The 57,671-nt window shown below is 36.5% G+C and carries 53 protein-coding genes, 22 tRNA genes, 2 rRNA genes and 2 pseudogenes (1 of these 79 running past the window's edge); 15 read left to right on the top strand and 64 right to left on the bottom strand.

Annotated features, from left to right (window positions below; genetic code table 11):
• The 6 genes from AC1M36_RS03920 to AC1M36_RS03895 all read right to left on the bottom strand — a co-directional run.
• Positions 1–331: the 5' portion of a class D sortase gene (locus tag AC1M36_RS03920; RefSeq protein ID WP_336450570.1), read on the bottom strand. Its footprint begins 290 nt before the window's first position; 331 of the gene's 621 nt are visible here — the first part of the coding sequence; the start codon lies at positions 329–331; its stop codon lies beyond the left edge, outside the window.
• A gap of 168 nt (positions 332–499) precedes the next feature.
• On the bottom strand, positions 500–1,102 hold the full coding sequence (locus AC1M36_RS03915) for a PspC-like choline-binding domain-containing protein (protein ID WP_336450571.1): 603 nt from the start codon (positions 1,100–1,102) through the stop codon (positions 500–502).
• Between the two features lie 435 nt (positions 1,103–1,537).
• Positions 1,538–1,870, bottom strand: a complete 333-nt coding sequence (locus tag AC1M36_RS03910; RefSeq protein ID WP_336450572.1) for a hypothetical protein — start codon at positions 1,868–1,870, stop codon at positions 1,538–1,540.
• Positions 1,871–2,056: 186 nt separating this feature from the next.
• The gene (locus AC1M36_RS03905; RefSeq protein ID WP_241814974.1) at positions 2,057–2,269 is read right to left on the bottom strand and encodes a hypothetical protein; all 213 of its coding nucleotides are present in this window, start codon (positions 2,267–2,269) and stop codon (positions 2,057–2,059) included.
• Positions 2,270–2,512: 243 nt separating this feature from the next.
• Positions 2,513–3,412 (bottom strand): peptide ABC transporter permease, encoded by a 900-nt coding sequence (locus AC1M36_RS03900; protein WP_336450573.1) that lies wholly within the window; start codon positions 3,410–3,412, stop codon positions 2,513–2,515.
• The gene (locus AC1M36_RS03895) at positions 3,405–4,310 is read right to left on the bottom strand and encodes an ABC transporter permease subunit (RefSeq protein ID WP_336450574.1); all 906 of its coding nucleotides are present in this window, start codon (positions 4,308–4,310) and stop codon (positions 3,405–3,407) included. Before AC1M36_RS03895 ends, AC1M36_RS03900 begins: the two co-directional genes overlap by 8 nt.
• 182 nt (positions 4,311–4,492) lie before the next feature.
• Between AC1M36_RS03895 and hpt the strand changes: the two genes are divergently transcribed.
• The 3 genes from hpt to AC1M36_RS03880 all read left to right on the top strand — a co-directional run bounded on the left by hpt (position 4,493) and on the right by AC1M36_RS03880 (position 6,336).
• On the top strand, positions 4,493–5,023 hold the full coding sequence (hpt, locus tag AC1M36_RS03890) for a hypoxanthine phosphoribosyltransferase (protein ID WP_174100052.1): 531 nt from the start codon (positions 4,493–4,495) through the stop codon (positions 5,021–5,023).
• An 80-nt stretch (positions 5,024–5,103) separates the two neighbouring features.
• Positions 5,104–6,006, top strand: a complete 903-nt coding sequence (locus AC1M36_RS03885) for a diacylglycerol/lipid kinase family protein (protein WP_479845610.1) — start codon at positions 5,104–5,106, stop codon at positions 6,004–6,006.
• A gap of 150 nt (positions 6,007–6,156) precedes the next feature.
• The gene (locus AC1M36_RS03880) at positions 6,157–6,336 is read left to right on the top strand and encodes a cold-shock protein (RefSeq protein WP_174100049.1); all 180 of its coding nucleotides are present in this window, start codon (positions 6,157–6,159) and stop codon (positions 6,334–6,336) included.
• Between the two features lie 187 nt (positions 6,337–6,523).
• On the opposite strand, the gene AC1M36_RS03875 is transcribed toward AC1M36_RS03880, so the two are convergent.
• The 5 genes from AC1M36_RS03875 to AC1M36_RS03855 all read right to left on the bottom strand — a co-directional run bounded on the left by AC1M36_RS03875 (position 6,524) and on the right by AC1M36_RS03855 (position 11,395).
• Positions 6,524–7,120 (bottom strand): DedA family protein, encoded by a 597-nt coding sequence (locus tag AC1M36_RS03875; protein WP_336450576.1) that lies wholly within the window; start codon positions 7,118–7,120, stop codon positions 6,524–6,526.
• Positions 7,120–7,686, bottom strand: a complete 567-nt coding sequence (locus tag AC1M36_RS03870) for a class I SAM-dependent methyltransferase (RefSeq protein WP_174100045.1) — start codon at positions 7,684–7,686, stop codon at positions 7,120–7,122. The genes AC1M36_RS03875 and AC1M36_RS03870 overlap by 1 nt, the downstream gene beginning before the upstream one ends.
• A gap of 141 nt (positions 7,687–7,827) precedes the next feature.
• A complete protein-coding gene (locus AC1M36_RS03865) occupies positions 7,828–8,538 on the bottom strand; it encodes a TraX family protein (RefSeq protein ID WP_336450577.1) in 711 nt (236 codons plus the stop codon).
• Positions 8,539–8,688: 150 nt separating this feature from the next.
• Positions 8,689–10,638: an ABC transporter permease gene (locus AC1M36_RS03860; RefSeq protein ID WP_336450578.1), complete on the bottom strand. Its 1,950-nt coding sequence runs from the start codon at positions 10,636–10,638 to the stop codon at positions 8,689–8,691.
• Complete coding sequence (locus tag AC1M36_RS03855; RefSeq protein ID WP_098338527.1) at positions 10,625–11,395, bottom strand: ABC transporter ATP-binding protein; 771 nt, start codon at positions 11,393–11,395, stop codon at positions 10,625–10,627. The genes AC1M36_RS03860 and AC1M36_RS03855 overlap by 14 nt, the downstream gene beginning before the upstream one ends.
• A gap of 305 nt (positions 11,396–11,700) precedes the next feature.
• On the opposite strand from AC1M36_RS03855, the gene AC1M36_RS03850 reads away from it, so the two are divergent.
• Positions 11,701–12,573 carry an AraC family transcriptional regulator gene (locus AC1M36_RS03850; protein ID WP_336450579.1) on the top strand — a complete coding sequence of 291 codons (873 nt, stop codon included), beginning with the start codon at positions 11,701–11,703 and terminating at the stop codon, positions 12,571–12,573.
• Between the two features lie 84 nt (positions 12,574–12,657).
• Here the strand turns inward: AC1M36_RS03850 and AC1M36_RS03845 are convergent, their stop codons facing one another.
• The 4 genes from AC1M36_RS03845 to AC1M36_RS03830 all read right to left on the bottom strand — a co-directional run bounded on the left by AC1M36_RS03845 (position 12,658) and on the right by AC1M36_RS03830 (position 16,044).
• Positions 12,658–14,232, bottom strand: coding sequence for a putative ABC transporter permease subunit (locus tag AC1M36_RS03845; protein ID WP_336450580.1), 1,575 nt, complete (start codon positions 14,230–14,232; stop codon positions 12,658–12,660).
• Positions 14,222–14,938 carry an ABC transporter ATP-binding protein gene (locus AC1M36_RS03840; protein ID WP_336450581.1) on the bottom strand — a complete coding sequence of 239 codons (717 nt, stop codon included), beginning with the start codon at positions 14,936–14,938 and terminating at the stop codon, positions 14,222–14,224. The genes AC1M36_RS03845 and AC1M36_RS03840 overlap by 11 nt, the downstream gene beginning before the upstream one ends.
• Positions 14,939–15,139: 201 nt before the next feature.
• Positions 15,140–15,775: an SdpI family protein gene (locus AC1M36_RS03835; RefSeq protein ID WP_336450582.1), complete on the bottom strand. Its 636-nt coding sequence runs from the start codon at positions 15,773–15,775 to the stop codon at positions 15,140–15,142.
• A complete protein-coding gene (locus AC1M36_RS03830; protein ID WP_018764634.1) occupies positions 15,772–16,044 on the bottom strand; it encodes an autorepressor SdpR family transcription factor in 273 nt (90 codons plus the stop codon). The genes AC1M36_RS03835 and AC1M36_RS03830 overlap by 4 nt, the downstream gene beginning before the upstream one ends.
• 206 nt (positions 16,045–16,250) lie before the next feature.
• On the opposite strand from AC1M36_RS03830, the gene AC1M36_RS03825 reads away from it, so the two are divergent.
• The 5 genes from AC1M36_RS03825 to AC1M36_RS03805 all read left to right on the top strand — a co-directional run bounded on the left by AC1M36_RS03825 (position 16,251) and on the right by AC1M36_RS03805 (position 22,776).
• Positions 16,251–16,946, top strand: a complete 696-nt coding sequence (locus tag AC1M36_RS03825) for a response regulator transcription factor (protein ID WP_336450583.1) — start codon at positions 16,251–16,253, stop codon at positions 16,944–16,946.
• A 2-nt stretch (positions 16,947–16,948) separates the two neighbouring features.
• The gene (locus AC1M36_RS03820; protein WP_336450584.1) at positions 16,949–17,971 is read left to right on the top strand and encodes a sensor histidine kinase; all 1,023 of its coding nucleotides are present in this window, start codon (positions 16,949–16,951) and stop codon (positions 17,969–17,971) included.
• A gap of 94 nt (positions 17,972–18,065) precedes the next feature.
• On the top strand, positions 18,066–20,036 hold the full coding sequence (locus AC1M36_RS03815) for an ABC transporter permease (protein WP_336450585.1): 1,971 nt from the start codon (positions 18,066–18,068) through the stop codon (positions 20,034–20,036).
• A gap of 20 nt (positions 20,037–20,056) precedes the next feature.
• Positions 20,057–20,809, top strand: a complete 753-nt coding sequence (locus AC1M36_RS03810; RefSeq protein WP_336450586.1) for an ABC transporter ATP-binding protein — start codon at positions 20,057–20,059, stop codon at positions 20,807–20,809.
• On the top strand, positions 20,806–22,776 hold the full coding sequence (locus tag AC1M36_RS03805; RefSeq protein WP_336450587.1) for an ABC transporter permease: 1,971 nt from the start codon (positions 20,806–20,808) through the stop codon (positions 22,774–22,776). Before AC1M36_RS03810 ends, AC1M36_RS03805 begins: the two co-directional genes overlap by 4 nt.
• Before the next feature lie 51 nt (positions 22,777–22,827).
• Here the strand turns inward: AC1M36_RS03805 and AC1M36_RS03800 are convergent, their stop codons facing one another.
• The 14 genes and pseudogenes from AC1M36_RS03800 to AC1M36_RS03735 form a co-directional block, all read right to left on the bottom strand.
• On the bottom strand, positions 22,828–23,004 hold the full coding sequence (locus AC1M36_RS03800; protein WP_336450588.1) for a YjcZ family sporulation protein: 177 nt from the start codon (positions 23,002–23,004) through the stop codon (positions 22,828–22,830).
• 209 nt (positions 23,005–23,213) lie between these two features.
• Positions 23,214–23,382: pseudogene (locus AC1M36_RS03795) on the bottom strand (GntT/GntP/DsdX family permease); the annotation flags it as partial.
• Between the two features lie 58 nt (positions 23,383–23,440).
• Positions 23,441–24,427, bottom strand: a complete 987-nt coding sequence (locus AC1M36_RS03790; protein WP_336450589.1) for an inorganic phosphate transporter — start codon at positions 24,425–24,427, stop codon at positions 23,441–23,443.
• Positions 24,428–24,498: 71 nt separating this feature from the next.
• The gene (locus AC1M36_RS03785; protein ID WP_336450590.1) at positions 24,499–25,116 is read right to left on the bottom strand and encodes a DUF47 domain-containing protein; all 618 of its coding nucleotides are present in this window, start codon (positions 25,114–25,116) and stop codon (positions 24,499–24,501) included.
• A 448-nt stretch (positions 25,117–25,564) separates the two neighbouring features.
• Positions 25,565–25,943, bottom strand: a pseudogene (locus AC1M36_RS03780) (enolase C-terminal domain-like protein); the annotation flags it as partial.
• A gap of 40 nt (positions 25,944–25,983) precedes the next feature.
• On the bottom strand, positions 25,984–26,844 hold the full coding sequence (gene vanY, locus AC1M36_RS03775) for a VanY-A/VanY-F/VanY-M family D-Ala-D-Ala carboxypeptidase (protein WP_336450591.1): 861 nt from the start codon (positions 26,842–26,844) through the stop codon (positions 25,984–25,986).
• An 82-nt stretch (positions 26,845–26,926) separates the two neighbouring features.
• Positions 26,927–28,045, bottom strand: a complete 1,119-nt coding sequence (locus AC1M36_RS03770) for a HAMP domain-containing sensor histidine kinase (RefSeq protein ID WP_336450592.1) — start codon at positions 28,043–28,045, stop codon at positions 26,927–26,929.
• The gene (locus tag AC1M36_RS03765) at positions 28,038–28,736 is read right to left on the bottom strand and encodes a response regulator transcription factor (RefSeq protein ID WP_336450593.1); all 699 of its coding nucleotides are present in this window, start codon (positions 28,734–28,736) and stop codon (positions 28,038–28,040) included. The genes AC1M36_RS03770 and AC1M36_RS03765 overlap by 8 nt, the downstream gene beginning before the upstream one ends.
• A 104-nt stretch (positions 28,737–28,840) precedes the next feature.
• Complete coding sequence (gene menC, locus AC1M36_RS03760) at positions 28,841–29,947, bottom strand: o-succinylbenzoate synthase (RefSeq protein WP_336450594.1); 1,107 nt, start codon at positions 29,945–29,947, stop codon at positions 28,841–28,843.
• A complete protein-coding gene (locus AC1M36_RS03755; protein ID WP_336450595.1) occupies positions 29,948–31,393 on the bottom strand; it encodes an o-succinylbenzoate--CoA ligase in 1,446 nt (481 codons plus the stop codon).
• A gap of 241 nt (positions 31,394–31,634) precedes the next feature.
• Positions 31,635–32,453 carry a 1,4-dihydroxy-2-naphthoyl-CoA synthase gene (gene menB, locus AC1M36_RS03750; RefSeq protein ID WP_336450596.1) on the bottom strand — a complete coding sequence of 273 codons (819 nt, stop codon included), beginning with the start codon at positions 32,451–32,453 and terminating at the stop codon, positions 31,635–31,637.
• A gap of 82 nt (positions 32,454–32,535) precedes the next feature.
• Complete coding sequence (gene menH, locus AC1M36_RS03745; protein WP_336450597.1) at positions 32,536–33,348, bottom strand: 2-succinyl-6-hydroxy-2,4-cyclohexadiene-1-carboxylate synthase; 813 nt, start codon at positions 33,346–33,348, stop codon at positions 32,536–32,538.
• The gene (gene menD / locus AC1M36_RS03740) at positions 33,345–35,099 is read right to left on the bottom strand and encodes a 2-succinyl-5-enolpyruvyl-6-hydroxy-3-cyclohexene-1-carboxylic-acid synthase (RefSeq protein WP_336450598.1); all 1,755 of its coding nucleotides are present in this window, start codon (positions 35,097–35,099) and stop codon (positions 33,345–33,347) included. The genes menH and menD overlap by 4 nt, the downstream gene beginning before the upstream one ends.
• Positions 35,096–36,490 carry an isochorismate synthase gene (locus tag AC1M36_RS03735; RefSeq protein WP_336450599.1) on the bottom strand — a complete coding sequence of 465 codons (1,395 nt, stop codon included), beginning with the start codon at positions 36,488–36,490 and terminating at the stop codon, positions 35,096–35,098. Before AC1M36_RS03735 ends, menD begins: the two co-directional genes overlap by 4 nt.
• A gap of 193 nt (positions 36,491–36,683) precedes the next feature.
• Here AC1M36_RS03735 and AC1M36_RS03730 point away from each other — a divergent pair, with 193 nt between their 5' ends.
• Together AC1M36_RS03730 and AC1M36_RS03725 are read left to right on the top strand one after the other, a co-directional pair.
• The gene (locus AC1M36_RS03730; protein ID WP_336450600.1) at positions 36,684–37,637 is read left to right on the top strand and encodes a 1,4-dihydroxy-2-naphthoate polyprenyltransferase; all 954 of its coding nucleotides are present in this window, start codon (positions 36,684–36,686) and stop codon (positions 37,635–37,637) included.
• A 238-nt stretch (positions 37,638–37,875) separates the two neighbouring features.
• Positions 37,876–38,607 (top strand): TraR/DksA C4-type zinc finger protein, encoded by a 732-nt coding sequence (locus AC1M36_RS03725; protein WP_336450601.1) that lies wholly within the window; start codon positions 37,876–37,878, stop codon positions 38,605–38,607.
• 44 nt (positions 38,608–38,651) lie between these two features.
• On the opposite strand, the gene cspD is transcribed toward AC1M36_RS03725, so the two are convergent.
• Positions 38,652–38,852, bottom strand: a complete 201-nt coding sequence (gene cspD, locus AC1M36_RS03720; RefSeq protein ID WP_242144281.1) for a cold-shock protein CspD — start codon at positions 38,850–38,852, stop codon at positions 38,652–38,654.
• Between the two features lie 502 nt (positions 38,853–39,354).
• Between cspD and AC1M36_RS03715 the strand changes: the two genes are divergently transcribed.
• A complete protein-coding gene (locus AC1M36_RS03715; protein ID WP_336450602.1) occupies positions 39,355–40,137 on the top strand; it encodes a TIGR00266 family protein in 783 nt (260 codons plus the stop codon).
• A gap of 38 nt (positions 40,138–40,175) precedes the next feature.
• Here the strand turns inward: AC1M36_RS03715 and AC1M36_RS03710 are convergent, their stop codons facing one another.
• Positions 40,176–40,961: a MerR family transcriptional regulator gene (locus tag AC1M36_RS03710; RefSeq protein WP_336450603.1), complete on the bottom strand. Its 786-nt coding sequence runs from the start codon at positions 40,959–40,961 to the stop codon at positions 40,176–40,178.
• A 195-nt stretch (positions 40,962–41,156) separates the two neighbouring features.
• Between AC1M36_RS03710 and AC1M36_RS03705 the strand changes: the two genes are divergently transcribed.
• Positions 41,157–41,879 carry a lipase family protein gene (locus AC1M36_RS03705; protein ID WP_336450604.1) on the top strand — a complete coding sequence of 241 codons (723 nt, stop codon included), beginning with the start codon at positions 41,157–41,159 and terminating at the stop codon, positions 41,877–41,879.
• Positions 41,880–42,147: 268 nt separating this feature from the next.
• A complete protein-coding gene (locus tag AC1M36_RS03700; protein WP_336450605.1) occupies positions 42,148–42,291 on the top strand; it encodes a hypothetical protein in 144 nt (47 codons plus the stop codon).
• 34 nt (positions 42,292–42,325) lie between these two features.
• On the opposite strand, the gene AC1M36_RS03695 is transcribed toward AC1M36_RS03700, so the two are convergent.
• The 9 genes from AC1M36_RS03695 to AC1M36_RS03655 all read right to left on the bottom strand — a co-directional run bounded on the left by AC1M36_RS03695 (position 42,326) and on the right by AC1M36_RS03655 (position 54,712).
• Entirely contained in the window at positions 42,326–42,880 is a 555-nt protein-coding gene (locus AC1M36_RS03695) for a GNAT family N-acetyltransferase (RefSeq protein WP_336450606.1), read from the bottom strand.
• A gap of 327 nt (positions 42,881–43,207) precedes the next feature.
• Positions 43,208–45,616, bottom strand: coding sequence for a glycogen/starch/alpha-glucan phosphorylase (locus AC1M36_RS03690; protein ID WP_336450607.1), 2,409 nt, complete (start codon positions 45,614–45,616; stop codon positions 43,208–43,210).
• An 11-nt stretch (positions 45,617–45,627) separates the two neighbouring features.
• Positions 45,628–47,064 carry a glycogen synthase GlgA gene (gene glgA / locus AC1M36_RS03685; protein WP_336450608.1) on the bottom strand — a complete coding sequence of 479 codons (1,437 nt, stop codon included), beginning with the start codon at positions 47,062–47,064 and terminating at the stop codon, positions 45,628–45,630.
• A gap of 369 nt (positions 47,065–47,433) precedes the next feature.
• Positions 47,434–48,468 carry a GlgC family sugar phosphate nucleotidyltransferase gene (locus AC1M36_RS03680; protein ID WP_336450609.1) on the bottom strand — a complete coding sequence of 345 codons (1,035 nt, stop codon included), beginning with the start codon at positions 48,466–48,468 and terminating at the stop codon, positions 47,434–47,436.
• A gap of 19 nt (positions 48,469–48,487) precedes the next feature.
• Positions 48,488–49,618 carry a glucose-1-phosphate adenylyltransferase gene (locus AC1M36_RS03675; protein WP_479845609.1) on the bottom strand — a complete coding sequence of 377 codons (1,131 nt, stop codon included), beginning with the start codon at positions 49,616–49,618 and terminating at the stop codon, positions 48,488–48,490.
• Positions 49,566–51,503 (bottom strand): 1,4-alpha-glucan branching protein GlgB, encoded by a 1,938-nt coding sequence (gene glgB, locus AC1M36_RS03670; protein WP_479845608.1) that lies wholly within the window; start codon positions 51,501–51,503, stop codon positions 49,566–49,568. The genes AC1M36_RS03675 and glgB overlap by 53 nt, the downstream gene beginning before the upstream one ends.
• 385 nt (positions 51,504–51,888) lie before the next feature.
• Complete coding sequence (locus tag AC1M36_RS03665; RefSeq protein WP_336450612.1) at positions 51,889–52,833, bottom strand: L-lactate dehydrogenase; 945 nt, start codon at positions 52,831–52,833, stop codon at positions 51,889–51,891.
• Positions 52,834–53,161: 328 nt separating this feature from the next.
• The gene (locus tag AC1M36_RS03660) at positions 53,162–53,599 is read right to left on the bottom strand and encodes a carboxymuconolactone decarboxylase family protein (protein ID WP_336450613.1); all 438 of its coding nucleotides are present in this window, start codon (positions 53,597–53,599) and stop codon (positions 53,162–53,164) included.
• A gap of 240 nt (positions 53,600–53,839) precedes the next feature.
• On the bottom strand, positions 53,840–54,712 hold the full coding sequence (locus tag AC1M36_RS03655; RefSeq protein ID WP_336450614.1) for an RNA polymerase sigma-70 factor: 873 nt from the start codon (positions 54,710–54,712) through the stop codon (positions 53,840–53,842).
• A 121-nt stretch (positions 54,713–54,833) separates the two neighbouring features.
• On the opposite strand from AC1M36_RS03655, the gene AC1M36_RS03650 reads away from it, so the two are divergent.
• Positions 54,834–55,007: a hypothetical protein gene (locus AC1M36_RS03650; protein WP_336450615.1), complete on the top strand. Its 174-nt coding sequence runs from the start codon at positions 54,834–54,836 to the stop codon at positions 55,005–55,007.
• A 244-nt stretch (positions 55,008–55,251) separates the two neighbouring features.
• On the opposite strand, the gene AC1M36_RS03645 is transcribed toward AC1M36_RS03650, so the two are convergent.
• From AC1M36_RS03645 to AC1M36_RS03530, 24 genes are all read right to left on the bottom strand, one after another.
• Positions 55,252–55,323: transfer RNA gene (locus AC1M36_RS03645), tRNA-Glu, on the bottom strand.
• Positions 55,324–55,329: 6 nt separating this feature from the next.
• Positions 55,330–55,420 (bottom strand) — tRNA-Ser (locus tag AC1M36_RS03640).
• An 8-nt stretch (positions 55,421–55,428) separates the two neighbouring features.
• A tRNA-Asn gene (locus tag AC1M36_RS03635) sits at positions 55,429–55,503 on the bottom strand.
• A 4-nt stretch (positions 55,504–55,507) separates the two neighbouring features.
• Positions 55,508–55,584, bottom strand: a tRNA-Ile gene (locus tag AC1M36_RS03630).
• A gap of 10 nt (positions 55,585–55,594) precedes the next feature.
• Positions 55,595–55,665 (bottom strand) — tRNA-Gly (locus AC1M36_RS03625).
• Between the two features lie 18 nt (positions 55,666–55,683).
• Positions 55,684–55,759, bottom strand: a tRNA-Lys gene (locus AC1M36_RS03620).
• A 10-nt stretch (positions 55,760–55,769) separates the two neighbouring features.
• Positions 55,770–55,845: transfer RNA gene (locus AC1M36_RS03615), tRNA-Thr, on the bottom strand.
• A 14-nt stretch (positions 55,846–55,859) separates the two neighbouring features.
• A tRNA-Phe gene (locus tag AC1M36_RS03610) sits at positions 55,860–55,935 on the bottom strand.
• Positions 55,936–55,944: 9 nt separating this feature from the next.
• Positions 55,945–56,020, bottom strand: a tRNA-Asp gene (locus AC1M36_RS03605).
• A 3-nt stretch (positions 56,021–56,023) separates the two neighbouring features.
• Positions 56,024–56,100: transfer RNA gene (locus AC1M36_RS03600), tRNA-Met, on the bottom strand.
• A gap of 25 nt (positions 56,101–56,125) precedes the next feature.
• Positions 56,126–56,218 (bottom strand) — tRNA-Ser (locus tag AC1M36_RS03595).
• A 16-nt stretch (positions 56,219–56,234) separates the two neighbouring features.
• A tRNA-Ile gene (locus AC1M36_RS03590) sits at positions 56,235–56,311 on the bottom strand.
• A 4-nt stretch (positions 56,312–56,315) separates the two neighbouring features.
• Positions 56,316–56,392: transfer RNA gene (locus AC1M36_RS03585), tRNA-Met, on the bottom strand.
• 16 nt (positions 56,393–56,408) lie between these two features.
• Positions 56,409–56,481, bottom strand: a tRNA-Ala gene (locus tag AC1M36_RS03580).
• Positions 56,482–56,497: 16 nt separating this feature from the next.
• Positions 56,498–56,571 (bottom strand) — tRNA-Pro (locus AC1M36_RS03575).
• Positions 56,572–56,581: 10 nt separating this feature from the next.
• Positions 56,582–56,655: transfer RNA gene (locus AC1M36_RS03570), tRNA-Arg, on the bottom strand.
• 3 nt (positions 56,656–56,658) lie between these two features.
• Positions 56,659–56,747, bottom strand: a tRNA-Leu gene (locus AC1M36_RS03565).
• Between the two features lie 16 nt (positions 56,748–56,763).
• Positions 56,764–56,838, bottom strand: a tRNA-Gly gene (locus AC1M36_RS03560).
• 30 nt (positions 56,839–56,868) lie between these two features.
• Positions 56,869–56,949: transfer RNA gene (locus tag AC1M36_RS03555), tRNA-Leu, on the bottom strand.
• Positions 56,950–56,973: 24 nt separating this feature from the next.
• Positions 56,974–57,049: transfer RNA gene (locus tag AC1M36_RS03550), tRNA-His, on the bottom strand.
• A 9-nt stretch (positions 57,050–57,058) separates the two neighbouring features.
• Positions 57,059–57,134: transfer RNA gene (locus AC1M36_RS03545), tRNA-Thr, on the bottom strand.
• A 5-nt stretch (positions 57,135–57,139) separates the two neighbouring features.
• Positions 57,140–57,215, bottom strand: a tRNA-Val gene (locus AC1M36_RS03540).
• A 4-nt stretch (positions 57,216–57,219) separates the two neighbouring features.
• A 5S ribosomal RNA gene (gene rrf / locus AC1M36_RS03535) occupies positions 57,220–57,335 on the bottom strand.
• 102 nt (positions 57,336–57,437) lie between these two features.
• Positions 57,438–57,671, bottom strand: a 23S ribosomal RNA gene (locus AC1M36_RS03530); the annotation flags it as partial.

The following is a 57,671-nucleotide window of genomic DNA, read 5'->3' as shown; positions in this document are numbered from 1 at the left end:
TTGTCATATCACTAACAAACATACCTACACCTTTTTTCAATGTAGTATTATTCGTCCCCCAGTATACCGAAAATTTCTTTTTGATTTTCGGTATACTTAATATAGCTACTTTCTCTCCTTCTTTGTGTTGGATTTGAGAAGAGGGTACTTGAGAATTTGCATTTGTTTCAGTAGCAGTGTCTTTTGATGTTATCCTTTCAAACTGCTTGACCTCTTCTATCGTTAAATCTTGCGCCGAACTTTTTCCTTTGTACCATTCAAAAGAGTAATAAGCACCAACAAGAATACCAATTATCATGAAGGCAACTCCAATACGATTTAGAAATGTCACCTTTAATCCCTCCATTCCTCATTATTATTTCTCTCCTTATATACCCTTTTTAACACCACTTCTCATGTATTTATAAGATATATCCGAGATGCAAAGATAATTTACAAAGCAAAAAAGCTGCCAAAAGTAGCTATTCAACTACTTTCGGCAGCCTCTTATTCAAAATATTTAAAGCATAACGCCATTATCTTTAAATACATACCAAGTACCATTAATCAAGTGTTTGCCTGTTGCCATTGCACCATCAGATTTTAAATAATACCATTTTCCACTCTCTTGTAGCCACCCTGTTTTCATCGTGCCATTCGAATTCATATAATACCAACCTGTATCAGTTCTTACCCATCCAGTTCTCATTAATCCACGATGGATGTAATACCACTTATTTCCTTCTTTTAACCAACCAGTTTTAAATGCTCCATCTTGGTTTGTATATAACCAGCGATCTTCATCCTGTATCCAACCAGTTTGCATAATACCATCTTGACCTAAGTAATAATCTCTTCCATTTACTCTAACATAATCGTTTTGCACCATCATTCCATCTATACAGTAATACCATTTTCCGTTATAACTTAACCAGCCTTCATGAGCTTTTCCATCTTTATCAAAGTAATACCATGCATCTCCAGTTTTTACCCATCCCATTTTTTGTATAGCTTGTTCTTCTTTCGGGATAGCCTGATTCACATTTTCACTTGTTTCTCCATAAGAAACGGCAGGTACTAAAAACATTACAGACATTAAAACTAGCAAAATAATTTTTTTCATTTTTCCCAGTCTCCCAAATAATAATTTATTTTGGTTTCTACCTCTATAACCAAATTATATTACGAATTATAAAAACAAACAACATTTTTGTAATATAAATGTAATAATTTTATCTTTTTTGTTACTTTAGATATTTTATCGTTACTATTTTCCTATTATATTCTTAAAATAATATATATATCCGTTTTGATTTTTCGACATATAAGTTACGGTTATGAAAATAAAAGAAGGTCTTCACTCCTTTTCTCCTTCTGTTTTCACATGGCATGGGGCTAAAAAAAGGAACCGATCGCTTCTACCTATGAGCGGATTCTCTCTTCCCCCTAAAAGGAATGGTTTTATTTCGGTTTTTCAATCCGTATTTATATAGATGTTTATCTTCACTAAAAAAGCATTGTAGATTCCCTCTACAATGCTTTTTCTGTGTCTCAGTATTTAATTGTTACTTTCACGTGAATGTAAAGTAAAAGGATCTGGAGTAATAACTAATTGTCTCGGCTCAGTTTTCTTTAAGTGATTAGTGACGTTACACTTACTATGTTGAAAGGACCATGCTTTAATAGGATTTGTAAAGATGATTCTTTGCTCTTTATTAGGGGTCTCTTCTTCAAAATTACAACTTTCGCTCCATTTACACCATTTCATTGTAAATTGTGAAGAAGAATGATCTTCTTTTCGATCAAATAAGTGCGAAAGGCTCATCTCTTCATCTAGTATCATAGTGTTACTAGCCGATAATAAAGCAATGGTCATCCAACGTTTCTCCATTCCCTCCTACTCCTTTTCACATATAATGCCTAAAGCGTATTTTACCTAAAATGTGCTTGCCTTTTACCTTACACCTATAAGTTTATCCAAAATATCACTACTCCACTATCGATTTGTCTTACAAATTACCTTACATTTTTGTAAGGAATAAAAAAACCTCCATTTAAATGAATGAAGGTTTTGAAATCATTTTTTATCTATATATTCTTTCATATCATCTAATCCAGCTTCATACAGTTGGAGCAGCATTCCATGAGAAATCGCACCAAGAACTAAAGTCATTCCAATCAGTGAAACTCGAATAGCAGGAACATCAATTATATAAGCCAACATACCAAGAACGATTGTTAGAAGCAATGCTTTTATAAATGTAATACTTGAGTACTGTTTCTTTTTCATGATTATCACCCTTTATGGAAGCGTTTTCTTAATATAGTTATTATATCATATCATCAGACCTTTTTGTGGATATTTTTGTAAAAAGACTTCCGTTTTTAAAAATAAAAAAATGACCTGCACTCGTTCTCTCCTTTTGTTTTCACTTGGCATAAAGCAGGAAGAAAGTTTGACCACCTCTATGTATGGTCGGATGCTCTCTCCCTCCTAAAAAGAATGATTTCATTTCGTTTTTCAAATTTGCATTTATATATTATGTCTATATCCGTTTACTACTTTCGTCATACAAAATAAAAGAAGCATATAGAACAGAACTGGAATTATAATCACTCTTGGCTCTAGCATTAATTCGCCATAGTAATAGCTAATTAAATTTGCCCAGTCATTTAAGTATGGAAAATATATATGAAATTGATCATGAGCTTGCCCAGAAACAATTTTTGTTCCCCCTAAAAATAATTTAAAAATGGCAAGATGTAACATGATTAGTAATACTTGCACCATCTGTTCTCCAATTTGAAATATAATTTGTGGTTGCAATACTTTCATAATATGAGTCCGAAATATATGCCATCTACTACCTCCTAATACAAGGGAACTTATCACATACTCTTGTCTCCAAATGTGCTGAACCTCTTTTTGAAAAAATCGTGTCATTCCTGGAACTGCCACAAACACAAATACAATCAATTGTATACATAATAATTCTATATTTGTGACAATAGGTTTCGTTCGTAGTTCATACATGATAAATGGGGTTAGAAATAAAATACAAAATAATGTTTGGGGGAAAAATTGCAAGCTAACAGTAACACGTTGTAAAAAAGAAAATCCCCACTTATCATTACGAACCAACAAGCTCATCAATAAAGAAATGGTTACTCTAGCAACCGCCACAAAAAATGATATTAAAATTGTATACTTAGCTCCTTCTATTACTTTATAAAACAAATCTTCTCCTTCTCGATCCGTTCCAAACCAATGTTCAGAGGACATGGAAAAAGGGGCCGCTTCAACAATTTCTCCTTTTTCATTGTATCGATATTCCACTACCTTAGGTTCCTTCTGAAAATATGGAAGTGCAAAACTAATAATTAATAATAGAATAATAGGAAATAAGAAGTATATATAACGCTGTTTACGCATACAGCTTCCTCCTTAACCAATTCAATAACAATATCACTCCGTGCATAGGTACGATAAACAATATCAGCAAATAAACGATAACTGCTGGATCTTGACCGCTAATCAAAATTGAAAACAAACCTCTAATATGAAACATGTACTCAAAAACAAATAAACTCGTTATCAAAGCTAATAATATTGATTCCATATGATTCACAACTGAAATCACGATATTGCTAACAATATGCTTACATAAAATATACAGACTACTAAAACCTTTCGCCTTCACAAACAGAACATAATCTTTTTTCTGCTCTTCCTTTATAAGTAGCATTTGGAATTGTAATAAAGAAATGGTAGGAATAATAGCTAAAATGAGAATTGGTAATACAATCGATGAATTTTGCATTGTAGAGAATGGATGTAATAATAAAACTCCGGTATACCTATATATTGTTACCATTATAAGTTGAAGAAAAAAAATCAGAAAGATATCTGGGATTGTTTTAAGAAAACATACAGCTTCTTCTATCACTCTCTGTACACGCCTTGGTATAATCGCTGTAATCATACTACATACAAAAGACAAACAGAGCGAAACTACGAGTGCTCCAAATATAAGCACGAGCGAATATGCATATGGCTTAAAGATAAGTGGAAATAAGGGAAATTCCCTTTCTTGCATCTTAAATATTTGCACATTGTTTGAAACAGTCGCTACTTGTGTAGCCATTTTCATCTTTAACTCTTCTGGATGTATGAGTGCAGAGATAACATGTATACATTGTGTAAAAAAATGCTCTATATGTATCCCAACTTGCTTCCCCTTTATAAATAACATAGGAAGACTTACTATCACTACAAATAGCATGATCATAATAAATAATTGAAAAATGATTGAAGATATTTTTTTTAACATTCCATTCTCCTCTCAATTTCTCGAACATGAATCTACCACGAAACACTAAAATCAAATTGTCACTTTATTTTATTCTGACTTTGCTAACATAAACCTTTATCAAATATATATCCTTTTGACTTTTCCTCCTCAATCCTTTACAGTCGAAATGTTCACAAGTTTTACAACGTAGGAGGATCTCAATGAATATTGAAATAAAAGACACTTTAATTTCTGAAGAAGCATTACAAACGAAGGTAAAAGAACTTGCACTACAAATTGAGCGCGATTTTGAAGGAGAAGAAATCGTAGTGATTGCTGTATTAAAAGGTTCTTTCGTCTTTGCTGCGGATTTAATTCGTCACATAAAAAATGAAGTAACAATCGATTTTATCTCAGCATCTAGTTACGGTAACCAAACTGAAACAACAGGGAAAGTTAAATTATTAAAAGATATCGATGTCAACATTACAGGTAAAAATGTCATTGTTGTAGAAGACATTATCGATTCAGGCTTAACACTTCACTTCTTAAAAGACCACTTCTTCATGCATAAACCGAAAGCATTAAAGTTCTGTACATTACTTGATAAACCAGAACGTCGTAAAGTCGATTTAACAGCAGAGTATGTAGGCTTCCAAATTCCAGATGAATTTATCGTTGGTTACGGCATCGACTGTGCAGAAAAATATCGTAATTTACCATACATCGCTTCGGTTGTAACAGATAAATAAAACCAAATAAACTTCCATCGCTTTCTGATGGAAGTTTATTTATATCGTTCACTACTTCTAAAACACAGGGAGGGATTAGAATGACACAGACAAAATTTGAAAAAGTTCTTCTCATCGTAAACCCAAAAGCAGGGCAAGGAGATTTACAGACAAACTTATCCAAAATCGTTCCACCGCTTGCTGCAGCTTTTCCTGATTTACGAATTCTTCATACAAAACAGCAAGGCGATGCCACAAAGTATTGTAGGGAGTTTGCAAACAAAGTTGATTTAATTATCGTCTTTGGCGGCGATGGAACTGTCTTTGAATGCACGAATGGACTAGCACCTCTTAAAACCCGCCCAACACTTGCAATCATTCCAGGCGGGACGTGCAATGACTTTTCTCGTACGCTTGGCGTTCCGCAAAATATTGCCGAGGCTGCCAAATTAATTGTAAAAGGTCATACGAAGCCGATTGATATCGCTCAAGCAAACAACCAATATTTCTTAAACTTTTGGGGGATCGGTCTCGTTTCCGAAGTGTCTAATAACATTGATGCTGACGAAAAAGCAAAGCTTGGGAAGATTGGTTACTATTTAAGTACAATCCGCACAATTAAAAATGCAGAAACCTTCCCTGTGAAAATTACGTATGATGAAGAAGTATATGAAGATGAAGCTGTCCTTGTTATGATTGGAAACGGTGAATATCTAGGAGGAATCCCTTCCTTTATTCCTAATGTAAAATGTGATGATGGTGCACTTGATATCTTTGTTGTAAAATCAACAGGTTTTCAAGCATTTAGAGACTATATCGGAAAGAAACTATTTGAGGATACAAATAACAATGATATATTCCATGTGAAAGCAAAATCAATCCTTATTGAAACAAAAGAACAAAAAGAAGTAGATACAGACGGAGAAAGCTCTCTTCATACACCGTGCCAAATTGAATTATTGCCAGGACATTTTACAATGATTTATAATCCAGAACTAGTATAATAGATTCCTTGTTGTAATTTGGTAATTTATAAAGTTCGCATTTTTATAAAATAAAGATTATAATTAAAAGTATAAAAGGTTGTTAACAAAAAACGTTAACAACCTTTTTATTTTTTTTAGAAAAATTCCCCACTTTAGAGGAGTGATGATATGTATTGGAAAAGAAATAATAAGCCTGTCGAAGATCCAGAAGAAATAGCTGTATGGGAATGCCAGTCAGAAAGCTGCCGTGGATGGATGCGCAAAAACTTTTCTTTAGAAGAAGAACCAAAATGTCCTTTATGTAAAGGTGATATGGAGAGCGGAACACGACTACTACAAAAATTGTAAAGATTAAGTTCTATTTCCCCTACATTCCTCAATTACGAAATCAAATAAAGAGAAGATCCTCCCTCTCCTTATCTCCACTATAACTACCTTGCCTAAATGTGAATCGAAAATAAATAAGGAAGAAGGCAGCTATTACTTAAAATAGCTGCCTTCTTCCTTACTGCCTGCGAATATTTGGACAAGTAATCTATCCCATTACCTGATTTTTCTTTTGCATATATAAATATGAAATACTTGCTATGACGACAATTGTGCCACCAAAATAGAGGCCATACTTCGTCGCAAGTTCTACAATCGTCTCGATATGTTTACCAAACATAGAACCAAGCATAAAATAAAGCAATGTCCATATGAATCCTGTCGTGTATGAATACAAAGCATATGTTTGAAATGACATACGATTCATACCAACTAAATAAGGAACGATATGTCTAACGACAGGTATAAAATAACTTGTTGCCAATGCATAATGTCCGTATTTATGAATCAGTTTTTGTGATTTTAAAAGGTACTTTACTTTCTTCTTTTTCATTAATTTATCAAGTACTTTAGAACCAAATAATTTTCCAAGTATATATCCTAATGAAAGACCTGACACTACACCTAAATAGGTTAACAAAAAGGCAGGAATTACACTTAGTATGCCCACCGATGATACAAACCCACCACTCATTACAATCATTTCATCTGGAACTGGCATGCCTACAATCCCGAGCCATAGACAAAAGAATAAAGCCCAATAACCATACTGCTCAATATATGATAACAATTCATGTAATTCCATTACATACATGCCTTTCTACAACTAAGAACATGCGCTGGTGGAAGATTCAACCAAACCTTTTTTAATGAAATTTCCTGAAAAAAGGTTTGGATAAATGCTTTCTTTGCAAGCGAGTATTGAAATGTAATGAATTCACCATCCTCACTTAATGATTCCATGACGCTAGATAAAATACGAGATGATACTTCTCTTGGTAAAGACGTAAAGGGTAATCCTGATAATACGTAATCAACCTTCTCTATTTGTAAATCCTCGATGTATTTCTTTATATTTTCAGCTGATCCATGTATAACTAAAATATTAGGATCGTCCTTAAACTGCTTCTGTAATTTTTTGAAAAAAACTTCATTAATTTCAATCAAGATAAATATTGTATGTTCTTTTTTTCTCTTTATAATCTCTTTCGTGAATGAACCTGTTCCAGGTCCTAATTCTAAAATGTACTTCGCTTCTTCAAAATTAATCGCGCCTACCATCTTTTTGGCTAATCTATTCGAACTAGGTGCAATTGCCCCAGTATTCTTTGGATGCTTCACAAATTCGGTTAAGAATGTAATAAGTTGCATTTCTAACCTCTCCCATTCATTCGGTATTGTTTAATATAGCTTCAAGTATAACGATCATTTTTTAAAAAATAGCATGGAAATTTCTTAAGATTTTATGAAGAAATAAAAAAAAGCTTTGTGCACATGCACAAAGCTTTCTCTTTACTTACTAACAAAATATCCAATTGTATAAATGATCCATAAATGAACTGGATAGAAAATATAAAACATATATTTCGTGAACGCATTATTTAAACCACGCTCTCCGTTATATAAGAGAATAAATGGTAAAGCAAATACCATCATCCATTGATTATTAAAACCGAACATACCCATTTGAGTGAAGATTTCTCCATCAATAAGTAATGATGGAACTTCTAATAAAGATAGCACCATATATGTGATAATTAACCACATTTTCTTCTCTCTAAAGAAATAGAAGATTAATGTCATGATTACACCCATAAAGCTTGCTTCCGTAAACATTCCTAATGCCGCCGCAATAATAGCGGCTGGAATCCCCACTAAATAATTTTTTGTACGCTTCGTATAATCAATCGCAATTAATAAAACAATTCCTAAACCAAGTGACAAGAAAATATTATTAGATAGTCCACTGTCACTTGGGAACAAATATTGAATAAGTGCTGAACCTGCAAACATAATCGCTGCCCACATAAATACACGAGTCGCGTATTTCGTACGATTACGTGTATAGAAGAATCCTTCTACGACAAAATAGAAGAAAATTGGCGCAACGATGCGTCCTGGATGATGCATCCACATTGGCATACCTGGAATATACGTATACACGTGGTCAATGACCATTAAGATCATTGCAAAAATCTTTAATTGAAAAGCATTTAACCTCATAAAAATAGTAGTCCTCCTTTTTTAAATACTTTCTTACTATAACGATTTTCTGTTAGGAGGACTATCGACTTCTCTTACATTAACATTACACTTTTGTAAGATTTTCATAAAAAAAACAGCTATCGCGCCTAGCGATAGCTGCCTCCTTCATTACTTCACGCTCACAATCTTATAATAAGAGCGAACTGTTAAGAAGTAATATCCAATATAAATGATGCTGTATATACCGATGCTCATTAATAGTGGAATCAAAATTTCATATGGCATTAATGTTGATAAGCCTTTTAACGCGAATAAACTATGACAAATCCCGACTACTAATGGAATCGCAAAGATAAAGCTTATTTGTTTCGCAATCGCCTTTTTCATTTCTTGCTTTGTCACTCCGACTTTACAAAGTACGACGTAGCGATCGCGGTCTGCATTTGCTTCTGTTAACTGCTTGAAGTAAATGATAGAACCTGTTGCGAGTAAGAACACTAGACCTAAGAATAGACCGATAAACATCATTAATCCTGTTGCTTCTAACATACCGTGGAAGCCAGTATAGAAATCATTGAAAGGTAATGCAACTTCTGACTCTCCAGCTGGCATTACTTTCTTTAATTTCTCTGTCAGTACTTTACTATTGTTTTCGTCTTTTACATCTATATTTTTAACGATACGAGTACTAGAGACTGCCTTCACACTGTTATATATTTCATCTGGTACAATAACGAATAGTTCTCCTAAGTTCGTTATATTACGTCCTTCAGCACCTTGAATCGTTAATGTCTTCGTCTCATTTCCAATTGGGAACACTGCTTTATTCCCTTTATATATTGCACTAAATTCATGGCCTTCAATATACATACCATCATATACAAAAGCTTCATTAGCAGCTAAATTTACTGCTTCAACATCCATTTTCTTTGCGATATTATTAAATGCTGATTGCGATACAAGCTGATATTTCTCGGTAACGAAATAATTCGTATTCATGCCCAGATCTGCTTTTTCGCCTTCGAACTTCCCTTTAACAGGAACCATCTCAATTTCAAATTGGTCTGTTACAGGATGATTTTCCTTCTCTTCAGTCAAAATCGCATTTACTTTTCTATCAAGTGCCGCATCTTTTTTCTCGTAAGAATAACTATGCGGTGCATAATCTTTTGATTGTTTAAACGTATTGTAATACATCGTTACAGATGTACCAACCGCTGTTAATGTTACCGCACTTAATACTGCAATGGTTGCGAGCGATTTGGCATTTCCTTTAATGCGATACAATAGCTGCGACGTTGTTACCATATTCATTCCATTATAGAATGACGATTTCTTATGTCTTGCTCGTTTTAATACGAAAACTGTAAAGAACATAAATAATAAGTACGTACCAAGTACAGTGGCAAGTAAAATATAAAATGCAACCATCATAAAGTCAGCATATTTCGCTGCTTTCATAAATGTTAGCGATAGGAAATAACCTGAACCAATTAAGAAGACTGATATCAATGCCATAATAACCGATCCTTTAGGCATTGTCTCTCCTTCACGCTCAGCACGGAACAATTCAATTAACTTAAAGCGATAAATTAAACGATATCCCTGCAATGATGTATAAAGAATAATGACAAAAAAGATAATAGCTGTATCAATAATTGCAGCCATTGGTACTTCAAAGTGAACATTTAAGTTCAGTCCCATCATGCTTACCAATAATTCAAGGAATAGCTTTGAAAGTACACTACCAATCGCAATCCCGATAACCAATGACATTAATCCCATTAGCATGTTTTCATAAAATAACATTTTACCAATTTGTTTTTTTCGAATTCCTAGCAGTGAATATAATCCAACTTCTTTTTTGCGTTTTCGTGTAAAGAATCCGTTAGAGTATATAATAAATACTGCTACGAAAATAATCAGCATCACACTGGAAACTTGGAATGCCCCGCTAATTTTCTTAGAGCCTTCCGCTGCTTTTTCCATTTGTGAATTGTACTGAAGTGCCTTAAATGTAAAATAAATGACGATACTAAAGATCATCGATGCAAAATATAAAAAGTAATCTTTAAAGTTCCGCTGTATGTTGCGGAGAGCAATACTAGATAACGTCATCCATTGCACCTCCGGAAATTGCGGACATTACGTCAACTACTTGTTGGAAGAACTGTTTACGCGTTAACTCCCCGCGGTGCAATTCTTTATATAACTCACCATCTTTAATGAAGATAACACGTTTACAATAACTTGCTGCAAACGCATCATGCGTTACCATTAAAATGGTTGAATTATCATATTCATTTAATGACTTCATACTTTCTAGTAAATCTGTTGCTGATTTAGAATCAAGCGCTCCTGTTGGCTCGTCCCCGAAAATCATACTTGGATTTGTAACGATTGCTCGTGATGCTGCGCAGCGCTGCTTCTGTCCGCCAGATACTTGGTATGGGAATTGACTTAAAATATGATCAATGCCAAACTTCTTCGCAATCTCAAGAACGCGGCGATCAATTTCATTTGCTTTCACTTTTGATAAAGCAAGTGGCAAAGCAATATTCTCTTTCACCGTTAGCGTATCTAATAAATTATAATCTTGGAAAATGAAACCTAAATGATCACGGCGGAACAATGCCAATTTATCATCATTCATTTTGACAATGTCTTTTCCATCAATTAAAATTTCACCGTTCGTCGCGTTGTCAATTGTAGAAAGAACATTTAAAAGAGTCGTTTTACCAGACCCAGAAGGTCCCATAATGCCAACAAACTCACCCTCTTGTACTTGTAAGTTAATGCCTTTTAACGCTTCAAATTTATTTCCACCTGTATCATATACCTTTTTAATATTTTTCGCTTCTAATACCGTTTTCATCTCTATATCCCTCTCTTCTTCTATTCTCTATTTTCACTATATCTAACTTCTACTCTTGCCACTATCGATGTTTCTTACACAAACATGACAGTTATGTAAGGGGGCTTAGCAGAAGAAAACGAAACTTAACTTTATGAAATAACTACTTTGCTACTATAGCACCGGGGTAACATACCAGCCATTCATTCTCCTTACAGAAACATTACAATTCTGTAAGGTACAAAACTGTCCTACATACTTGTGCACGGAATGTCGGATGAGGTTATTTCATTCTTGCTATTCTATTTACATAAGGAGGTCATATCATGAATTCGCTTAAAAACATGAATGCAGCAATACAGTATATTGAAGATAATCTTGCGAATGACATTGACTTTAAAGAAGTGGCAAAGCTAGCCCTCTGCTCTGAATATCATTTTAAAAGGATGTTTTCCTTCCTTGCAGGCATTTCACTTTCAGAATATATTCGCTGTAGACGTCTTACTCTTGCGGCATTCGAACTAAAAGATAGTAATGTAAAAGTCATTGATATCGCTATGAAATATGGATACAACTCACCAGATTCTTTTTCACGTGCATTTCAAAACTTGCATGGTATAACACCATCAGAAGCTAGAAATAGTAGTCATTCTCTTAAAGCTTACTCACGAATGACCTTCCAGTTATCTATTAAAGGAGGACATGAAATGAACTATCGTATTGAAGAAAAAGAGGCATTTCGCATCGTTGGCATACAAAAACGAGTACCAATTATTTTTAGCGGTGTAAATCCAGAAATCGCTTCTATGTGGCAAAGTTTAGACAGTCAATCGATCCACACATTAAAGACACTTTCAAATGTTGAGCCTACTGGACTCATTAGTGCTTCTACCAATTTTTCTGAAGGTAGGATGGAGGAAAAAGGAGAACTCGATCACTATATTGGTGTAGCAACAACGAAAGATTGCCCAGACCAGTTCACACAACTTGAAGTCCCAGCCTCAACATGGGCCGTATTTGAAGCAATCGGACCATTTCCTAGTGCATTGCAAAATGTATGGGGACGTATTTATTCGGAATGGTTCCCATCTTCAAATTTTGAACAAATACAAGGACCAGAAATTCTATGGAATGAAAATAAAGATGTAACCTCGCCAACTTTTAAAAGTGAAATCTGGATTCCCGTTTTGAAAAAGTAAATCATGCATAAGATTAATAAAAGAAGCTATCCCAAAAGGTCGTTTTGAACTACCTTTTGGAGACAGCTTTTTTAGACTAACGTTTCACTTTATCCTTCTTTTAGACTCATTGTTATACAATACTGCAGTCATAATCAAAATCATTACAACAACTACAAGAGTAAATAACCTATAGTTCGATATCGCACCAGTACCTACTAATAAGGCAGGTATGACAGCCACAATCATGCCTCCAAACATACCAAGAACAGACCCCATACTCTGCTTCACCACCTGTGTTTCTGATACCCAATCATAATAACCAAATCGATTATTAATAAAAATCCCCCACACTGCTGAAAACAATGAATATGTGATCGGGGTAATGATGATAAAAATAGAAGTCCAAATATCCGTCTTTAAACCTATCATCATAAGGATAGCGCTAATAATTGATGTAGGTATGCTGAGCGAAAGGTTCATGAGAATCTTACTATCATAAATCATCTTAGGTGTCAGAGGTAATGACTTGATAATCCATACATTTTTCCCCTCTAACGATAATGAAACACATGTTGTACATGTCATTGAAATCATTGCTGAAATAGCAAATGGCGCAACCTTTTGTAAAATTATTTCGATTCCAGGATACCCGATTAATTTGCTTGGTCCTACTATAACCACTGCAAGTGAGAAGATAACTGCCATGACAACGCCCATACCAATATTAATCACATATACGGTAGAAGAAAAGAAACGCTTCCGTTCTTTTTTATATAACGCAATTAATACTTTTTCTTTCTTCATCCAATCAATCTTGTAATTGGAACGCATATGATACGTAGAGATACCTGTATTGATTTGCTTATATTTCAGAGCGAGTATTTTTACAAAAAGACAATACCAAATAACTGATATGCTAACAAAAAGGATAAAAGCTACAATATTTGCATCAACAATTGCTTTTTGAAAAATGTTAGCTAGCGGATACACTTTAGCTAATCCCTCTGAAACAATTGCTCCAATCCCTTCTAAATCCGTAAAACTATATTTCGTATTTCCCTGCTTGAACATAAAGTAACCAAAGCTAATCATTGCTATAAAACTTAAAATGGTAGTGACTTTATTTGCATGTCTAAATTTAGAGGCAATTGCCGTAATACATGCACCAAAAATTGCTGCAATTGTTGTTGGGATTAAAGATACTGTAAATAACGTAATGAACCACATCAAGTAGAAAGAAACTGATGGCTTCTCATATATGCAATAAACAACGCCCATCGGCAGCATAATGATCATTGAAAAGAGCGTATTTAGCACGTATAAATACAAAAATCTACTAGCTATAATTGTATCTACACGAATCGGTAAAGACATCACAAAATCATAATCCTTAAAAGCAAAAATCTCGCCATTTGCCTTAAACATAGTGAAAAATAAAACTAACATACTGCTAATAACAAATGCATAAACCGGAATGACTTCTCCTATTCCAAGTTTTATCAATCCATATGCCGCGCTTCCACAATACAACATCAACATAACAACAACTAAAGCAATTGATACTGAAATTAAAATTTTATTCTGCTTCTTTTTCTTATCTTTTTCATACTTAAAAGTATTAAGACCAAGCTGTGTTATGAAACGGATTTTTAAAAGGGCTATCGTATTATTTTTCATCAGCAAGCACCTTCATAAAGAGCTCTTCCAATGAATGTTCCTTTATGAGAGACTTTACTTCCCCTGAGATTGCTAGTTTTCCTTTATTGATTATCGCTATCTTATTGCATAACTTTTCTGCCACATCTAGTACATGAGTAGAAAAGAAAATGGCACTACCTGATTCGCAAAGCTTCTTCATAATCCCCTTAAGTACAACAGCCGCCTTGGGATCAAGACCAACAAAAGGCTCATCTAAAACTAATAATTTTGGATGATGCACAACTGCCGATATAATCGCTACTTTTTGTTTCATACCGTGTGAGTAGGAGGATATTAAATCTCCTAAATATGGTGTAATCTCAAAAGCATCCCCATATTTTTGTATCCGTTCTTCTCTGTCTTTTGCCGATACCCCAAAAACATCAGCAACAAAGTTCAAATATTGAATTCCTGTTAATTGTTCATATAAATCTGGATTATCAGGAATGTACGCCATGATTTTCTTACATGCAATCGGGTCCTTTTTTACTGAATGCCCATCAACAAAAATTTCTCCCTCTTCGAAATCTATAACACCTACTAGTGACTTAATCGTCGTACTTTTCCCAGCACCGTTATGTCCGATAAACCCGAAAATATCTCCTGCTTGAACAGTTAAACTCAAATCATCTACTGCTTTTTTGCCACCTTTGTAGGTTTTGCTGAAATTTATGATTTCTAACATATTCTCTCCCCCAAATAATCTAGACTGATCTATACTCAGTTCAATATGTGTAACCTTTTCTTGTATTTCATCATGTAACATCCCTATTTATAATTACTTTTTAAATATTCAGACTAAAAGATCGGAATCATACGCAGTAAGACTTCCCTCCTACTGCGTATGATTGATTCTAGTATTTCCTAAAGAACGATAGCTTCTAAGTTATACTTGCATTTCTTTTTTATATAAAATATAAGAATATAAATTCGTCAGCACTACAGCAATTAATATCATTGCAAGCATCATATACGAACGCAAGTTAGCTGGCAGGGCAATACTTACAATCATAAGAAGTCCTAAAGCTACAAACACTTTTCCGCTAAAGCGGTGTGTCTTCCGCCATACTTCTTCACTGCTTAATGTCCATGGGTTACGCATACCCACAAAGAAATTTGGTTTACACTGCGGCAAATAGTTACCGATGACTAAAAATAAAATACCGACAAGTAATTCTGGTACCCGATTGATGAACAAATTATATCCTAAGCCACTTGTAATAATATCGATATTCCCTACAAATAAAACAACTAGCAATCCATTGTTTATCATCATCAAAGCTTTAGAAAACTTTTCATAGTTTTCTTTCTTTGGATCAATCTTTTGTAAAACATTAAGAAGCACATAACAACCAATCATGATACCAACCATAGACATCATTCCAGTTAATTTCGATGAAAATCCATCAGCAGTCCCGCCGCTAAAGTGGGTTGCAATTGTATCCGGCAAATGCGGCCAAGAAATCGCCCATGCTAGGCAAGTTGTCAAAATTAATATAATTGCAAAAAGATGTTTTTTCATTTCCCCTCTCCCCCTTTATTCGTAAACGTAAACACCCATGTTAATAAATCTTGAAAAACCGTTGTGTTTAAAGAGTACACAACAAATTGGCCTCTTTTTTCATCTTGAATAAGTTCAGCGTTTTTTAGCGCATTTAAATGATGCGATATGCTTGGCTTTGTCATATTGAAATGTTCTGCAATTTCACCAGCGGTTAAATCACCTTCTTTTAATAAGTCTAAAATTTTTCGTCTTGTTGGATCTGCTAATGCTTTAAATGCTTGATTCAATACCTTTCTTCCTTTCAATAATTAGACATTTAGATATTTATCTAAATTTTAAAATAAAAAATATTAATTGTCAATTCTATCCATAACCTTTTTACTTTTTCCACTTTTGACCTATACTGTTTACTAGCACTCGTTTCAAGCTAATGAAAAGACACGAAACACATGGTACACTATAGCTACAATTGTTTTTTAGGAGGAATATACATATGTATAAAATTTTAATCGTTGAAGACGATCCAAATATCTCATCTTTACTGCAATCTCATATTCAAAAATACGGTTACGAAGCTGTTGTTGCGGATAACTTTGATGATATTATGGATTCTTTTAATAGAGTGAAACCACACCTAGTGCTTCTAGATGTAAACTTACCGAAGTTCGATGGTTTCTACTGGTGCCGTCAAATTCGTCACGAATCTACTTGTCCGATTATTTTCATTTCTGCTCGTGCTGGTGAAATGGAACAAATTATGGCAATTGAGAGCGGTGCGGATGATTATATTACAAAACCATTCCACTACGATGTTGTTATGGCGAAAATTAAAGGTCAATTACGCCGTATTTATGGTGACTATGCACCAAGTATTTCAGAGCGAATTGTTGAAGTGGAAGGTTTAAAACTATACCCAGAGCGACCAGAAATCCACTTTGGAACACAGCAAGTTCTTCTTACAAAAAAAGAAGCAATCTTGGCAGAAATGTTGTTATCAAAATTCCCCCGTACAGCAAGTCGTGAAGATTTATTAGCTGCGCTTTGGGATGATGAAAGCTTCGTTGAAGAAAATACATTAAACGTAAACATTACACGTCTTCGTAAGAAATTTAATGAGCTTGGTATTGAAAATGCAATTGAAACAGTACGCGGATTAGGGTATCGTTTTAACGCAACTTGGAGTGAATAAACATGAAGTTATTTTTGCGTGATCATTTTGCATTTTTTCTATTATATGCATTAAACTTCGGTATCATTTTTATTCTCTATGATGCAGTAGACGGATTCCAAAACAATAAGTTCTACTTTATTGTATTAAGCTTATATTTATTTATTTGCTTCCTTGCTTATCGTTATGTTCGTAACCGCAGAATGTATCATAGGTTGAGTGAGCCCCCAGAAAAAATGGAAGATGCGTTTATTGAAAGAGCGACTGCTCCTATGCCGCACGGCGTCAACGAACTTGTTAGGGCGCAGTATCGCCTATTCCAAAAAGAACTACAAACATATGAAGTAAAGCAACAAGAACATCAATTATTCATTAACCACTGGGTGCATCAAATGAAAACACCGGTTTCTGTTATGCAGCTTATGGTTCTTGAAATGGAAGATGAACATCTCATTCCTAAGTTTAAAAAGGAACTAGAAAGATTAAATCAAGGGCTAGATATGGCATTATATATGGCAAGGCTTAATAACTTCCATGAAGATTTCCATGTAGAAACTCTTTCACTAAAAGATGCTGTAACAAAAAATATTAATGGCTTAAAGGAACTCTTTATTCGTAACGGTGTATTCCCAGTTCTAGAAGTTCATTCTGATCTTAAGGTTGCTTCTGATGCAAAGTGGCTTAAGTTCATTATTTATCAATTAATGACAAATGCGGTTCGCTATTCTGGTGAGCGCGGAAAGAAAGTCTTCTTGTCTGGCTATCGAAACGGCAAAGATATTATTTTAGAAGTTCGTGATGAAGGTGTCGGTATCCCGCAAGAAGATATTCGAAGAGTCTTTGAACCATTTTACACGGGGAAAAATGGACGTACTTTTGGAGAATCAACTGGTATGGGACTTTATATTGTAAGTAAGATTTGCTCTTATTTAGGTCATTCTGTGAAATTAGATTCCGAGGTTGGTAAAGGGACAAGCATCAAAATCATCTTCCATAACGCTGCGAATAACCGAGCAGATGAATCTGGGACGGTGACAGAGCAATGAACATAACACATTTCAGCAAAATGTATGAGAACTCACTCTCATACATTTTTTGCAGCATGACTCAAACGATATCTTCTATTTGGAGGTATACATCATGACATTTTGGCAGTTTGCATTTAAAAACGTAACGCGAAACTCAAGAGCTTATTTCGCCTACTTTGTAAGCAGCGCGTTTTCCATTGCTGTATTCTTTTCATTTGCGGTGTATTTATTTCACCCTCGGTTACAGAATTCTAGCCTAGTTGATGGAATTTCAGGATTAATGATATTTTCAGAAATAGTCATTGTTGGTTTTTCCTTTTTCTTTCTTCTATATTCTATCGGTACCTTCTTAAAAGTTCGCAAAAAACAATTTGGTATTTTAACCGTTTTAGGGATATCAAGAAAACAATTAAAACGCCTTGTTTTCATGGAAAATATGTTAATTGGAATCTTATCAATTTTCTTTGGTATTCAATTTGGACTTGTATTTTCACAATTTTTCTTATTGGTAACAGCAAAAATTACATATGCTCCTGGACTCTATTTATATTGGCCAACAAAAGCGATTATTTTAACAGCGACAATCTTTCTAGGACTCTTTATCGTTGTATCAGCTTTCACTCCTATGCTCATTCGAACAAGAAAAGCGGTTCGACTTCTAAAGGAAGGGAAAGTGAAACAAAAAGAAAGAAAACCATCTATCCTGATTTCACTATTCGGTGCTATTTGTTTATTATCAGGTTATGTATTAGCTGGGAACCCAAAATACTTTATATCACTCGGTTCAGATATAGGAGCTCTATACATTGTTTCTAGTATTTTCGTTATTCCATCATTCGTTGCAATTGGAACCTATCTTTTCTTTTCTCAAATTAGTTTCCTCCTCATTCGCATACTGAAAAAACGAAGAAAATTTTATATGAAACGAATTAATATGCTTTGGATTTCTGATTTAGCAAGCCGCATTCGTACAAATATTAATATGCTATTTATTGTAGCAATGCTTTCTACTCTCGCTTTTACGATGATCACATTCATATATGGATTTGGGAAGTTTATGAAATTCGATGTTACTAACAATAGTCCATTTCCGTTCACCTATCTTTCGTACGACGCCAATCCACTTGTCACGCAGCATATGGACTGGTTAGAAAAACGGCTTAGTGAAGAACAATTTTCATATAAAAAATTCAAAACAGACTTATATGCAGTTTCATTACAAAAAGATGAAGTTACTCCCTATGAACAAGAAGCATATGTGTTAAAAGAAAGTGACTATAATAAACTTGCGACTGCTTTACATCGTAAGCAACTTTTTGTACAAAAGAATGAAACTTATATATTACCTGGATATGGCTATCAAAACATATTAAGTCCAATGCAAGAAGAATTTAAACGAAAAAGCGTCACAATTTCTCCAAATGCGCTGACACTGCATGTACAAGATTATGAAAATATTAACGTGATACCAACTGGCTGGACATCACAAATATTGATTTTATCTGATGATACAGTAGACGCTTTATCAAATAACATGAAACATATAACGCTTTATAATTTTCAAGTAACAGACTGGGAAAAGACAAATGAAATTGCTGCGGAGTATCTTGATAAATTCGCAAAAGATCGAAGAAACATCCCATCTGAAGAACCATTATTTATCATGAACGAAGCGAGTAACACGCTATACGAGATTAAATTAGGTGCCGCTTCATTCTTCTTAATCGGTACGTTCCTAGGCGTCATTTTCTTCATTGGAGCAGGAAGTGTCCTTTACTTCCGCATGTATACAGATTTAACAAATGAACAGGAAAAATATATTACCATTACAAAAATTGGTTTAACAGAATCTGAGATGAAACGCTCCGCTACGATTCAGCTTGCGATTTTATTCTTTGTTCCCTATATTATGGCATCTATTCATACGATGTTTGCCGCAAAAATGTTACAAGAAATTATGGGCCTATCATTATTTGCTGAAGTAACTGTTGTTCTTATGATTTTTGGAACGGTTGAAATCATCTTTTTCTTATTAATTCGTTCCCTATATATGCAAAAATTATCACAGCATATTAAGCTTTAAAAGATAGAAAGGTGAGTTTTATGGAAGAAGTATTACACATAAAAAATGTCTCAAAAGTGTACGAGGGCAAAGTCCCTCATACTGCTTTAAAAAATATTAATTTACATGTAGATAAAGGTGAGTTTGTCGCAATTATGGGCCCTTCAGGAAGCGGGAAGTCCACTTTCTTAAACGTTATATCTACAATTGATTCTCCTACTGCTGGGGAGGTATTTATTAATGGAAAAGAGCCTCACACATTCCGCCGTGAAAAGCTAGCCGTTTTCCGCCGTCAAGAATTAGGGTTTGTTTTCCAAAACTTTAACTTACTAGATACGTTAACAATCGGTGAAAATATTGTATTGCCATTAACATTAGACAATATTCCGTTGAAAGAAATGGATGCGAGATTAGATACAATTTCAAGGAAACTCGGAATTGATCATATTTTAGACAAGCGGATTTTTGAAGTTTCTGGTGGTCAGGCGCAGCGCACCGCAGTGGCTCGTGCTGTTATTCATCATCCATCACTCTTGCTTGCTGATGAACCTACTGGAAATTTAGACTCAAAAGCTGCCATTGATGTAATGGAGCTATTTACAAAATTAAATAAAGAAGAAGACGCAACCATTTTAATGGTAACACACGATCCGTTCGCAGCGAGCTATTGTAACCGTGTGATTTTTATTAAAGATGGTGAACTTTACAATGAATTACACCGCGGTCTATATCGTGAAAAATTCTATCAAGAAATATTAGATGTGTTGGCGTTATTAGGAGGAAGACGTGGATGACATTTTGGCAATTTGCTTTTAAAAATGTCTCTCGGAATTCACAGGCATATTTCGCCTATTTTATAAGCAGTGTATTTTCGATTACAGTTTTCTTTTCCTTTACTGTATATTCGTATCATCCACGCTTACAAGATATAAAAGAACAAGGGCCGCTAATGAATTTAATTGGAATGGCACAATTCGTCATCGTTATGTTCTCGTTCTTTTTTTTACTATACTCGATTGGAACATTTTTAAATGTACGCAAAAAACAATTTGGGATTTTAACCGTTCTCGGTATTTCTAAAAAACAGTTAAAACGGCTTATTTTTCTGGAAAATATGATAATTGGGATCTTAGCAATTTTTGCTGGTATTCAAGTCGGTCTTGTTTTTTCTAACTTTTTCCTACTCGTTACTTCCAAATTAACAGGTGCAACAGGAATCTATTTATATTGGCCAACAAAAGCAATTATCGCAACAACCGTAACTTTTATTGTTCTATTTTTTATCGTTTCTACGTTCACACCTATGTTCGTTCGTACACGTAAAACAGTTCGTCTCATTAAAAGCGATCAAAAGCAAGGAAAAGAAAAACGGCCTTCTATTCTTATTTCTTTATTTGCTTTAGCTTGTTTAGGTCTATGTTATTATATCGCTGGATATCCAAAAGGATATGTCACCGAAAAAAACGTACAGGATGGCTCTGTAATCTTTATCATTTTATCGATTTTGCCACTTGTAACCATTGGAACATATTTATTCTTTTCTCAAACGATTCTTCTCTTTATATCTATTTTAAGAAAGAGAAGAAAATTTTATATGAAACAAATAAATATGTTATGGATTTCAGATTTAGTCGCTCGCACGCGTGGTAATATCAATATGCTCTTTATTGTTACTATGTTATCTGCACTTGCTTTCACAATTATTACACCGCTCTTTGCTATGAATAATTACACAAAAGCATCTATTTTAGAACGCTATCCTGTTCCGTTTACGTATACATCTAAGCCTGGAAATTCATTCGAACAAAAACATATTTCAAAAATAGAACAAGAGCTTACAAATCACGCATTTCAATATCAAAAATATGCATTTACACTTTTAAAAGATACAGCTCACGAAGAAGCTATTGTGCTTATGAAAATGAGTGATTATAATACACTAGCTAAACTGTTAAAAAAACCAGAAATTCAGTTAGGTCCAGACGAAGCATATATAATTTCTAAATATTCACCAACGCTATTAAATTTAATTGCAAATCCATTTGCAAAACAAGAAACAATAACTTTGGAGTCTAACAAAAAAGAGTTTCACATTAAAGGATTTTTAAAACATAGTGTAGAGCCACAATACGCTCTTCCGCATACAATTGTGTTGCAAGATCACGTAATTGACAATATGATTCCGCATATTGAAACCATTACCATTTATAACTATCTTGTTGAAAATTGGGAAGACACTCTAGCCCCTACTACAAATATGGTAAATAGCATAGATAAAGATCGAAACGATTTATTGGAGAAAACAAAGCCTGAAGAACAACACATTACTATCCCATTCAGTCTTTATACATCTAGTGATGCATTAGCATATAGTAAAAAAGATAATGTCTCTAGTTTCTTTATCGGAACATTTCTCGGTATTATCTTCTTTATCGGTGCAGCAAGTGTCTTATATTTCCGTATGTATAATGATTTAACGCGGGAAGAACAAAAGTATATTACCATTACAAAAATTGGATTAACAGAATCTGAAATGTTCCGTTCCGCAACAATTCAATTAGCTATCTTATTTTTCGTACCTTATATAGTTGCAGCTATTCATACGATATTTGCAATTCAATTTTTACAAGCAGTGCTTTCCCTTTCTTTACTTAAAGAACTATTATTTGTACTCACTTTATTTGGGATTATCGAGATCATTTTCTTCTTTTTAATCCGTTCCTTTTACATGAATAAATTATCACAACGTCTTAAATTGTGAATGAAATAGCCTCGTGCGTGTGCACAAGGCTATTTCAATAGTTTTTAAATGTTAGCAGCAGAACCCACCGTAGCCGTCAAAACCGCCTCCATAACCACAGTAATCGCCGCCTCTACCACTGAAGCAGCTAGCACCGATGATGATCAATAAAATAAACAATACAATTAAAAGCGCAAAACCGCCGCCGCAGCCGTGTCTTACAGGTTTGTGATCGCAATTTTCACTCATTACTCTATTCCTCCTTTAGTATCATTCGCAACAAGATCATCTTGTTCTAAATGAGGGGATTCCATTTATATTATGTTTATATGGAAAATCGGGAGCTTGTTTTGCCTAAAAACAGGCTTGTTTCGTGGGAATGGTCACCCTATATAACGAAAGAAAAATTTGCATCATTACACAAAAAGGATGCTCTAAAAAAGAGCATCCTCTCTACTTTAAACGAACATATCGAGTTAATAACGCAAGCCCAAATGAGATAAATGACAATAGAGTTTCCAGTACTGTCCACGTCTTAAACGTTTCTTTTACCGTTAATCCTAAATATTCTTTTACAAGCGAAAAACCAGCATCATTTACGTATGAGAACATTAATGATCCTGCCCCTACAATGTTTTTCCAACTATTATTAGACACTTAACCATTGTTTTTTCATTTAACATCCTTATATAAAAATTTTCATTACCATCATTACTAAACCAGCTAATAATGCCGATATTGGCAGTGTAATAACCCAAGTCGTCACAATTCTTATAGCGACTCCCCAATTTACACCCCGAACACGTTTAGCGGAACCAACGCCTAGAATGGCAGATGAAGATACATGTGTGGTTGATACTGGTAGCCCTAAAATAGTAGCACCTTGTAATACTACAAATGATGTTAAATCTGCAGCAAATCCATTGATAGGTTGAACTTTAAATATTTTTTTAGCCACCGTTTTAATAATCCGCATTCCACCCATCATTGTTCCTATACCAATTGTCGCTGCACAAGTAACTTGTACCCAAAGTGGTACATCTAATGTGGTTTGATAACCACCTGCTACTAAAGCAAAAACAATAATTCCCATTGTTTTTTGTCCATCATTTCCTCCATGAGAAAATGCAGCTAAACCAGAAGCTACAACTTGAAACCCTCGAAAACCACGAGTCGCACGGCGAGGATTTACGTTTTTAAAAGCAATTGCTAATATTTTCATTAGAATAAATCCTACTATAAAAGCTAAAAAAGGAGAAATGATTAGGGCTTTTATAATATCTGTGAAACCTTCCCAATTTATAGAATGTATTCCTGATCCAAAAATAACAGCTCCGGCAACAGATCCGATTAAAGTGTGTGACGATGAAGAAGGAATCCCATAGTACCATGTAAACAGATTCCAAAATATAGCTGCAATAAGAGCGGCAATGACGATTAACAAGCCATTTTCAATCTGAAAAGGATCAGCAATTTTACCACCAATCGATTTTGCTACAGCTTCTGATATTAAAGCACCTATAAAATTTAATACACCTGCATAAATAACCGCGAATCGTGGTGATAAAGCCTTTGTAGAAACTGACATTGCAATTGCATTAGCTGTATCATGAAATCCATTAATGAATTCAAAAATTAAACCAAGAATAACGATAATAATTATTGTTGTCATTAGAGCCTCCACATATTTTTTGACTATGTTAATTTTCACTCCAGAACTATATTAATACTGCTTGAATACGGTTAAGCATTCTTCATGATAATGCTTTCTAATGTGTTGGCTACATTCTGACAAAAATCCGCAATATTTTCGAGCTCTTCATAGATTTCTTTATATTGAATAATACGAATAGGATCTTTTTCATTAGCAAACAGATTTTTAATGGATTCACGCAAAATCTCATCACATTTTGATTCCAACTCTTTAATTTTGATAGCATGATCCCTCATGTTTAGTAATTTCTTTGTTGCCAACATTTCAACCGCTGCCACAATTTCAGCAGTACAATTACGGATAGCATCAACAAACTTAAGCATATAATTATCAGCATTTACTATAGAATACATTTCAAATAGAGCAGCAGTATGTTCTAACCCATCTAAAACATCATCCATGCTCAAGCTAAGAGATAAAATATCTTCTCGTTCAATGGAAGTGATGAAAGCATTGTGTAAATCTTTGATAACTTCATGAACTAGAGAATCCCCCTCCGATTCATATTCCTTCATTTTTTCAGAAAAAATTTTAAGGTCATTAATATTTTTTAATTTATAGTCAGCGAAATAATTAGCACTTTCTTTTAAATTTAAGGAAATATTACTTAAATGATTTGTAAACTTGTCTTTTTTTCTTACAGCCATGCTATTACCTCCACTTTATCTAATGAGTTTAAATATCAAGGGTGAATCATACAACCTTAATATTTCCTTATAGCGCAATTCAATCCATGAATGTATATTAAATTAAGGTGTCAAAACAATTAACCTTACATTAAGCTAACGGGTTGCGTTAGTTGAAGAAAACCTATAAAAAGTCATACCGTTTATAAAAATGATGAACCGAATCTTAATAATTGAAAGGATTTCAGATTCCCTTATTTCACTAACAGGGAGGTTTACTAAAATAAGAAATGTTTGGCATAAAAAAGAGCACTATTGCGAGTAAATAGTGCTCTTTTTTATGTCAACCGTTGAATAAAAGTCGTGATTTTTCTTATTTTCAGGCGGACAAATATTTCTTTCGATATTTGCTTCTAGATTTTCTAAAATAAGGTTTCGTTATACTATCCATCGTATCACCTTAACATTATTAGTTATTTTGATTATACTCTTTACGTGTTCTTGTAATTTCTTTTAATCTTTCCCGGTTCACGTTATATCCAAACCCAGGCTCTTTCGGAACAATCACTTTTCCACCTTGCAATGTTACTTCTGGTGAAATAATATCTTGCTCCCAATGTCTACCCAAAGCTGAAATATCGCCTGGAATTGTAAAGTTCGGGAGTGATGCTAACACAATATTTTGTGCGCGTGAAATTCCCATTCCCACCATACCACCGCACCAAACTGGAATAGCATGTTCCTTGCAATAATCATGAATTTGGATTGATTCTGTTAGTCCGCACTCGTCCTACTTTAATATTTATGATGCGGTAGCAGCCGAGCCTAATAGCTATTCTTGCTCTTTCTTATTCACATAAGGAGTTCATAAAACACCGTGTAGATTTATTATTCATGTACGGTCAAAATTACTCCATCCATATTGTTCCCTGAAATTTCATAATGCTTATTTACCGGAACATTAACACTGATACTCTTTGAAATTTTATAATAAGAAACCGTATATTTTTTCCCTTCAATATTAGTTGAAATCACTTTTTTTTCTTTCAGAAAATCTAAATATTCTTCTAAAGTAAAGTTCTTTTTCTGCATAATCGCACTATGAGGCAAACCGACATAACGTATATGCCACGGCTCATATTGAATTCCTGTAATATTGCTTTTATTTTTCGGATAGCGTAAAACAAAACCGTATTTCCACACCTCTTCTTCAATCCATTTTCCTTCAGGAGCTTTCTCCATTTTCATTTGAGTAGACCCGACATCGAGTGATAGTCCTAAATTATGCTCACTATACCCTGCTGGTAACGCATAATCAGAACCCATTTTTTGATATAGCTTCCTTTGCTCTTCAAAATCTCGATACCCACTGCTGATTAAAAAATGACGGATACCTTCTTTTTCTGCTGCATCTACGATCTTTAAAAATTTTTTCACAATATCCTTTGATAAACGAAGGTTTCTATCAAGCACTCCATAACCTTTTACCAATTCTTGATTTTGAAGTATATTTACAATATCAGGCCTTATACTACCTTTCTGAACGGGATAATTTTTATTGACTAATAATAAATCACCTTTATAAATTTGCTCTTTTGTTATCTCTTTCTTTTCAGTATTCGTCCAATTTACCTTATCCTCTTTTTCTACAATCTTAACATCTACCTCATTTAGGAATAATGGCGCTATATAAATACCAACACATACTGTGCACAATATAAAAAACAAAATAAATACCCACTTTTTCATTTCTAGTTCCTCCTTAATCTTACTTACGTATAGAATAGAAAAAACTATTTAAATAAAAAGTGGGGTAAACTTAAAATTTTTATTAAATTATTAAATGAGATTCGTTACCATCACTTTTCGGTAATCTCACTTCAAATATTGTCCGTATTACACTACTTTCCACAGAAATCGTTCCATTATGTTGCTCCACAATGTTTTTCGCAATAAATAAACCAAGCCCTGTACTATTTTGCTGCTGCGTTCTTGCTTTATTGCCTGTATAAAACATATCAAAAAGATACGGTAACTCTTCTTTCGGAATGCTATCTCCATAATTAATAATTTGTACGACAACTTCTCCATTATCAATATGTCCATTCATATCAACAAATTGTCCATCATATCCATAACGAATCGCATTCATTAAAAGATTTTCAAATACTCTTGCCAACAATTTTCCGTCACCATAAATATTTAAATAGGGAGCAATATTCATTCTAGCTACTAAATCATATTTCTCTAATAAAGGATATAACTCCTCATCTAGCTGTATAAGTAATTCACTTAAATCAATCAGCCTTTTCTCAACCTTTAACCTGCCATAATTCATTCTCGTTATTTCAAATAGTTCATCAATTAAATTCTCTAATTTTTGAGACTTCGTAAAAGCAATAGTGGAAAAGTGTTTAATTTGTTCCTTTGTCAAATTCTCGTCTTTAAGAATTAAATCTAAATAACCTAAAACAGATGTTAATGGCGTTCTTAAATCATGGGCCAAATTTACGACTAGCTGATCTTTACTGCTTTCTGCAAAATCGCCTCTTTCAACAGCTTCTTTTAACTTTTCACTCGCTAGATTGATTTCGTGTGCGATATCTCTAAACTCATCATTGGATGAAACATGCACTCGATTTGTAAAATCACCATTAGCAAGATGATGAATTCCATTAGAAATTTCACTGAAATACTTTGAATACGGTCTGGTGAGAAAGAAAAAAAACAAAATAGATAAAGGAGTAAATATAATTAAAAAGAAATTAATATCTCCAATATCTCTTATTGCTGACCGAAATTGTGCTAAAGGATCTTCATAACGAACCATAGTTTTATAATACAGCTGCAACCCTTTATAAATTATATACGTCACACTACCAGCTAGTATAATGCTTAAAGCAAATAGTGCTATCATTTTTGAACGAAAGCTTCTTATGATTTTAGCCATTGAATGTATAGCCGACCCCCCAAACAGTTTTTATTAATTTATTCTTCCTTTTATCTTCTCCAAGCTTTTTTCGTAAGGTGCGAATATGTACCATAACTGTGTTCCCACCTTCATAATAATCTTCTGCCCACACTTGTTGAAAGATATTTTCCACACTGTAAACTTTCTTCGGATGACTCGCTAATAAATATAAAATATCAAACTCTTTTGGAGTTAATTCAATTCGTTCTCCGTACACACTCACAGTCCGTTGCTCTGGATAAATAACGACCCCACCAATTTCTAAAATTGATTTACTTTCCTCTTCCCTCGGTTGATTTAACATGAAAAATCGGCGTAATTGTGCATTTACACGAGCAACTAATTCAATCGGAGTGAACGGCTTCGTCATATAATCATCTGCACCTATTACGAGCCCAGTCACCTTATCAAAATCAGATGTTTTCGCACTTAAGAAAATGATAGGCATATAATATTGCGCGCGAATTTGCCGCGTTACTTCATACCCGTCCATTTTAGGCATCATAATATCCAAAATTACTAAATCAATTGGTTGAGAGTGAATAACACGAATAGCTTCTTCTCCATCAGCTACTTTAATAACATGATAGCCCTCTTTTTCTAAATGTATTGTAATTAAATCCGCAATTTCAGCCTCATCATCAGCTATCAAAATTGAAATACGCTTCATTTTATCCCCCCTACATCATTCCATTTTCACACGCTCGATTTTAAACTAGTCTACCCTATTTGTACAATAAGAAAAGGCTACTCTCAAGAGTAACCTTTTCTATTTCATCTTCCATACACAATCCGCTTTTTCATTATTTCTTCTAATCTTCCACGATTTACTTCATAACTGCATTCAGTATGTTGCGGAACCATTACCTTCCCGTCTTTGAGCATCACTTCAGGTGAAATAATATCACGTTCCCAATGTCTACTAGAAGCTGAAATATCGCCTGGAATTGTAAAGTTCGGGAGTGATGCTAACGCAATATTTTGCGCACGTGAAATTCCCATTTCAACCATACCACCGCACCAAACAGGAATAGCATGTTCCTTGCAATAATCATGAATTTGAATTGATTCGGTTAGTCCGCCAACTCGCCCTGGTTTAATATTTACGATGCGGCAGCTGCCTAGTGTAATTGCGACTCTTGCGTCTTCTAGACTATGAATACTTTCATCTAAACAAATAGGTGTCTCAATTTGTTTTTGAAGCTTGGCATGATCAAGAAAATCGTTATCCGCTAATGGCTGCTCAATCATCATTAACTGAAACTCATCTAATCTTTTTAACTGCTCCGTATCCGTTAACGTATACGCTGAATTCGCATCAGCCATTAATGGAATCTCTGGGAAAGCCTTTCGAATTTCCTTTAACAACTTATAATCAAGCTCTGGTTTGATTTTCACTTTAAAACGCTGATATCCTTCTTCTGCATACATTTCAATTCGCTTTAACATGTTGGGAATGGTATCTAGTCCAATTACAACACCGACTTCAATTTCTCGCTGCGCTCCTCCAAGTAAAGTCGCTAATGATTTGTTTTGACGTTTCGCATACAAGTCCCATACCGCGCCTTCTATTCCCGCTTTCGCCATCCGGTTCCGCTTGATATGCTGAAAGAGACCGGGAATTTCATTTGGATGCATAATTTCAGCTTTCAGTAAATCTGGCAATAAAAAATCTTGAAGCATATGAAGTGCCGTTGTTACGGTTTCTTCTGTGTACCATGGCTCTCTGAAAGCAACAACTTCCCCAAAACCAATATATCCGTCCGTATCCTCTAACTCAATGACGATACTTTCACGTGTCTTATACGTTCCGTAACTTGCAGCAAAAGGAGTAACCAGCGGCATTTCCGTTATATATAGCGTCACCTTTTTAAATTTCATCTACATTTCCTCCAAAAGCTGCCTTAGTTCCCGTCTTAACAATTTTTTCGAAGCATTACGTGGTAATTCTGATAAGAAATGCACTTCTTTTGGTACTTTATACTTTGCTAATTTCTCTTTACAAAACTGAATCATTTCCTCTTCTGTTACATTGCTCGCTCTAACGATAAAAGCAGCAGGTACTTGGCCCCACTTTTCATCCGCTTTCCCAACAACACCAGCCTCCCCTACCGCAGGATGCGCAAGCAATACTTCTTCAATTTGCGCTGGATAAATATTTTCCCCGCCTGAAATAATTAAATCACTGCGACGATCTAATACATATAAGAACCCTTCTTCATCTAAATAGCCAAGGTCTCCTGTATGAAGCCAGCCATCTGTTATCGTTTCACGCGTTGCGTCTTCCCGTTTAAAATAGCCACGTGTCACATTCGGCCCTTTTACAACAATCTCACCTTCAACATTCGGCGGCATAACCTTACCATCCTTCTCGATTCGAAGCTGACATGGGAAAAGAGGTTTTCCTGCTGAACCAACTTTCGTTAACATGTAATCAGCTGATAACGTACAAATTTGCGAAGATGTTTCTGTCATTCCATACGTTTGATATACAGGAATTCCTTTTGCAACACATACTTCTAATAGAGGCTTCGGTGCTGGCCCTCCGCCTAATAACATGCAGCGTAACGAATTCGGATATGTCTCCTCTCCAAGTCTTTCTAACAAGTCCGTTAGCATTTTAGAGACGACCGATATGATTGTTACTCCTCTTGTTTTGATGGCTTTATGAATAAAATCAGGATCATATTTCGGAACAAGCAAAACTCTCATACCGTACATTACATTTTTCATTAAAAGAGATAATCCGCCCACATGAAACATTGGCATACACGCTAACCAACAATCGTCATCACGAAGCCCTAAATTAAGCGATGATCCAACAGCACTTGCCCAGTGATTACCGTATGTTAAAATAACCCCTTTTGGCTTCCCAGTGGTTCCTGACGTATAAATAATTGTCATCGCTTCTTCTAAAGAGAACTCCTCTTGAATCATTGCCATTTGCTTCGTTCCGTTCATTACTTTTTCAAATGCATATACTGGTACCTGCTCTGTTTCAAGTTCTTGGTCCGTTACTAAGCAAACAACTTCAGCATCTTTCATTTGCCAAAGTAGCTCTTCTCTTGAAAGACGCGTATTCAGAAGTACAGCTACTGCCCCTATATAAGACAAGGCATGAATTACCGTAATCATCTCCGTACCATTTTTCATCAGAACAGCCACTTTTTGCCCCTTTTCTATCTGTAAGTAGGAAAGGTGTTCACAAACGAATAATACTTTTTTATGCAGTTCTAAAAATGTAATTGTTTCTTCTTTTGTCTCGATTGCAATGCGATCTGGCGTTAAAAAAGCACGTTGCATTAACCAATTGGGCATCGTCTTCATTACGTAGTCTCCTTTCATCAAAGAAAGAGACTTGATGTAGAATCAAGTCTCTTTTTTGCTTCCGCTTTTGATCTTATCTAGCTACAGCGGCTAGAACAGTCGGTCGTTTCACGCCTTCCTGCGAGGCAGACTACGCCTCCTAGACCCTTGCTTCTAAGAACCTTCCGCACGAGAAAGTAAAAATCACTTTCTGTGCGAAAGAACCTTAGCCGACGGGTCTAAACAGCCGGCTTCGCTTTAATCACGGAAAACGAGGGAATTGTCCGAAGTCCGGACGGCGTTTTTCTTTGAACGCGTCGCGACCTTCTTTTGCTTCGTCAGTTGTGTAGTACAATAACGTTGCGTCTCCCGCTAGTTGTTGGATACCAGCTAAACCGTCTGTATCTGCATTGAATGCAGCTTTTAAGAAACGTAGTGCCATTGGGCTCTTTTCTAGCATTTCTTCTGCCCATTGTACTGTTTCTGCTTCTAATTGATCTAGTGGTACAACTGTATTAATTAAGCCCATATCAAGTGCTTCTTGTGCACTGTATTGACGGCATAGGTACCAAATTTCACGAGCTTTCTTATGTCCTACCATGCGAGCTAAATAGCCAGCACCATATCCACCATCAAAGCTACCTACTTTCGGACCAGTTTGTCCAAATACAGCGTTGTCTGCTGCAATTGTTAAGTCACATACGATATGAAGTACGTGTCCACCACCAATTGCATAACCTGCTACCATCGCGATAACTGGTTTCGGGATTGCACGGATTAAACGTTGTAAGTCTAATACGTTTAGGCGAGGAATTTTATCTCCCCCTACATATCCACCATGACCGCGAACTTTTTGGTCGCCGCCAGAGCAGAATGCACGTCCACCTTCACCAGTTAAAATGATAACGCCAACATTTTCATCATCGCGCGCATGTGCGAATGCATCGATTAACTCCATTACCGTTTCAGGACGGAATGCGTTATGTACTTCAGGACGGTTAATCGAAATCTTTGCGATACCATTGTATGTGGAATAAATAATATCTTCGTAATTGCCTTCTTTTACCCATTCAATAGCCATTACTCTTACCTCCTTTTTATTTGTGCTAATGTTTTTCCACTAGCCGCTCTATGAGCGCTACTTCCCTTGAAGGAAGTAAGCATCACTTTATGGTTTTTAGAAATCCCTCTACTATTGTACCAAACTTTTGCGGTTGTTCCACATGAATTGCATGACCAGCTCCATCAATTTTGACAAATTTCGCGTGCGGGATGCATTTTTTCATGCTTGCGAGGATTTGAAAAAACTTTTGATCATACTCTCCATTCATTAAAAGAACGGGCATTTTGAGTCTTTCAAGCTGATTCCACCATGAAGGTTGCACCCCTGTTCCCATGCCCCTAAGACTATTGGCAAGTCCTCTTGGGATATTGGCTAGTCTCTCTTTTCGAACTGCTTCTTTCATATCATTTGGTAATTTCTTTTGTGTTGCAAACAGCGGAATGTTTTCCCAGAAATTAACAAACAATTCTATACCTTCGAATTCGATTCGATCTGCAAGCTGTTCATCTTTTATGCGACGTGCTTCCCTATCCGCTTCCATTTCAAGCCCAGCTGTACAGTTTTCTAATAAAAGAGACTTCACGCGCTCTGAATACAAACACGCCATCGTAATCGCAAGTCTTCCGCCCATTGAGTATCCAAGTATATGTGCTTTTTCAATATGCAAATGATCGAGTAGTGTCGTCATTTGCAGTGCCACGTTTTGAATATCATAATGCGTCATTTCCTCAGGACTTTCTGTTTTTCCATGTCCAACAAGATCAACTAAGATCACTTGAAATTGCTGACTCCATGAAGAAATAAATGGACGCCACGTTTCCATGCTACCCGTAAAACCATGAAGAAGTAGTAGCGGTTCTCCACTACCTACCACTTCATATTCATACGTTACACCTTCTAGCATTACTTTCATTCCGCTTCACCTTGCAAAATCTCTGTAACAATCTTCGATGTACTTGCCCATAAATCACGGTGCAGCTGTAAGTTCTCGTCACGATTCGTACAAATTTCTACAACGTGTAATCCTTTTTCAATTGTTCCTTTTTGTACTTCTTCACGAAATGCGTCCCAGCCATTTACACGTGCGAATGAACCACCGTACATGTTTACAACATGTTCATAATCAAGTCCAAGCGGCGTCCCGAATAATGATTCAAAATGTTCTTTTGACTCGTATTGCGGTAGGAATGAGAAAATACCGCCACCATCATTATTGACAACAACAATTGTTACATTTAAATCATGTAATTTTGCTGCCAATAGTCCATTTAGATCATGATAAAATGACAAATCACCGATGACTAATACAAGCGGTTCACAAACCATACTAGCGCCTAGAGCTGTTGAAATAATCCCATCAATACCATTCACACCACGGTTTGCCATTACATTGATTCTTTTATCTGTTGTAAAGAAGAACGTATCTGTATCACGAATTGGCATACTATTGCTGGCAAATAAAGTCGCTCCCTCTGGCAGTACATGCACGATATCTGTAATCACTTTTCCTTCAAATGCTGTTTCATATGTTTCGATTTCCCGAAGCTGTTCCTTCGCCTTATCGTTTATATATTTCCACATCCCGTACCAATCATTCTTTTCTTGCTTTTGCATATGATCTATCATTGCTTTACAGAACGAGACATCACTTGCACATACAACTTCCGTCGCTACAAGAGCTGGATCTCTCCATTTTCCTGACTCATCTACAACGATATGGATAGCAACCTCTTGTTTCTTTATATATTGTGTTAATGCTTTTGATACAGGCATACCACCAAAACGAATGATTACTTCTGGCTTCCATGTATCCTTTAACAATTCGTTTCGTAAAAATGTATCATAGCAATCCATTACCATTGATTTATCATGCTCGCCGCTTCTGAGGCCGGAAAGTGGATCTGCTAAAATCGGATAACCAGTTTTTTCAGCAAACTGCGTAATCACTTCAGCAATCTCTGGATGACTATCGTCTCCACAAACAATAAGCCCCTTTTCCATACTTGAAAGGCGCTCTGTAAGAGAACTTACATATTCACTCGTCATCGTCATATTTCCTTGATGAACGGCCCCTGTATATTCACTACGACCTTTTTCCCATAAATTCTCTAAAGAGAAATTAGGAATGAGTGGCTCCCGAAGCGGGAAGTTAATATGGACAGGTCCCTTCGGTGCAAGCGATGCACTTGCGATAGCACGCCCAGCTGTCATACGTGCATAATGATACATAGGATCTCTAGCTTCTGGCAGTGCCATCTCCATAAACTGTTTTACAAAAGAGCCATATAAATTCAATTGATTCATTGCCTGCGGTGCACCAACATCTCTTAGTTCATGAGGTCTGTCTGCTGTTAAAACAAGAAGTGGTACACGTGAATGAAAAGCTTCACAAATTGCTGGATAGTAATTCGCTGCCGCTGTTCCTGATGTACATAAAATTGCTACAGGACGATGCTTGGCTTTCGCAATACCGAGCGCGAAAAAGGCAGCTGATCTTTCATCTACATGTAAATACGTTTGGATCTGTTCATGTTGCTCCATTAATAAGGCTAGCGGTGTTGACCGTGAGCCTGGACTAATGACGACATCATATACATTTAAACGCGCTAGTTCGTCCACAAACGCGCCTAAATAATATGATAATGCTTCTATATGATTATTCATTTCATTAATTCCTCCAAAGCACCAAGCATCGGTCTAAACTTCAAACTTGTTTCTTCATATTCAAGTTGCGGAACTGAATCAATCACAATACCGCAACCGGCAAATAAGGATGCCTTATCACCATTTAATAATCCGCAGCGCAGCGCGACTGCAAATTCACCGTTCCCTTTTTCATCTATCCAACCGATTGGTGCTCCGTACAATCCACGGTCTAATAATTCTACATCACGAATTAATTTCATCGCCGCGTGGCGAGGTGTGCCGCCAAGAGCTGGCGTCGGGTGCAGTTCTTCTACCATTGTCAGAAGGGATGCATCACCTTTCGCTTCCACTGGTGTATATAAATGTAGTAAATTTTTTGTTGTTAATAATCCTGGACGCTCTGGAATAGTAACAAACTCACAATGTTCATTTAATACGCTGCGAATCATATTTACTACATAGCCATGCTCTGCTAAATTCTTTTCATCATGAAGAAGCATCTCGCCATTTTGCTTACTTTCTTCTATAGAGTTACCATGACCAATCGAGCCGGCAAGACACATCGATGTAAATTTCTCACCTTCTTTACGAATTAGCCTTTCAGGTGTTGCTCCTAAGAAACATGCCCCTTTATAATCAAAGGAAAATACGTAACAATCCGGCTGCCCGATGCGGAGCGCTTCTAAAACACGAGCAGAATCAATATTTCGATCCATCACTAGTTTTAGCTCTCTTGCTAATACAACCTTCTGTACGCTTCCTTTTTTCATTTCTTCTTGTACTTTTACAATTGCATTCATCCAGCCCTTTGGATCAACTTCTACTTTAGAAGTTACTGTTAATTTCGCTTCTGTAAGCGGCCCTTTACATTCTTGTAAAATTCTTTCTTCTGAAGAAACAATTTCTTCATAAACCATCTGTACAGAGTCTTCAGCTGAAATAAATGTATTTATCGTTAACCATGCTTTTTCATTTTTAACTGTTAAAAGAAAAGCAGGTAACGATAATGTTGCATCTTTAAATTCTTTCCACAGATCCGTTTGCTTTTTTTCTGGATCAAATGAAAAACCACCAAATAAAAGTGGACCCGTTCCAAATTCATACTCTTCCCTGTGAACAATTGCTTTCTCCTGCACTTTATTCCACTCTTCACAGGCATTTTCAAAGCGCTCGTCAGAAGATTTTGCTATAGTGAAAACAGATCCAATGCCAGCAAAAATAACATGCTGAGCTGGGTCTGCAAAATAACATCTATTTTCGGATGCAACTTTTTTTCCTGCTGCATAAAAAAGAAGCGGATCCATCCAATCTATTTGTTTTACAAAACTGACCAATGTTTTTTCATCAGTCGCAGATTCAATCGCTGCAGTAAGTATTTCTTGTAAATCTTTTTGTTTCGTCTGAATCACAATGTCTCCCCCCTATGGGCGAAAAATAGTCATAAATACGCTTGATTTTAAGATACACCTCAAACGAAAGGCCTGTCAACGTTTAGCATTTCTGAGAAATTCACCTTCTCTTCCTAGAAAAATAAACGTTGACACTAAATGATGCTTTTCCTACACTTAATTGTGTACTTTATGTGAACTAGGAGGATTCAAAATGGAAATGAAAATTGAAACAAATTCCCCTCCTATGCCGCCAAAGCCAAATAAACAAACAGGCTGGCGCATTTGGTGGAGTTTATTACGTCCTCATACATTAACAGCTGCTTTTGTTCCTGTTTTTATCGGAACAGCGTATGCCATGCAAGTAGGAGGTATTAATCAAATACATCTCCCTCTTTTCTTTATCATGCTTCTTGCTTGTCTTCTCATTCAAGCGGCAACAAACATGTTTAACGAATACTTTGATTATAAAAGAGGATTAGATCATGAGGGTTCTGTTGGTATCGGCGGTGCAATTGTCCGCGACGGTATTCAGCCAAAAACAGTACTGAACTTAGCATTTGGATTTTTCGGTATCGCGATGCTATTAGGCGTTTATATTTGTATGAACTCTAGCTGGTGGCTTGCTGCAATCGGTCTTGTGTGTATGGCTGTTGCTTACCTTTATACAGGTGGCCCAATTCCCATTGCTTATACACCTTTTGGAGAATTAACAGCAGGATTATTTATGGGTGTTATTATTATTGGTATTTCTTTCTTCATTCAGACTGGAACTGTAACATCAGAAGTTATTTTAGTATCCATTCCAAATTCGATTTTAATTGGTGCAATTTTACTTTCCAATAACATTCGTGATTTAGATGGAGACAAAGAAAACGGTCGTAACACATTAGCAATTATCGTTGGACGTGAAAATGCAATTGGTGTCCTTGCTTCTATGTTTATCGTTTCCTACATTTGGACGATTGCCCTCATCATTGTTGGAATCGTATCTCCATGGATGTTGATTGTATTCCTAAGTGCACCGAAAGCATTTAAAGCGACAAAAGGATTTATCGGCAAAAGCATTCCAATGGAAATGGCACCTGCAATGGTTGCAACTGCAAAAACAAATACAATCTTCGGATTTTTAATGGGAATCGGCCTATTACTTGGGTATTTCCTATAAGGAAGGGAGCTGTTAGGCAGCTCTCCTTTTTCTTTTTCAAAATATATCGGCGTTTTTTCAAATATATCAACCGTAACTTCAAATATATCAGCGCAAATTGAAATATATCGACGATTCGACACAACATATCGACCGCTCGACATTTTACGACGCCATACACTCCCTAAATTCCCCCTCATAATTCCCGTAATCCGGCTCATACTACATAAAGAAACCGAATTGTAGGAAGGTGGATACAATGTTAACTCCACAACAAGTCAATCACTTTAAATCCATATTAGAAAAGCAACAACAAGAATTAGAACAAACGCTTCAAAATCATGAAAATGAAGATCGCGCCTCTGAACGGGAATCTGTTGGAGAATTATCAGCTTACGATAACCACCCTGGCGACATGGCTACAGAATTATATGAACGAGAAAAAGATTTCGGACTGATTGAATTATGGAATAAGCAGTTGCAAGATACAAAGCATGCCCTGCAAAAAATTGAAGCTGGCACATACGGTGTTTGCGAAGTTTCTGGCAAAGACATTCCACTAGAACGATTAGAAGCAATGCCGACTGCTACAACTTGTATTGAACATACAACAAATAAATTAAACATGAGTGCACGCCCTATTGAAGAAGAATTAGTAGAGCCACCGTTTGGCAAATATGATATGGACAGTGCTGTAGGATACGATGCAGAGGATGCTTGGCAAGATGTTGCTTTATACGGAACATCAGAAACGCCATCCGATTTAGAACGCCGTGACTCAAAAAACTTTAATGAAATGTATGTAGATGCTGAAGAGCCACGTGGTTATGTAGAAGACTTCGAGAACTTCATCGGAACAGATATGTATGGAAAGAACCCGCAAGTATACGCGACAGAAGAGCATGAGGAATATGAACAAATGCTAGATGATTTTGAAGAACGTACTTATAAAGGAGAATTATCTTCTGATGAGTCTGGTTCGAAGGCATAAAAAAAGCATTCCGAAATTCGGAATGCTTTTTTCTCGCTAGCTAATTAGTTTTTTGTAACGTTAGCAGCTTGTGGTCCACGGTTACCTTCAACGATTTCGAAAGAAACTTCTTGACCTTCTTCTAAAGTTTTGAAGCCTTCGCCTTGGATCGCTGAGAAGTGAACGAATACATCGTCTCCGCCTTCAACTTCGATGAAGCCGAAACCTTTTTCGCTGTTAAACCATTTAACTTTACCAGTTTGCATGTCATGTACCTCCTAAATAAAAATGAAACTATGAATCCACATGAAAAGGTGGATATAAAGGACATGAATGTATCTCAGACCTAATGCCTTGAATTAAACACGCTTTATTTCCGTACCACATTATGTAGCTCAATAGTGATTTCACTATATCACGCTCTATCAAAAACGTCAAATGAGAACACTTTCATTTCAGCATTTTTTTCATATTTTTTAAATTCTTCACAAAATCTGGAAAATACACAAATACGAATTGATATAAAACCTTTCTTTTTAGATAAGAGAGAGCGTCCGGCCATGTATAGAAAGATCAGACCCTTTTTTAGATCCATTATTACCAAGCGAAAGGAAAAACAAGCGCTGATTAACTTTCTCTTTTCATAACAGCAACTTATATGTCGAAAAATCAAAATGGGTTTTTGTTTGAAAATTAACAAAACGATAGTTTTTTAATCTCTTTAATTTCTGTACAATATTAGTATCCACTACATAAGAGGTGAATAAAATGAAGGCACATGAAATTGAGTATAAATTATATGGCGATGATATGCAGTTCGTTGAAATTGAATTAGATCCAGAGGAAAGTGTTATCGCAGAAGCTGGCGCGATGATGATGATGGAAGACTATATTGAAATGGAAACAATATTCGGTGACGGGGGTGGAAAGTCTAGCGGCCTATTCGGAAAACTAATGGGTGCTGGAAAGCGTCTCGTTACAGGTGAAAGTATGTTTATGACAATATTTACAAACACAGGTCATGGCAAACGTCACGTATCATTTGCTGCGCCATATCCTGGAAAAATCGTTCCAGTTGATTTAAGAGAATATCAAGGCAAAGTAGTTTGTCAAAAAGATGCTTTCCTTTGCGCAGCCAAAGGGGTTTCGATCGGAATTGAATTTACGAAAAAAATCGGTAGCGGCTTTTTCGGCGGAGAAGGATTCATTATGCAAAAACTTGAAGGTGACGGACTTGCTTTCATGCATGCAGGTGGAACAGTTTATAAACGAGACTTAAAACCTGGCGAGAGATTACGTATCGATACAGGTTGCCTCGTTGCAATGACGAAAGATGTTGACTATGATATTCAATTTGTAGGCAATGTAAAAACTGCTCTATTTGGCGGAGAAGGTTTATTCTTCGCAACGTTAGAAGGGCCTGGAACGGTTTGGCTTCAATCCTTGACATTAAGCCGTTTAGCTGCACGCCTTACAAACCCTGCAGCTCAAAGCAGCGGGGAAGGTAGCGTTTTAGGAGGACTTGGTCGCCTTCTTGATGGAAAAGAGTAAAATTCAAATCGCTACGTCATAAGACGTAGCGATTGTTTTTATTTATCTGTTTTTACTTCATTTGGACTATACATACCCTTTTGCATCATATAATACTCCATCGCTCGGTTTAACCAGTCCTCTTCTTCCGCTGTATATGGAGAAGGAATCATCTGCTCATATTGTTCCTCCATATTTTCTAATGTTCCAAAAGAATACAACGCTTCTTCCCCAACATATGCAAGAGTTGCCTTCATATGTTGATCAACAAGCTTTTGTACCTCCAGATCATGGGCTGGCTTTCCAAATAGTCTCTTTACCTCTTTAGACAACTCGATAAATTCTTTATCCAATGCCACCATCTCTTCTTCGGACTTATCGTATAACCGATCAACAACTTCCTTATCCATATATTCTTCAAGCCATAAGCGTTGTTCATTTTCTTTTTGTATATTCCGAATTAACGTCATCAGAATGTCACTGTCTATTTGTCCTTCGTCCTCTAATAAAGTAATCGTTCGATGAATCGCTTTTAAAGAAGTTTCGATATGTCTCTTTTTTTCTTCAAAAGCCTTTTTCTGACTTTGTAATGTTTCTTTCAAGCTTCCGTTAAAGCTTTTCCTATTTACCATTACACAGATTTCATCTAAGCTATATCCTAATAATTTTAGGCTCACAATTTTTTGCAATGTTAATATATCTGTTTTTTTATAGATACGATGCCCGGAACTAGGATGTTTTTCAGGTGTAAGCAACCCAATTTCGTCGTAATAATGTAGTGTTCGTACTGATGTGCCTGTTTGTTTCGAAAACTCTCCAATTGAATAATTTTCATTGTTACTCATCTGTTATTCCCCCTACATTCTTTTTATCGATATGGTTACTCCCATCATACTCCCTCACGTAACTGTAGGTTCAAGTGTTAATTAGTAAAACATATTCACTTTTCATTACACTTTGTTTTCAAGCCGCTCAAAGAATGATTCCCCATCTCCACTCATATATTGAACTATTACTTCTTCTTAAGGAGGGCTTCCTTGATGCGTGCTCCTTTATCCTTTGATAAAGATACTGCCATATTGTTAGCTTCTTGCTGCGAGTTAACATATGATCAATATAAACAAAATGGTGTTTTTCAAATACCTGATGATTTTCAATATGTACAAGGTTTTCAAGCAAAGGTAATGCAAACGACAGAATGGTTTGGCTTCATATTAGAATCTGAAGATAGCATCATTGTTGCCTTTCGGGGAACACAGACGGATCCTGAGTGGCTGATTGATTCACTTGTAAACCAAAAACCTTATCCATACGCATTAAACAGCGGGAACGTCCATAACGGCTTTCTCTCTATTTATGAATCATGCCGTGATACGATTATGGATATGCTCGTATCTTTGCCATCACATAAAAAGCTGCTCGCCACAGGACATAGCCTAGGCGGGGCACTTGCCACACTGCACATATTAGACGCACGAGTGAATACTGCGTTTGCACAATATGGTCTCTATAACTTTGCTTCTCCAAAAGTTGGCGATATTACTTTTCGAAACTACTATAAAATGCAAGTAGCAAGTAGCTTTCGCTTTGTTAATTTATTCGATGTCGTCCCGCTTCTTCCCCCGCGCAAAGTGCATTTTAATGACCATGACTGGGAGTATGCACATGTTCATCACAACATGACATTTACGAAAAATACAAAATCTATCACCAACAATCATGCCATGACAACATACAAAACATGTCTGACTTCTCATTTTTAAACCGGAAACATTTGGAAATAAAGTGGTAGTATATTATAATAATATATAAATCCAATTTGATTTTCTAACAGGTGAATGATGGCTATGAAGAACAGACAGAGACTTTCACTCATTTTCTCCTTCTGTTTTCACATGGCATGGGGCTAAAAAGGCACTGACCGCTTCTACGCATGGCCGGACGCTCTCACCCATATGAAAAGAATGGTTTGATGTTCGTTTTTCAATTTGGATTTATATATGTAACTAACTTCGGATGAGGGGACCATACATGCTAAAATATTTCTTTGCACTTTTTCTTGTTCTATTATTTGCAGTTACAGGTTTCTTTACATTCTCATACTTTGCTACGGAGGAATATGGGGGAACTGGTATGCTGTATTCGGTGACGCCTTATATCTCTATAGTGAAATAATCAAAAAGCTTGGAAACTTCCAAGCTTTTTGATTTTACCGGGAGCTATCATATTCTTGTTTCAAAAGAGAGTACACCTTAGAATCACAATATCTCTCATTAATTTGCATACTTTGTCTCAATGTTCCTTCATAGGTCATCTTTAACTTTTGCATCACTCGTTCAGACGCTATATTTTTCACATCACACCTTCCTTCAATACGATTCAAACTTAACTCCTGAAAACCAAACTTTATGAGCTTTTCTAAAGCTTCAACAATGAAGCCCTTTCCCCAATACAGCGGACTGATAACCGCTCCTAAAGAAGCACTATTGTGTGGTAATGTCCAAATACCACAAGTTCCTATCGCTTTTTGGTTCTCCTGAAAAATAACGGACCAAACAAAAGACTTACCTTCCTTTGTTGTTTCCATCATCTTTTCCAATAAACTATGAGTCTCTTCTTTATTTTTGTGTACATTTCGAGGTACATATGTAATCGTTTGAGGGTTCGAATAGACTTCAAATAAATCGTCTAAATGAGACATATCTATTTTTGTTAGTAGCAGACGCTTTGTTTCTAATTTCGGAAGTTCATAGCTATTTTGCATACTTCCACCTCAGTTCATAATTATTTTACCCACTTTTTCATATAAAAAGAATTCCATACTAAAATATCCCGTACTTATTTTTATATTCTCCAATCCACAGATAAAAGCCCCTCCAAATCTTCACAAGGGGCTCTATATTATTTCTATATATTCATTTTGATTTTTAGGCATATAAGTCGCTGCTATGAAGAAAAAAAATGACCTCCACTCTTTTTTCTCCTTCTGTTTTCACGTGGCATAGGACTAAAAAGGGATCTGACCGCTTCTACACAAGGCCGGATCCTCTCTCCCAACTAAAAAGAAAGGTTTTTAATTTATATCTTCAACTCACGAAAGCTTAACTCCATCACCAATACCCCAAATCTCACTACTATATTGCAAGATCGTTCGATCACTCGCAAAGTGCCCAGATTGTGCAATGTTAATGATTGACATTTCTAGCCACTTTCTTCTGTTTTCATATGCTCTTCCTACATCTTCTTGACGCTCTGCATATGGACTAAAATCACGAAGAACAAAGTATTCGTCGTTTTGGATGACAAGAGAATCATAAATTGCTTCAAATTCAGCTCCGACATTTTGGAAAAAGCCATTTATTAGCTGATCCACTACTTTTTTAATGTGCATATTGTGGTGGTAATAATCATTTGCACGATAGCCACCATTTTGATAATAATGAAGCACTTCTTCCGCTGTTAAGCCAAAGATAAAACAGGCCTCATCTCCTACCTTTTCCCTAATTTCAATATTGGCTCCATCCAGTGTTCCAAGCGTAATTGCTCCATTCATCATAAACTTCATATTCCCTGTTCCGGATGCTTCTTTACTCGCCGTTGAGATTTGCTCACTTACATCTGCTGCTGGAAAAATATCTTCAGCCAGTGAAACACGGTAGTTTTCTAGAAAGATAACTTTCATATATCGACTCACATACGGATCTTCATTTACCTTTCTAGCAAGTTCGTTTATTAATTTAATAATTTTTTTCGCATAATAATAGCCTGGCGATGCTTTCGCTCCAAAAATAAATGTACGCGGATAAAACGAAAAGCTAGAATCTTCCTTCAAACGATTGTACAAATATAAAATATGTAACACATTTAATAATTGCCTTTTGTAAGCATGCAATCGTTTCACTTGTACATCAAAAATGGAACTTGGATCAACAATAACCCCCATGTTATTGCGGATACGCTCTGCTAAAATATGTTTACGCTCTTGCTTTACATCTTGTAACTTATCTTGAAAAGCAGTGTCGTACCGGTAATCTTGTAGCAGTTGTAATCCCTGCGGCTGCTTCTTCCACCCCTCTCCAATCGCTTCTGAAATAAGATTGGTAAGCTGCGGATTTGCTTTCATAAGCCAGCGTCTATGCGCGATGCCATTTGTCTTATTATTAAATTTTTCTGGGTAAAATTCATAAAATAACCGCATTTCACGCTGTTTTAAAATTTCCGTATGAATTTTTGCGACTCCATTTACACTATAACTTCCGACAATTGCTAAATGCGCCATTTTCACAAGACCATGTGCAATAATCGCCATGTCTTCAATCCGCTTCCAATCATACGGATATCGCTCCCATAGTTCATGACAAAAGCGTTCATTAATTTCTTCAATAATCATATAAATCCGTGGTAATAATGATTTAAAGATATGAATCGGCCACTTCTCAAGAGCTTCTGATAATGTTGTATGGTTCGTATAAGAAATCGTCTGAATTGTAATATCCCACGCTTCTTCCCAAGAGAGCTTTTCCTCATCTAATAAAATACGCATAAGTTCTGGAATCGCAAGGACCGGGTGTGTATCATTAATATGAATTGCAATTTTATCATGTAAATTACGAAGCGTTCCATTTCGCTCTCTATGCATGCGAACAATGTTTTGTAAACTTGCTGATACAAGAAAATACTGTTGTTTTAACCGTAGTATTTTCCCTTCATCATGCGTATCATCTGGGTATAAAAATTCTGATACCACTTCTGTTTCGCGTTTATATTTCAAAATATCTTTACAGTTTTGCGGGAAAGGAACTGGTTCTGCATTCCAAAGACGAAGTGTGTTCACAGTATCTGTTTCATACCCAACAACAGGAACATCATAAGGCACCGCCATAATGACTTCCGCATCAGTATGACGAAATTCTAAACGGTCATTGATTTGCACAGCTTCCACTTGTCCGAAATAACTTACTTCCACAGCTTGATCATGTCTCCTGACTTCCCATACATTTTCATGACGAAGCCACTGTTCAGGCAACTCCACCTGATATCCATCGACAATTTTCTGATCAAATAAACCATGCTTATAACGAATACCACATCCGTGCCCAGGAAGATTTAAAGATGCCAATGAATCAAGAAAACAGGCTGCAAGGCGGCCGAGTCCTCCATTACCAAGCCCTGCATCCGCTTCACTTTCTTCTAATTCTTTCAAGGAAATTCCAAGTTCTGAAAGGCCTTGTTCACATACATCACGTATTCCTAAATTTAGTAAATTACTACCAAGCAAACGGCCAAGTAAAAACTCAATAGATAAGTAATACATTTGCTTTTGATTCCCTGTCCGGTACCTTTCATTTGTTGCAATCCAGTGTTGATTCATATACTCACGTACCATATGCCCAAGTGTATTATACTGGTCACGACTAGTAGAATCTTTGAAACTTTTTCCATACATCGTTTCTAGTTTTTCTAAAAAAGCTGCTTTAAAGCTTTCAACATGAGTAAACATCTTTTCACCACCTAAGAGTGTTTCAGCAAACTTTTATATAATTCCCTGTATTCAAGAGCTGACTTTTTCCAGCTATAATCTTCTGTCATCGCCTGTTTTACAAGCTGTTCCCATACCGGTTTATTATGATAATACTTCAGCGCACGACGAATCGTATGTAACATGTCATGAGCATTAAAATTTCTAAAACTGAAGCCATTTCCAGTCTCCATTTTCTCATTATAAGACTGAACTGTATCATTCAAGCCTCCAGTCTCTCTTACAATTGGAATAACACCATACGCCAGTGCAATGAGTTGTCCAAGTCCACACGGTTCAAATAGTGATGGCATTAAAAACAAATCACTACCTGCATATACTTGATGTGCTAACTCTTCATTAAAACCAATATACACTTTCACTTTTTCTGGATACTCATATGCCATCCACTCAAAAAATTGCTCATACTCAGAATCTCCTGATCCTAAAATGATACATTGTACATCCTCTTCCATCATTTCATGAAAGACAGTACGCACTAAGTCGAGACCTTTTTGCTTTGTTAATCTCGTTACCATTGAAATGAGTGGTGTATCTTCTTTTTCTGGCAAACCAAAGTAACGCTGCAATGCACGTTTATTTTCTTGCTTATCATATAGCGACTCAGCATCATACTGCGCAGTAATAAATGCGTCTGTTTTCGGATTATATACGCTCGTATCAATGCCATTTACAATCCCGCTCAGCTTATCATTATATTTACGCAGCAAACCATCTAGTTTTTCACCAAAAAATTCGTATTGAATCTCTTCCTTATATGTCGGGCTTACTGCTGTAATACGATCTGAAGCGATAATGCCACCTTTCATAAAGTTAACGTTCCCATAAAATTCAAGCTGTTCACTATGAAAATATTCATCACCAAGATCCAGTAAATCATGCATAACTTCACGTGGAAATACACCTTGGAACTGCAAATTATGAATTGTATATACGGTTTTAATATGTTCATATAACGGGTTGTCCCCATATTTTTCACGGAGTAAGAAATTTACCATTGCTGTATGCCAATCGTGACTATGAAGAACATCCACTTCAAAATCTAAATGTGGCATACACTCTAACACTGCTTTAGAAAAGAAAGAAAAGCGTTCTCCATCATCATAATGTCCATACAGAGAATCTCTTTTAAAATAATACTCATTATCGATTAAGTAATACGTAATCCCATCTTGCTCGCCTTTTAAAATCCCACAATATTGGTTTCGCCAGCCAAGCTGAACATTAATTACCTTATGAAGCGTACATGCTTCTCGTAAATGCTTAGGGATAAGACTGTAGTTTGGAAGTATAATCCGGACGTTTACCCCTAATTTTTTCAATTCTTTTGGAAGTGCACCCGCAACATCTGCTAAACCTCCTGATTTAATAAACGGTACGCATTCTGATACTGCAAATAAAATATTCACGTGTTGTTCCACTGCCTGAAAAGCGTGTACACCTTGATCCGCCCTTCTTACAGCTTCCTCCCTTCGGATTTTAAATTCATATCATGATGAGCCAGTGAATCCAATTCCACTGGCTATATAACTCTATTTCGATTTTCCTACTCAACAATTACAGCTCTGAAATCAAAAGAAGTGCTCCACTCATTTTCTCCTTTTGGTTTCACATGGCATGGGGCCAAAAAAGGCTTTGATTGCTTCTCCCCATCGCCGGATCCTCTCTCCCAACAAAAAAAGTATGTTTTAATCCATATTTTCATTTATCCCGCATTAACGGGCAGTGGGGGATGAAGCCCCCCACCACTGATTAAAGTTTCACTTTATATTGAGTTTTCAAGAATAACTAGTAACATTTTGACTTTGGATACTCCCCTTTTCCACAACATGCGGATTATCAGGTGTTCCTGTTAAAACTACACCATCCTCAATCTTAACATCTTTATCAATAATAACACCGTCTAATATACAATTATCTCCAATTTGACTCTTTTGCATAATAATACTATTTCGAATTACTGAACCTTTTCCAACCTTAACCGAACGAAATACAACACTATTCTCAACTTTCCCTGCAATAATACTTCCATTTGCAATCATTGTATTTTTCACCTTAGCATCTTTCATATAACGTGTTGGTGGTTCATCTTTTACCTTTGTAAAAATCGGTGCTTCTTTCGTAAATAACTGTTTCCAAATCGAAGGCTGCAAAATTTCTAAACTATGTTTATAATAACTTTCAATCGAATCGATCACTGCTACATACCCCATATGTTCATATGTGCCGATGTACAATGATTCTCCTCGCTTTTCTCTAACAACATCAAATAAACTATAATGCTCCATATCTTTATACGTTTCAAATAAATCTAATAATAGCTGTTTCTTAAGCACATAGGTTTGTAGGGGAACTCCTTCATGACACACTTCCGTAATATCCGCTTCCGTATGTATATGTCTCTCTAACACTGCTTGAAAATTGATTGCTGTGACAAGATGACTATTTGTAATGACAACGTACTCTTGTCTACTACGTAGAAAATAATCAATATGTCTTCTAAAATGAGCGAAGGAACCAAACTCATCTTGATCACATTGGCAATTTGGAGGAAATAAAAATAAGCCGTCGCGTTTTCTATCTAAATCCCACTGTTTTCCTGATCCGAGATGATCCATCAAGGAACGATTTTTATGACTCGTAAAAATCGCTACGCTATGAATATGGGAATTAACCATATTTGAAAGCATAAAATCAATGAGACGATAACGCCCTCCAAATGGTAGCGCAGCTAGTGAACGGTGTTCTGTTACTTTCTTTAAAGAAGGAAAGCTCCCTGTTGCATTAATAATTCCTAACATTGATTCTCCCATGTATCTCATCCCCTTTTGTCTATTTTCCTTCTGCGATTAATACAATCTCATCTACATTTTTTTCTGATCGAATCACGGTATTATCCTCAATTACCATACCTGAGCCAACAATCGCCTTTTCAATCACAACATTTTTTCCAATTCGAGCCCCTGGCATAACAACGGAATCAATAACTAGGCTACCTTCTCCTACCGTTACACCTTGGAATAAAACAGAATGCTTTACATCTCCCTCAATAACGCATCCTTCATTTATCAATGACTCTTCTACTTTGGCATTCTCAGCTATAAATTGTGGTGGTTCGTTGGGATTAACTGAGTAAACGCGCCAATCACGATCATTTAGGTGCAATAAAGATTCATCACGAAGCAAGTCCATATTGGCTTCCCATAAACTTTTAACAGTTCCAACATCTTTCCAATACCCTTGGAACGGATAAGCAATTAATTTCTTTCCTTCATCTAGTAAAAGAGGAAGAACATCTTTTCCGAAGTCATTCGTAGAATCTGGATTTCTTGCATCCATCTCTAAATATTCTTTTAAGATCGCCCAATTAAAAATGTAAATGCCCATCGAGGCAAGATTACTTTTTGGGAACTGTGGTTTTTCCTCAAACTCAACAATCTCCATCTCTTCATTCGTATTCATAATTCCAAATCTATTTGCTTCGTCCCAAGGTACCTCAATAACAGAAATCGAAACATCCGCTTCTTTTTCAATATGGTAATCTAACATTTTACTGTAATCCATTTTATAAATATGATCCCCTGATAAAATCAGAACATATTCAGGATCGTACTGATGCAAGTAGTTTAAGTTTTGATAAATCGCACTAGCTGTTCCTGTATACCATTTCACTCCTGAAGATTCCGAGTACGGGGGTAATACAGTCACGCCGCCATTCACACGGTCTAAATCCCAAGCATTACCGATTCCAATATAACTATGAAGCTCAAGTGGCTGATACTGCGTTAAAATTCCAACCGTTTCAATACCAGAGTTTGCACAATTACTTAAAGTGAAATCAATAATTCGATACTTGCCGCCAAACGGAACAGCTGGCTTTGCTAAATTTTTTGTTAAGGCACTTAAACGACTACCCTTTCCTCCTGCTAGTAACATTGCTACGCACGTCTGCTTTTGAACCATCTTGTTTTTTGCTCCCCTTTCTCGTTTTCACTGGTCGTAAAATAGATACCCCAAGTGGTGGAATTGTTATTTCTACATGAGCAGACTGGTTATGATACGGCTCATCTATTGCCTTCAGCCGTTTTTTATTCACCTGTCCTGAGCCGCCATATATTACATCATCGCTATTTAAAATCTCGTTATAATACTGGAATTCTGGTACGCCCACTTTATAGTTTTCGTACACAATGTTAGTAAAATTACATACAACGACAAGGATATCTTCATCCTTATCCCCTTTACGAATAAACGAAAAAATACTTTGTTCTCTATTATCAGCATCGATCCACTGAAATCCTTCCTGTGAATGATCCAGCTGCCAAAGTGGCTTAGAGCGCTTATACAATGCTATGAGCACTTTAAAGTAATCATGCATAGAACGATGCATTTCAAAATCATGCAAATTCCAATCTAAATCCTCAAGATCTTTCCACTCATCAAATTGACCGAATTCCCCACCCATAAAGAGCAATTTCTTACCCGGGTGCGTAAAGAAATACCCGTATAATAAACGAAGCTGTGCAAACTTTTCCCAGTAGTCTCCTGGCATTTTATTTAACAATGATTTTTTCCCGTGAACGACTTCATCGTGAGAGAGCGGCAATACAAAGTTTTCAGAGTAAGCATATAGCAAAGAAAACGTCATTTTCTCATGAATATATTTCCGGTACTCTGGCGCACACTCCATATATTTCAACACATCATTCATCCAGCCCATATTCCACTTATAATTAAAGCCAAGCCCGCCTTCATACGTTGGGGCAGTCACAAGCGGCCAAGCTGTCGAATCTTCTGCCGTCATCAAAAATTCTTCGTTCTCTGCAAATACGGCCTCATTTAACTCACGTAAAAAGGAAACCGCATATTCATTACTTTGCTGCTGCCCTTCTTTTTCCCAGTACAGCATATTCGCAACCGCATCAACGCGAAAGCCGTCGATATGGTAATATTTCATCCAAAACAATGCATTTGAAATTAAAAAATTTCGCACTTCCTGTTTCCCTAAATCAAAATTTACTGTTCCCCAAACACGATTCTCCTGCACATCCAAATCTTTATATTCATAGGTTGGTGCCCCATCAAACAAATACAAACCATGAGCATCCTTACAAAAATGACCTGGTACCCAATCTAAAATGACACCGATTCCATATTTATGACATTCATCGACAAAATACATGAAATCATGCGGTGTACCAAATCGACTTGTTACCGCATAATATCCAGTTCCCTGATATCCCCAAGATCGATCATATGGATGTTCAACGAGCGGCATAATTTCAATATGAGTAAACTGATGCTCTACTACATAAGGAATGAGCTCCTCTGCCATTTCTCGATACGAGTACAAAGAGCCATCTTCTTTCTTTTTCCATGATCCAAAATGCAATTCATAAACTGCCATTGCTTCCTTATAAATTGATTTTCGTTTTTTCTTGCGGAACCAATTTTTATCGTTCCATTCGTATCCCCTTATATCAAAAATAACAGATGCCGTATTTGGTCTTACTTCTGCATAATTTGCATAGGGATCTGCTTTTAAAATTGTTTCTCCACCTTTGGTCTCAATCGCATACTTATATATTTCGTTTTCCCCCAAATGTGGTATAAACAGTGACCAAATACCCTTTTCTGTCATTTGTATCATTCGATGCCCTTCAACATCCCAATCATTAAAATCTCCAACTACACTCAAAGCTTTTGCATGAGGAGCCCATACTGTAAATCGTACGCCTTGTATTTCATCCTCTACTGCAAAATGCGCGCCAAATATGTTATAGCTCTCATAACACTTTTTTGTATGAAATTCATACAAACTCTCTTCTATACAATTTGTTACACTCAATATGTTCACCTCACTAAGATGACAGAATTTTTGTTACTTTGTAAACATTCGCTGAAAAACTGAAATATCCTTGTGTATTTTTAAATAAATATACGTTTTTTCGTGGTAATTAAAGGTAATATTTTAATTTTTGATAAAATATATCGAATTTTGACGAATATTCATTGAAAGCGTTTTATTTCAGATGATTATTTCACTTGTAATAATATAATAAAAAAGCACTCTATTTTCATATAGAGTGCTTTTTCTATAAACGATCCTTTTCCAACAAAAGGGGTATATTTTGGGGATATACAAGGGAACTGGAAAAGGAATTTATATTATTTTATATAAAAATTCAGAAGCCGGAAGCAGTTTCCCGCCTCTGAATCATTTATCAATTATATTAAAGTACTGGTGCCATTGTTTCTTTTAATACTTTTACAGAGTGAGCGAATTTCGCTTTTTCTTCTTCATTTAGCTCAAGCTCAACGATTTCACGTACACCTTCGCGGTTAATAACAGCCGGAACACCTACATAAGCGTCTTTTTCACCGTATTGACCTTCTAGGTATGCAGATACAGTTAGCACACTATTTTCGTTGTTTAAGATTGCTTTCGTTACACGAAGTAGTGACATACCGATTCCGTAGTAAGTTGCACCTTTACGCTCAATAATGTGGTAAGCTGCATCGCGTACATTTACAAAGATTTTATCTAAATCATCTTGGTTGTATTGTTCGTTGTTCGCTAAAATTGTTTCTAGTTTTTGTACACCTACAGTAGTGTGGCTCCATACTGGAAGTTCAGTATCACCATGTTCACCAATAATGTACGCGTGAACGTTACGTGGATCTACATTTAAGTAGTCACCTAGCATATAGCGGAAACGAGCAGAGTCTAAAGTTGTACCAGAACCAATTACACGTTCTTTTGGTAATCCAGATTCTTTCCAAGTTACGTAAGTTAAGATGTCAACTGGGTTAGTTGCGATTAAGAAAATACCATCAAATCCGCTATCCATAATACCGCGAACGATTTGCTTGAAGATTTTTGTATTTTTCTCAACTAAGTCTAAACGAGTTTCACCTGGTTTTTGTGGTAATCCAGCAGTGATAACAACTAAATCTGCATCTTTACAATCTGCATAACTACCGCTCCACACTTTTGTTGGTGATGGAGAGAATGGTACCGCATGGCTTAAGTCCATTGCTTCTCCTTCTGCTTTTGCTTCATTTACATCAACAAGTACGAATTCCTCAGCTACACCTTGGTTGATCATTGAGTAAGCATAACTACAACCTACAGCTCCTGTTCCTACTAATACTACGCGATTGATACCTTTTTTCATGGTAATTTCCCCTCTCTATTGTTCACATTTATTATGATTGTTTAAGTAATTAATTAAAGTACTAATTTAATGTTGTTTAACTTCCTTACACTCATATTGTAGCATGAATAATTGTGAATTAATTCACAAATTATGACCTATTTGTGAACTTTTTCACAGATAGGAGAAAGTTATCTTATTGAGTATGGAATCAATCTCAATGTAAGCTTTTTCTTTAGATTGTGAAAACTTTGTTTTATTAGAGATTATGTGTAGTAATACATAAAAAGCTATCCTTTCCAGAGCCTTTCTGGAAAGAATAGCTTTCTATTGTTTCAAGACTTTATCTTTATTCTGGCATTAAACGAGTAGAAACTCCAATTCGATTCCATGCATTAATAGCAACAATCTGCATAATAATTTCAGCAACTTGCTTTTCTTCAAAGTATTTTCTTACTTCTTCATATACCTCATCTGGAACATGAGTTTCCGCTACTAGTGTAATTGCTTCTGTCAAAGCAAGCACAGCACGCTCCTTCTCTGTGAAAAATGGTGTCTCATGCCAAGCATTAAGAGCATAAATACGCTGCTCTGTTTCTCCTAATTTTCTCGCATCTTTCGTATGGAGATCAATGCAATACGCACATCCGTTGATTTGAGAGGCCCGAATTTTAATTAGCTCTTTCAATGTCTCATCAATACTTGTAGTCATCAAATATTTTTCTAATCCTGCCATTGCCTTATAACCTTCTGGATTTACCTTTCCCATTAAAAACCTTGTTTCCATCGTATATTCCCTCCATAAAATAAAATGAGTTTGTACTTTTATACCAGGATATTTAACAAGGTCTTTTATGAATGATTTACAATCACTATCTGCCGTAACATACCTTAATTCATGACAGAAGCTCTAATAAAAAACATACATAGCATCCCTTTTATATCCCGTCACTTATAAGACAAATTAGCTTTTTGTTTTGTGACAAAATAAAAAAGAGATTTTAAAAAAATCTCTTTTTTATAAATGCTATAGAACTGGAATATACTTCAACTTATCAGGATTGACTACAATGAAGATTCTTCTAATGGATTCTCCGCTTTCATTCCATTCAAAACATATGGCTTTCTCTGCACGGCCTTTATTCCTTGCTAAAATACCAAATTGACCATTTATTATAGTTGGAAGAAGATCCAATTGGAAAAATCCTCGTGAAACAATAGCCTCCAAAAACGTCTGGATACGCTGTTTACCCAGAATCGGAAATATAGCTGCACGCACTTTACCGCCTCCATCAGTGACAAGGGTTGCATCTGTTGTCAGCAAATTAATAAATTCCTCAAAATTCCCTGTTTCTGCGCCTCTGATAAAGGTATGTATCATTTTTTCTGTATGATCCGATTGTTGTGGATGTACTGGTATTTCGTGTCGTATCTTCTCTTTGCAACGGCTGTAAATCTTTCGGCAATTTGCCTCTGATTTGTTTAAAATCTCCGCTACTTCTCGATAATCGTACCTGAGGGCTTCCCTTAAGACAAATACAGCTCTTTCAATAGGCGTTAAATTCTCTAACAGTACAAGAAATGCATAGGATACTCTTTCGTTTTGAATTATAGTGTCCATAGGATTTAGTTTCATCGTATCTATTTCCGGCTCAGGAAGCCATTCTCCTGTATATACTTCTCTCTTTTTCTGAGCCGATTGCAGTATATTTAAACAATGATTTGTCGTCATCTTAATGAAATAAGCTTTTATATTTCTAATTGATTCCTGGTTCACATGTTGACTTTTAATAAGTATATCCTGCGCAACATCTTCCGCATCACTAACAGAGCCAAGCAAGCGATATGCTACAGAGTAAACTAAAGGCCGATAGGTTCGATACAAGGTTTCAAAATCCATACCATCACTCCATTCTATAGCGTGTTTCAATATCAAAAATATATGATTTGTTATAACTAAAAGATTATCTTTCTGTTACGAAAGGCTTGTATAATTTAAGAAAGTGGAAAGAGGTGATACTATGGAGAATAACATGCGGGAAAGCAAAACAATAGCTAAACCCATTCTTTGGACTATTTCTTTACTTATCGCTACACTATTTGTTTTTGTAACCTCAAGATTATATCCAAATACTGATTTGCGAATTAGCATTGTTTTATTAACTATCATAGATATTGGATTTATAGTCGCTTAATTTTTGGAGTTAAGACAAAAAACGTTAGTATAATGCTATTCAGTGTTATATCTAATGGCATATTTTTTATCCTGTTATCCATTTTTATTTTTTTACTATTAGTTGCCAATGGTATTTCAGAAATGTGAACGTCCCATCCTTACCACCTTGACTCTTTTCTGCACGTACTTGAGGAAGGAGATTTCTATCTGATTACTGTTAAAAATGAAAAAAGAGATAGCAGATTATGCTATCTCTTTAAGTATGACCCGTACGGGATTCGAACCCGTGTTACCGCCGTGAAAGGGCGGTGTCTTAACCACTTGACCAACGGGCCAATTTCTGGCAGAGAAGAAGGGATTCGAACCCTCGCACCGCGTTAGCGATCTACTCCCTTAGCAGGGGAGCCCCTTGAGCCACTTGGGTACTTCTCTATATAATATGGCTCCGCAGGTAGGACTCGAACCTACGACCGATCGGTTAACAGCCGATAGCTCTACCACTGAGCTACTGCGGAATAATGGTGGGCCTAAATGGACTCGAACCATCGACCTCACGCTTATCAGGCGTGCGCTCTAACCAGCTGAGCTATAGGCCCCCAATGGAAAAGCGGGTGAAGAGAATCGAACTCTCGACCAGAGCTTGGAAGGCTCTTGTTTTACCACTAAACTACACCCGCATGAAATTATAAAATAAATGGTGAGCCATGAAGGACTCGAACCTTCGACCCTCTGATTAAAAGTCAGATGCTCTACCAACTGAGCTAATGGCTCATTTTGAAAGTGGTGCCGGCTAGAGGACTTGAACCCCCAACCTACTGATTACAAGTCAGTTGCTCTACCAATTGAGCTAAGCCGGCTTGCTATTTCAAAATGGTGGCTCGGGACGGAATCGAACCGCCGACACGAGGATTTTCAGTCCTCTGCTCTACCGACTGAGCTACCGAGCCTTTATGTAATGGCGGTCCCGACCGGGGTCGAACCGGCGATCTCCTGCGTGACAGGCAGGCATGTTAACCACTACACCACGGGACCATTTGGTTGCGGGGACAGGATTTGAACCTGCGACCTTCGGGTTATGAGCCCGACGAGCTACCAGACTGCTCCACCCCGCGACGATATAATATTCTTTTTAAAAAATGGAGGAGGTAGAGGGATTCGAACCCCCGCGCGACTCTCGCCGCCTGTCGGTTTTCAAGACCGATCCCTTCAGCCAGACTTGGGTATACCTCCAGGTATTTACTTTAAATGGTGGACCTTGTAGGACTCGAACCTACGACCGGACGGTTATGAGCCGTCTGCTCTAACCAGCTGAGCTAAAGGTCCTTTATGGTAGCGGCGGAGGGGATCGAACCCCCGACCTCACGGGTATGAACCGTACGCTCTAGCCAGCTGAGCTACACCGCCATAATAAAGTTATAAGTGGAGCCTAGCGGGATCGAACCGCTGACCTCCTGCGTGCAAGGCAGGCGCTCTCCCAGCTGAGCTAAGGCCCCATAATGTTTAAAACTATCGGGAAGACAGGATTTGAACCTGCGACCCCCTGGTCCCAAACCAGGTGCTCTACCAAGCTGAGCCACTTCCCGTTAATAAAAGCGCGCCCGAGAGGACTCGAACCCCTAACCTTTTGATCCGTAGTCAAACGCTCTATCCAATTGAGCTACGGGCGCATATGGTGCCGAGGGCGGGGGTCGAACCCGCACGGTGGTCACCCACCGCAGGATTTTAAGTCCTGTGCGTCTGCCTGTTCCGCCACCCCGGCATGTCATATTGAAAATTGGAGCGGAAGACGGGATTCGAACCCGCGACCCCAACCTTGGCAAGGTTGTATTCTACCACTGAACTACTTCCGCAAGACATGTTATGAGATATTTTATTAAAAGTGCGGGTGAAGGGAGTCGAACCCCCACGCCAAAGGCGCCAGATCCTAAGTCTGGTGCGTCTGCCAATTCCGCCACACCCGCATGTTATATTTGTTTTAAAAGAAATGGGGCGACTGATGGGAATCGAACCCACGAATGCCGGAGCCACAATCCGGTGCGTTAACCACTTCGCCACAACCGCCATAGTTACTGGTGCCGGCTAGAGGACTTGAACCCCCAACCTACTGATTACAAGTCAGTTGCTCTACCAATTGAGCTAAGCCGGCATAAATGGTGGAGGATGACGGGATCGAACCGCCGACCCCCTGCTTGTAAGGCAGGTGCTCTCCCAGCTGAGCTAATCCTCCATTTGCCTGGCAACGTCCTACTCTCACAGGGGCAAGGCCCCAACTACCATCGGCGCTAGAGAGCTTAACTTCTGTGTTCGGTATGGGAACGGGTGTGACCTCTCTGCCATCATTACCAGACTTTATTCATTTGAGACAATCATTATTATACTTGATTCATTTTAAATGTCAACAAGTTTTTTATGTTCTCTCAAAACTAGATAACATCTGTATTCATATTATATGGTTAAGTCCTCGATCTATTAGTATTCGTCAGCTCCACATGTCACCATGCTTCCACCTCGAACCTATCAACCTGATCATCTTTCAGGGATCTTACTAGCTTACGCTATGGGAAATCTCATCTTGAGGGGGGCTTCATGCTTAGATGCTTTCAGCACTTATCCCTTCCGCACATAGCTACCCAGCTATGCCCTTGGCAGAACAACTGGTACACCAGCGGTGCGTCCATCCCGG

It is taken from the genome of Bacillus sp. Medicinal_06, assembly GCF_056711665.1.
This window is presented reverse-complemented; position numbering and strand designations above follow the sequence as displayed.

What these genes read in the sequence shown, in the direction of transcription:
- AC1M36_RS03815 (WP_336450585.1), top strand. Translation starts at nt 18,066, where the DNA reads ATGACATTTTGGCAGTTTGCATTTAAAAACGTAACGCGAAACTCAAGA.
- AC1M36_RS03855 (WP_098338527.1), bottom strand. Translation starts at nt 11,395, where the DNA reads ATGAAAACGGTATTAGAAGCGAAAAATATTAAAAAGGTATATGATACA.
- AC1M36_RS03895 (WP_336450574.1), bottom strand. Translation starts at nt 4,310, where the DNA reads ATGTTAAAAAAAATATCTTCAATCATTTTTCAATTATTTATTATGATC.
- AC1M36_RS03785 (WP_336450590.1), bottom strand. Translation starts at nt 25,116, where the DNA reads ATGGCTGTAAGAAAAAAAGACAAGTTTACAAATCATTTAAGTAATATT.
- AC1M36_RS03690 (WP_336450607.1), bottom strand. Translation starts at nt 45,616, where the DNA reads ATGTTTACTCATGTTGAAAGCTTTAAAGCAGCTTTTTTAGAAAAACTA.
- menH (WP_336450597.1), bottom strand. Translation starts at nt 33,348, where the DNA reads ATGAAAGTAATGCTAGAAGGTGTAACGTATGAATATGAAGTGGTAGGT.
- AC1M36_RS03825 (WP_336450583.1), top strand. Translation starts at nt 16,251, where the DNA reads ATGTATAAAATTTTAATCGTTGAAGACGATCCAAATATCTCATCTTTA.
- AC1M36_RS03680 (WP_336450609.1), bottom strand. Translation starts at nt 48,468, where the DNA reads ATGGGAGAATCAATGTTAGGAATTATTAATGCAACAGGGAGCTTTCCT.
- menB (WP_336450596.1), bottom strand. Translation starts at nt 32,453, where the DNA reads ATGGCTATTGAATGGGTAAAAGAAGGCAATTACGAAGATATTATTTAT.
- AC1M36_RS03705 (WP_336450604.1), top strand. Translation starts at nt 41,157, where the DNA reads ATGCGTGCTCCTTTATCCTTTGATAAAGATACTGCCATATTGTTAGCT.
- AC1M36_RS03765 (WP_336450593.1), bottom strand. Translation starts at nt 28,736, where the DNA reads ATGAAGCGTATTTCAATTTTGATAGCTGATGATGAGGCTGAAATTGCG.
- menC (WP_336450594.1), bottom strand. Translation starts at nt 29,947, where the DNA reads ATGAAATTTAAAAAGGTGACGCTATATATAACGGAAATGCCGCTGGTT.
- AC1M36_RS03695 (WP_336450606.1), bottom strand. Translation starts at nt 42,880, where the DNA reads ATGCAAAATAGCTATGAACTTCCGAAATTAGAAACAAAGCGTCTGCTA.
- AC1M36_RS03715 (WP_336450602.1), top strand. Translation starts at nt 39,355, where the DNA reads ATGAAGGCACATGAAATTGAGTATAAATTATATGGCGATGATATGCAG.
- AC1M36_RS03840 (WP_336450581.1), bottom strand. Translation starts at nt 14,938, where the DNA reads ATGTTAGAAATCATAAATTTCAGCAAAACCTACAAAGGTGGCAAAAAA.
- AC1M36_RS03905 (WP_241814974.1), bottom strand. Translation starts at nt 2,269, where the DNA reads ATGAAAAAGAAACAGTACTCAAGTATTACATTTATAAAAGCATTGCTT.
- AC1M36_RS03655 (WP_336450614.1), bottom strand. Translation starts at nt 54,712, where the DNA reads ATGGATTTTGAAACCTTGTATCGAACCTATCGGCCTTTAGTTTACTCT.
- AC1M36_RS03800 (WP_336450588.1), bottom strand. Translation starts at nt 23,004, where the DNA reads ATGAGTGAAAATTGCGATCACAAACCTGTAAGACACGGCTGCGGCGGC.
- AC1M36_RS03805 (WP_336450587.1), top strand. Translation starts at nt 20,806, where the DNA reads ATGACATTTTGGCAATTTGCTTTTAAAAATGTCTCTCGGAATTCACAG.
- AC1M36_RS03865 (WP_336450577.1), bottom strand. Translation starts at nt 8,538, where the DNA reads ATGAGGTTAAATGCTTTTCAATTAAAGATTTTTGCAATGATCTTAATG.
- AC1M36_RS03790 (WP_336450589.1), bottom strand. Translation starts at nt 24,427, where the DNA reads ATGACAACAATAATTATTATCGTTATTCTTGGTTTAATTTTTGAATTC.
- AC1M36_RS03700 (WP_336450605.1), top strand. Translation starts at nt 42,148, where the DNA reads ATGCTAAAATATTTCTTTGCACTTTTTCTTGTTCTATTATTTGCAGTT.
- AC1M36_RS03915 (WP_336450571.1), bottom strand. Translation starts at nt 1,102, where the DNA reads ATGAAAAAAATTATTTTGCTAGTTTTAATGTCTGTAATGTTTTTAGTA.
- AC1M36_RS03820 (WP_336450584.1), top strand. Translation starts at nt 16,949, where the DNA reads ATGAAGTTATTTTTGCGTGATCATTTTGCATTTTTTCTATTATATGCA.
- AC1M36_RS03810 (WP_336450586.1), top strand. Translation starts at nt 20,057, where the DNA reads ATGGAAGAAGTATTACACATAAAAAATGTCTCAAAAGTGTACGAGGGC.
- AC1M36_RS03675 (WP_479845609.1), bottom strand. Translation starts at nt 49,618, where the DNA reads ATGGTTCAAAAGCAGACGTGCGTAGCAATGTTACTAGCAGGAGGAAAG.
- AC1M36_RS03710 (WP_336450603.1), bottom strand. Translation starts at nt 40,961, where the DNA reads ATGAGTAACAATGAAAATTATTCAATTGGAGAGTTTTCGAAACAAACA.
- AC1M36_RS03870 (WP_174100045.1), bottom strand. Translation starts at nt 7,686, where the DNA reads ATGCAACTTATTACATTCTTAACCGAATTTGTGAAGCATCCAAAGAAT.
- AC1M36_RS03880 (WP_174100049.1), top strand. Translation starts at nt 6,157, where the DNA reads ATGTATTGGAAAAGAAATAATAAGCCTGTCGAAGATCCAGAAGAAATA.
- vanY (WP_336450591.1), bottom strand. Translation starts at nt 26,844, where the DNA reads ATGAAAAAGTGGGTATTTATTTTGTTTTTTATATTGTGCACAGTATGT.
- AC1M36_RS03665 (WP_336450612.1), bottom strand. Translation starts at nt 52,833, where the DNA reads ATGAAAAAAGGTATCAATCGCGTAGTATTAGTAGGAACAGGAGCTGTA.
- AC1M36_RS03885 (WP_479845610.1), top strand. Translation starts at nt 5,104, where the DNA reads ATGACACAGACAAAATTTGAAAAAGTTCTTCTCATCGTAAACCCAAAA.
- AC1M36_RS03910 (WP_336450572.1), bottom strand. Translation starts at nt 1,870, where the DNA reads ATGGAGAAACGTTGGATGACCATTGCTTTATTATCGGCTAGTAACACT.
- AC1M36_RS03755 (WP_336450595.1), bottom strand. Translation starts at nt 31,393, where the DNA reads ATGAAGACGATGCCCAATTGGTTAATGCAACGTGCTTTTTTAACGCCA.
- AC1M36_RS03850 (WP_336450579.1), top strand. Translation starts at nt 11,701, where the DNA reads ATGAATTCGCTTAAAAACATGAATGCAGCAATACAGTATATTGAAGAT.
- AC1M36_RS03650 (WP_336450615.1), top strand. Translation starts at nt 54,834, where the DNA reads ATGGAGAATAACATGCGGGAAAGCAAAACAATAGCTAAACCCATTCTT.
- AC1M36_RS03725 (WP_336450601.1), top strand. Translation starts at nt 37,876, where the DNA reads ATGTTAACTCCACAACAAGTCAATCACTTTAAATCCATATTAGAAAAG.
- cspD (WP_242144281.1), bottom strand. Translation starts at nt 38,852, where the DNA reads ATGCAAACTGGTAAAGTTAAATGGTTTAACAGCGAAAAAGGTTTCGGC.
- AC1M36_RS03660 (WP_336450613.1), bottom strand. Translation starts at nt 53,599, where the DNA reads ATGGAAACAAGGTTTTTAATGGGAAAGGTAAATCCAGAAGGTTATAAG.
- AC1M36_RS03770 (WP_336450592.1), bottom strand. Translation starts at nt 28,045, where the DNA reads ATGGCTAAAATCATAAGAAGCTTTCGTTCAAAAATGATAGCACTATTT.
- AC1M36_RS03875 (WP_336450576.1), bottom strand. Translation starts at nt 7,120, where the DNA reads ATGGAATTACATGAATTGTTATCATATATTGAGCAGTATGGTTATTGG.
- hpt (WP_174100052.1), top strand. Translation starts at nt 4,493, where the DNA reads ATGAATATTGAAATAAAAGACACTTTAATTTCTGAAGAAGCATTACAA.
- AC1M36_RS03845 (WP_336450580.1), bottom strand. Translation starts at nt 14,232, where the DNA reads ATGAAAAATAATACGATAGCCCTTTTAAAAATCCGTTTCATAACACAG.
- AC1M36_RS03900 (WP_336450573.1), bottom strand. Translation starts at nt 3,412, where the DNA reads ATGCGTAAACAGCGTTATATATACTTCTTATTTCCTATTATTCTATTA.
- AC1M36_RS03730 (WP_336450600.1), top strand. Translation starts at nt 36,684, where the DNA reads ATGGAAATGAAAATTGAAACAAATTCCCCTCCTATGCCGCCAAAGCCA.
- menD (WP_336450598.1), bottom strand. Translation starts at nt 35,099, where the DNA reads ATGAATAATCATATAGAAGCATTATCATATTATTTAGGCGCGTTTGTG.
- AC1M36_RS03860 (WP_336450578.1), bottom strand. Translation starts at nt 10,638, where the DNA reads ATGACGTTATCTAGTATTGCTCTCCGCAACATACAGCGGAACTTTAAA.
- AC1M36_RS03835 (WP_336450582.1), bottom strand. Translation starts at nt 15,775, where the DNA reads ATGAAAAAACATCTTTTTGCAATTATATTAATTTTGACAACTTGCCTA.